The sequence below is a fragment of the Glutamicibacter sp. HZAU genome (assembly GCF_004100365.1).
GTDB classification, from domain to species: domain Bacteria; phylum Actinomycetota; class Actinomycetes; order Actinomycetales; family Micrococcaceae; genus Glutamicibacter; species Glutamicibacter nicotianae.
Genome location: NZ_SCKZ01000006.1, coordinates 209030 through 266511, shown reverse-complemented (window position 1 = coordinate 266511; position 57482 = coordinate 209030). Strand labels below are relative to the sequence as shown.

Sequence of the window (57482 nt, the reverse complement as noted above, 5' to 3'; positions counted from 1 at the left end):
GTCCGTGTACGTCGAACACCGGATAGTTATTCCCGATGTCTCTTCCGATCTGCCTATGCAGTTCTAGTTATGGCAACTCGGCTATCGTCAGGACATCCACCCCTCTGATCCTTCCCCTGTGATCATTCGCCATTCCAGCTTGGATGGAACTTCCAGCGACTTGCGTGGTCATTTCATTGTGCATGGCTTTGGAAACGAGGTGTCTTTTAGGTGGTTTTCCTTGTTTCACGTGAAACACGTTTCCAGCGGTTAGTCTCGAAGGTCCTGAATGGTTCATCGATTAATGTTTCACGTGAAACGGTGCCAAAAGGCGGCTGTTTTCGGCCTGCGTCTATGTGAGTATTTAGCTATTTTGGAAGCCGCCACTCTTCCGATTCAGGGTCGCTCGCGGTGTACTCCATTATTGTCACTCGGAGCCACCAAACACGATTCGTCCAAACAACCCTGTATAAGCTCCCGGCCCGTGCAACAGACTTTCTCGTAGAACAAGCCATGTTCAATGGCACGCGTGAATGACGTTAATGCTCCAGCTTCGCGCCTAGGCTTGGTCAGGACGATTCTTCACACCCACACCCGAGGCATCTCCCCCAGCGGAGTCAGCGAAGCATGCAGCGCCTCCTCGCAAAGCTGGGAGCGCCTCCAGGACATGAGCGGCAAAAAGCGCTGCTATCTGCAATTCCTTGGCCGCAACCAGCTCTAAAGCGTGTTGTCCCATCAGTACTGGAGCATCGTCTACACGGATCTTGGTTAGGTCCGCGCCTACCTCAAGCTTTGCACGATGACTACGCACGACAGGATAGGTCCATCGAACCGCATTCAAGGGCTACAACAAGTTCTGGTCCTCCTACCATCATCTTTCACTTCTGGCCTTGGCCATCTCCAGAGTCGAGCACAAAGCAGGCAAAACCATCGAGGCTGACGGCCAGAAGCCATCATGACCCTGCACTCCCCCTTTCAATGTCCAACGGTCCAAGTATTCATCACGACTTCAAGGACACCGCACTCCCGTTAGATTGCAGGTCAGGTTCATGCCACTCCCCTACCCAGCAGAATGTATTCACCGGATTCAGTCATGTACAGTAACCCTAAAGCTCGAAGTCGATGTCCTGAAAGCTGATTCGAATGCAAATGAGTGATAGCCATCGAAACGAAACCATTCAAGGACATGGCGCGGATAGAAATCTTCGACTAATGGCGACTATGGACATGAATGGATTGCGTCCGACTCACAGCAACTCTTGAAAGTCGAGATTGTCTCCTGACCAGGTCTGCAAACCGCTCGTTGCTTGACTCTGCCAATTCCGGCTATTCCGAGGAGAACGGAGAAATCCAAGCAAGCCAGACTACGGCCACCGAATGACACTCGTCCTCGTTTCAGGCCCTGCAGATCCGTGGATGGGTGCGGCATGTTGATTGCTCGATAGGTTACTTCGGAGCACTGGCCAATAATCACAGCCGAAGGCATATCGATCGAACCGGCTGGCAGAAGGTCTATGTTTCACGTGAAACTTATTGTCATGAATCACGACGTAAGCGGACTAGCCGCGAAGATCCACAGGAGAAATTCTTTCCCTCGTTTCATACGTAGGTTCATCATCGGCTACCCAGGCATGGCTATCAGTCTGACTATTCGAGCAGCGCCTCAGGGCGGTGCAACACCGGACCGGTGTTTGTCATTAAAGAACGCAACGCACCAAGCCAAAAGTTTCGGTCTAGACAGATTCGTGATCGACGCCAACCATTTCATGACTGCATCAGAAGATCACGCCTAATCCGGGTGGAGTCATCAAGTCCTAGAGTCCGGATCGAGTACTGGAAATCAGTCTCACCGAAACTTATCATTTTTACATGATCCAGTGAACGAACGAGTAGTCTCCGTGCCGACGGAGACAGCAACTTCTCATCGGTTACATTCTGGCCGGCATTTTCAATCTCTCCCACAACACAGCTTCACTCGAATCATAGATCCGCAGGTAACTGATTATTTGCCTCTTTGTGAGCCACTGCAATTTCGATTCAGAGTCACCCGTGGGAAACGCCGTTATTGTCGCTCAGAGCCACCGAGTATTTTTCGTCAGAGCCACCTCACCCCAGTCAAGTTCGGTTTAGTACATTTCGCGAGCACTCCCCCAAGGGCTTACGACGGTTCCCTGACCCTCCCGCAACTCCTTGGAAACGCCTCAGGAGTCGGTAAGCACATCGTCAGTTGCGAAAGCTTTCTCGTTGCAACTGCGATGAAAGCCCTATGGAGAGGCAAGGACACTAACTGAGATGCTCCTAGTGCGGAGCTTGGGACATCGCGTGATACTGAGGAGTATTCGAAGGTTCTAGAGCCACCAAAATTGCGGTTCGGCGCCACCCGTTATTGCCGTTCAGAGCCACCAGTCCGACGTGGCTGTCCAGCCGGTGGCTCTGGACGAAGAATTCCATCATGAAGACAAGAGGTTCCTAGCTTCCGGTATTCGAGTACGCTTCGCGCATGTTGAACCCACCAGTCTCGACCCAGATCATGTTGTGCACGACGTGGTCCATGATCGCATCAGCCAGCGCACCGGTGCCGAGCCTGGCATGCCAGTGCGACTGCTTGTACTGCGTGCAGAATATCGCCGAGGCGCTGTCATACCGTCGCTCCATGAGCTCGAAAATGAAACGCGTGAACTCTCCGCTGGGCGGATCCAAAAGCCATTCGCCGAGGTGGCTCTGAAGCAGAGTATCTGGTCACTCTGGATGGCAATGTTGGCGGCTCCCAAGGAGCCAAATATTCAACTGATTATTCGGGCCGAAGGAAGTTCTTGCATCCAGCGTTCAGGGTTGTACGTCCCCAGAGATTCTAATCCAGTGGCAACATCTGCTGACCAACTGCTCCTTCACCACTTCCTAATTACTGGCCACGGATCCCCAACATTTGTTTCACATGAAACAGCATTTTGGTCATAGAGAAGGCGCATGTTTCACGTGAAACATGCGCCTTCTCTATGTAATTACGAGTTCATCGTTGGATCGATAACCTGCATGATGCGGTTCAGATCATCGACTGAAGCGAACTCGATACTGACCTTGCCCTTGCGGCTGCCAAGTTGAATCTTCACGTTAGTGTCCAAGCGGTCCGCAAGCGATGTGGCCAAGAAGTCCAAGCGCTCATTGCGCTGGGTCTCACGCGCCTTCTTGGCTGGCTTGCGCGGTTTATCATCGCTCAGGGCAACTGCTTCTTCAGTCGCCCGCACAGACAGACCCTCATTGATGATCCGTTGGGCCAACTGTTCAATGACTTCATTGTTGGACAGTCCAAGCAAGGCCCGTGCATGGCCAGCCGAGAGAACCCCAGCTGCAACGCGACGTTGAACGAGAGGGGGCAGCTTCATCAAACGGATCGTGTTGGAAATCTGCGAACGCGATCGACCAATTCGTTCGGAAAGCACTTCCTGCGTGCAATTGAACTCTTCTAGAAGCTGCTGGTAGGCAGCGGCCTCTTCCAGCGGATTGAGCTGCGAGCGGTGCAAGTTCTCGAGCAGCGCATCGCGCAACAAATCGGTGTCTTGCGTGTCCCGAATGATCGCCGGGATGGTCGCCAGGCCGGCGGCCTGCGTTGCACGCCAACGACGTTCACCCATGACCAGTTCGTATGGGGCGTCATCTTTCTCGCGCGAAGGGCGGACAACGATAGGCTGAAGCAGTCCAATTTCACGGATGGAATGGATGAGCTCATCCATGTGCTCCTGGTCGAAGTTGGTTCGCGGCTGCTTGCGATTCGGGTGGATGAGCTTGACGTCGAGTTCAGCGAACTGAGCGCCAGGAACTTCAACAAGATCCGAAGATTCTGGGCTGACAGTCGTTTGCTGATTCTTCTTAGGTGCGGGCTTCTCAGCCGATGCATCATCCTCGCGCGCAGGAGAACTCTTCGTCCCAAGAGTCGTGTTCAAGCCAGGCATCGTTGCTCGAGCACGCTTTGCCGGCTTAGCAGCAGTAGTTGGTGACTTCGGTGTTGAGGACTTGCGTCCCGGTTCGAAGAACATATCGACTGGACGTGCTGCGCGTGGCTTCGACGCTTCCGCAACGGGCTCTGCGGGCGATGTTTCACGTGAAACATCCTGCTTCTCCTCTGAAGCTGCCGTCGTCGGCGAGCTGGAAATGAGGGCACCTAGTCCCCTACCCAAGCCCCGCTTCTTGTCTGCCATGTTCTTCGCACGCCCTTTCATCCGAAATTTCAGCCCGAGACTAGTCTACTGTTTATTGGCATCGATCCGGGGATGCGCACAGTGCGTCACCCACGGCTTTCGCCATGAGTGTTAGCTATCAGCCACGGTCACATGTCTAAAACAAACTAAAACCTAAGAGAAACGACTCTAGGGGTTTAAATGCCCTTCTACGGGCCTACGCGCCCCGTTCAGCCATCTCTAGGGCTGCTTCGGAGTACGACAGGGCGCCGGTCGAGTTCGGGTCATAAGTAATAACGGTCTGCTGATAGCTCGGAGCTTCAGAGATTCGCACCGAACGCGGAATGACAGCCTTGAGCACCTGCTCCGGGAAGTGCTCCCGAACTTCGTTAGCTACCTGTGCAGCAAGATTAGTGCGACCGTCATACATGGTCAGCAAAATCGTCGAGACTGTCAGCTTGGAGTTCAGGTGCTTCTGGATCATCTCGATGTTCTTCAGCAGCTGGCTCAAACCTTCCAGCGCGTAGTACTCGCACTGGATAGGGATGAGAACTTCACGGGCGGCAACGAAGGCGTTGACGGTTAGCAGGCCCAAGCTCGGTGGGCAGTCGATGAAGACATAGTCCAGGCGAGGCAGTCCCTCACGCTGGCGAGTCCGTGCGTAATCGTCCAGAGCGCGCTGCAGACGCTGTTCGCGAGCTACCAGAGAAACCAATTCGATCTCTGCACCCGCCAAGTGGATCGTTGCCGGAGCGACCTGCAAGGTTGGCAGGTCTGGGCACGTAGCTACGACATCAGACAATGGAAGATCGTTGATTAGCACATCGTAAATGCTGTCCACCTCAGCATGATGCTCGATACCCAGCGCGGTTGAAGCGTTGCCCTGCGGATCGATGTCGATCACCAGGACGTTCAGTCCGCCCTTGGCCAGAGCGGCAGCAAGGTTGACGGTGGTCGTCGTCTTGCCGACGCCGCCCTTCTGGTTGGAAATCGTGAAATAGCGGGTCTTCTCGGGCGTTGGCACCTTACGGGCCTCCAAAGCTTCGCGACGACGATGTTCACTAGCTATTTGAGTAGCCAGGGGCGAGGACGAGTCGTTGAAATCAAACGCGCTATCCGATGAATCCTTAGTCTTAGACAAAGGTAAAACTCCTCCTCGTGAAGTGGTGCGCCTAATACTCATAGCGTGCACCGATAATGTTTCACGTGAAACATTCAAAACAAGTCATGCAGATTGCGAAATGGCTTCATCCTCGAATACACGAGGATGAAAGCCATTTCGCTTCTATAACTATTTAACAGACTATCGCGTCAACCTTAGCCAACCTTGATGCGAACCACCGTTGTCGGTTCTGCAAGGATGGTTTCGCCCACAGTAAGCACTTCGGCTTCCTTGCCACCGAGCTTGCGGATGGCCTTGGTTGCCTTGGCGATTTCCTCGGCAGCCGAGCGCCCCTTGATCGCAATCAGCTCGCCCTGTCCATGCAGCAGTGGAATGGTCAGTCCGGCCAAGTTGGTCAGTGCAGATACGGCACGGGCCGTGACATAGCGTGCGTTGACCACGTCAACCATCTGCTCTGCACGGCCACGCATTACCGTGACGTTGGTCAGACCCAGATCCTCAATCACCTCGGAAAGCCAGATGCAGCGGCGCTCCAGAGGCTCAATCAGCGTCAGCTTGAGGTCCGGGCGGGCAATTGCCAAGCAAAGCCCTGGAAGGCCTGCTCCGGAGCCTACGTCGGCTACCTCGGCATCCTTGTCCATGACCTCTTCGATCACTGCGCAGTTGAGCACGTGGCGGGACCACAGGCGGGGTACTTCGCGCGGACCCAGCAGCCCGCGTTCAATGCCAGAGGTCGCCAGATGCTCTACATAGCGCTTGGCAAGATCCAAGCGGTCACCGAAGATCTTCTCGGCAGCCACGGTCTCTTCTGCAGTAAGGCTGAGGTCCTCAGTCATTGTCGTTGGTCCTTAGGTCGATCAGCACGCGGTCGCGTGATGGTTCTTAGCTGTCCAGTACCGAGATGACGATATGGCGTCGGGTCGATTCACCCTCGGATTCCGAGTGCAGTCCTGCATCGGCGATGACGTCGTGAACGAGCTTGCGCTCGTAGGCGCTCATCGGATCCAAGTGGACCTTCTCGCCGGTCTCGCGTACCGAGGCAATGGCGTCTTCAGCAATCTTGCGCAGCAGATCTGCACGCTCTGCACGGTAGCCGGCAATGTCCAGGATCAGGCGCGAACGCTCACCGGTAGCCGTCAGCACTGCGAGCCGGGTGAGTTCCTGCAGCGCGTCGAGGACTTCGCCATCCTTGCCTACCAGGCTCTCCAGCGACGCGTCATCGTCCTCGGTAAGGATCGAAATGTAGGTGCGGCCGCCACGGATTTCGATGTCGATGTCGCCGTCCAGATCAGCGATATCCAGAAGCTCTTCAAGGTAGTCGGCTGCGACGTCGCCTTCGTCCAGAACTTCCTGATCGTCATCGATCTGGTTCTCAAGGTCGGGCGCGTCGATATTCTCAGTTGCAGTCATGGCTACTTCTTCTTTCGACGGTTCTTGCGCTGCGGTTGCTGACGCTGGCCCTTGGCCTGCTGCTCCGCTGCGGCTGCTGCAGCGGCGTCAGCGTCTTCCTTCTTCATGCCTACTGGAGGCAGGCCCTTGGCGGCGCGGCGGGCGTTGAGCTCGCGCTCCGCTTCCGAGCCAGGGGTTGGGTTGTTGCGGATAACCCAGAACTGCTGACCCAGGGTCCACAGGTTCGATGCGGTCCAGTAGATCAGCACACCGATTGGGAAGTTGATGCCACCGATGCCGAAGACCAGAGGCAGGATGTACAGCATCATCTTCTGCTGCTGCATGAATGGGCCCTGCAGGGCTTCCTGGCTCATATTCTTGGTCATCAGCTGGCGCTGGGTGAAGAACTGCGATGCGGTCATGGCAAGTATCATGACGACGGCAACGATGATGACGGCCCAGTTAATAGCGCCGGAGTTGATGGTGCCCAAGAAGGTCTCGGACAGTGGAGCACCCAGGATGGTGGAACCGTCGAAGCTGCGGATGTGCTCAGCGGACAGTGCGCCGATAGAACGGCCGTCATCGCTAGCGCGCGATGCTTCATTCAGTACGCGGAACAGTGCGAAGAAGAATGGCATCTGCACGAGCAGAGGCAGGCAGGAAGACAGCGGGTTGGTCTTATGCTTCTTGAACAGCGCCTGCTGTTCCTGCACCATGGCCTGGCGCGAAAGCTGGTCGGTCTTGCCCTTGTACTTTGCCTGCAGCTTGCGAAGGTCAGGCTGCAGTGCCTGCATCGCGCGCTGGGACTTGATCTGCTTGACGAAGACTGGGATCAGCAATGTACGGATCAGCAGCACGAGGAAGATGATCGACAGGGTCCAGGTAACACCCGAATCCGCGTTCATTCCAATCGCGGTGAACAGTTCGTGGAAGGCCCACAGAACCCACGAGACTACGTATGTAAACGGAGTCAGTATCGTGTCTAGGAAGTTGTTCATCAGTGGTCGAGCTCCTTGCGGCCGCTTTCCGCGGCGTCTTCATCGTCGGGAATCACAGGATGATTCAGAACTATGATCCTCGGCAGTTTGCCTTCTGGCCAAATCCTCGGTCCCTCAGGAACGTGGTCGACGCCTCCGTGGGACCACGGATTGCACCGGAGGATCCGCCAAGTGGTCAATCCGGCGCCTTTGACAACACCGTGCTGAGTCACTGCTTCGAGCCCATAGGCAGAACAGCTAGGAAAGTATCGGCATACATCGCCGTACAGCGGCGAGATGATTTTTCGGTAAGTTTTGAGCAACCCGATAACGATGTTGCGTGGGATATCGATGATGAACCACAGCAAACCGGTACGCGGAGCTGAATCCTTGCGCATCAGCGCGCCTCGATCTTGCGCAAAACAGCGGAGAAGGCTGAATTCATCTGGGCGTTGAGTTCTTCCCAGGAGAGTTCGGCAGCGCCAGGAAGTGCACGGAAGACGAAATCGACATTCCCGTCCACGCGCCGAAGCTCATGGCCGATCTCTCGCATCCGTCGTTTGGTGAGATTCCTTTTAACGGCAATACCTACAGCCTTGGAAACAATGAATCCAAACCTGTCGCCGAGGAACTCTTCGGTTACTCGGGGGCGTGCATATAGCACGACGTTCCGGCGTCCGCTTCGGACACCGGAACGTACAGTGGCTGTAAGGTCTTGCGCTAGGCGCAGTCGCTGATTCTTAGGCAACATCTGTTTCGCGTTGCTCTTTAGCTGAGCTCGTTGAAATCATGCTGCCAAGAGCTGCTTCGCAAATTTATGCGGACAGCTCGGCGCGACCCTTGCCGCGACGTGCCGAAAGGATGGCACGACCTGCACGGGTACGCATACGAAGGCGGAAGCCGTGCTTCTTCGAACGACGGCGGTTGTTAGGCTGAAAAGTCCGCTTGCTCACGGTGACACTCCAAAACGATTTAGATGATGCGTACTACCCGTTGACCAGCTAGCTCGATAACAACAGGATGACGCTCGTGTTTTCTTATAAAATGCGCTTTCTCGCGGGCTCTTCCAAAATGAGCAAGTCGCAAAAAGGTGCGCATAGGACTGAATAACAATAGAAAAATATGCGCCCTGGGTCAAATTGGTGCGCAACTTCAGCCCCGGCTCCCCTGCTCGGGTGCCGGCCTGTGAATAATCTACCTCAAAGTTGTGGATTACGACTGTGTATAACGAAAGAAACTTCACATATTTCCACAAAACAGCTAGTCATCTCGCGAGGAAAAACGCTTGATTTCATGGGAAAACCTGTTTTCCACAGTAATAACACCCTGATTTTCCATGCAGCTGTGCATAACTGTGTGGATGATGGATAGAATCAATGCAGACGTGGTCCAAAAAACGACGTTTAGGAAGCCTGGGAACGGGATTCTTGTGACCAAGATTGCATTCGAACGGAAGCGGGGCGCCCTTAGTGAGCAGCGACGAGACCAATAGTATTGGTAGCTCTTGGCGCCAAGTCATCCGGAAGATCGAAGATGATGACCGGGTCAAGGCGCGTTACCGCGCCTTCGTATCGCTGGCTAAACCGCAAGGTCTCATCGGCACTACGCTCTTGGTTGCGGTGCCCAACGACCTCACGCGCGATATTCTGCAGACCCAGTTGCGCGAGCCGCTGGATGACGCATTGCGGGAAGTATTCCAGGATGATATCCGCTGCGCCGTCAGCGTTGATCTCTCGCTGTCGGATGAGCTGGAAGAAGAGGAGCCTGAGGCCAAGCCTGCTGCGCCGTCCGCGCCGGCGGTTGTCGAGACTCCTGGTCCTCGCCCACAGCCGGCACCGCAGCCGACTCCGCCATCGAACTCTCAGGAGTTCGGCCGCCTGAACCCGAAGTACATCTTCGATACCTTCGTGATCGGTTCGTCGAACCGCTTTGCCCATGCGGCGGCCGTCGCTGTTGCCGAAGCGCCGGCCAAGGCCTACAACCCGCTGTTCATCTACGGCGATTCCGGTCTGGGCAAGACCCACCTGCTGCACGCAATCGGGCACTACGCACGCCATCTCTACAAAGGCATCCGCGTGCGCTACGTGAATTCTGAAGAGTTCACCAACGATTTCATCAACTCGATCCGCGACGACGAGGGTGCAAGCTTCAAGCAGACGTACCGCAACGTCGATATTCTGCTCATTGACGACATCCAGTTCTTGGCCAACAAGGATGCTACCCAGGAAGAGTTCTTCCACACCTTCAATGCGTTGCATAACCACAACAAGCAGGTGGTCATCACCTCGGATCTTCCTCCCAAGCAGCTGCAGGGCTTCGAAGATCGCATGCGTTCGCGCTTCGAGTGGGGCCTGCTGACCGATATCCAGCCGCCAGAGCTCGAGACCCGTATCGCAATTTTGCGTAAGAAGGCGGACGCCGAGAACCTTTCGGCGCCAAGCGACGTCATGGAGTACATCGCTTCACGCATTTCCACGAACATCCGCGAGCTCGAAGGTGCGCTGATCCGCGTCACCGCTTTCGCGTCGCTGAATAACCAGCCGGTGGACCTGGCCTTGGCCGAAACCGTGCTCAAGGACTTGATCAGCGAAGACGGCGCACAAGAAATTACTCCGTCGACCATCATCAAGCAGACCGCCGAGTACTTCGGGCTGAGCATTGACGAGCTGAATAGCAAATCCCGTACTCGTACTTTGGTCACCGCACGCCAGATCGCCATGTACTTGCTGCGTGAGCTGACCGACATGTCATTGCCGAAGATTGGTGCAGAACTGGGCGGCCGCGACCACACCACCGTGATTCACGCCGATCGCAAGATCCGCGAACTGATGGCTGAACGACGAGCGATATTTAATCAGGTCACCGAGCTGACAAACAGAATTAAGCAGAGCCAGCGGGAGCTCTGAAGCAGAGAAATCACAGGTGTGGATAAAACTGTGGATCATCTGGTGAAGGATTGCGGATAAGTTCACGAACCATGTGGACGTTAAAAATCGTGAAACTGAGTATCAACAAGTTGGTGGAACCGAGTCTCATGTTCAACCACAGATTGTTCACATGCACAATTGGCGGAAGATCTGGGGGAATGGGCCTTATCCACAGTATCCACAAGGGTTATTAACACTTCTCCTTTAAATCCTTAATCCTCCAAATAACGAGTCCACTGTTCACCCTCGAGCCAAAACTTGTGCAGAACGGATTTTTTGTTGCATCGTCCACACTCCGTTCACTGAGCTGACGTTGCGCTATCAGGGCGTGGCAAGATTAGATGGATAGAACGTGCAACTACCTGCTCTATGCTTAAGAACTTGGCGAGGGAACTACCTTCTTGGCCTGACTTAAGACTTATGGGTTCCGAAAGGCGGATTTTTCGTGAAGTTCAGCGTTGAAAAGGATGTATTGGCGGACGCCGTATCCTGGACTGCCCGGTCCCTGGCGCAGCGACCACCATCACCTGTTTTGGCAGGCATCCTCATCTCGACCCACGAAGGCCTTGTTCGCCTCGAGGGATTCGACTATGAGATTTCCTCGCATATCGAGATCCCTGCAGATATTTCCGAGCAGGGCTCGATCCTGGTATCCGGCAAGCTCTTGGCAGAAATTACCCGCTCTCTGCCCAACTCCACCGTCACCCTGGAAACCGATGGCTCGAAAATCTCGCTGACCTGCGGCCGTTCACGATTCCACTTGGCCACCATGCCGGTAGACGAATACCCAACCCTGCCTGAACTCCCAGCTATCGCCGGCACCATCGATGGCCAGGCATTCTCCGAAGCTGTTTCGCAGGTTATTGTCGCCGCTTCCAAAGACGACACCTTGCCGGTACTCACTGGCATCAAGGTTGAGATCGAAAATGACCTGATCACCTTCTTGGCCACGGACCGCTACCGACTGGCTCTCCGTGAACTCAACTGGACCCCGATCCAGGCAGAAATCTCGACTTCCTTCCTGATCAAAGCGAAGACGCTCAGCGAAGTTGCCAAGACTCTCTCGAGCTCCGGCGAACTGAAGCTTGCCATGAGCGAGAACGGCGAGATGGTTGGCTTCGAAAGCTCCAACCGCCGGACCACCTCGCTGCTGATCAACGGCGAGTACCCGAAGATCCGCTCGCTGTTCCCGAGCGATACGCCAATTCATGCAACCGTCCGCACCAGCGAGCTGATGGAGGCTGTACGCCGCGTATCGGTAGTCGCCGAACGCAATACCCCAGTTCGCATGGCCTTCACCGATGGCCAGCTGACCTTGGATGCTGGCACCGGCGAAGACGCGCAGGCTGAAGAAGCCATCGTTGCCTCGCTTCGCGGCGAAGACATCGTGGTTGCCTTCAACCCGACTTTCCTGTCCGAGGGCCTGAACTCCTTCAACACCGATTTCGTGCGCTTCTCCTTCACCAGTGCTCCGAAGCCGGCCATGCTGACCGGACAGAAGAAGCTGGATGAGGAAGACCAGGACCAGTATCGCTACCTCGTGATGCCGGTTCGATTGCCAAACTCGAACTAAGCCAATTCGTGGTCGATGGCTCCGTCCATCAGCCACCTCGTTTCTGTCAGGACCTCGGTGTATATCTCGCAGCTTTCACTCACGAGCTTCCGCTCGTATGCGCAGGCCGACGTGCACCTAGCCCCGGGGATCAACGTCTTGATCGGCCCCAACGGGGTCGGCAAGACCAATATCGTTGAGTCCATCGGCTATCTGGCCAACCTTTCGTCGCATAGAGTCAGCAATGACGCGCCCCTGCTGAATTTCGGTTCCGAGCGCGCGCTAATCAGGGGCACCGTGCATCGTGGTCCGCAGACCACGGTGCTCGAGGTCGAGATCACCAGCGGCAAGGTCAACCGGGCGCGCATCAACCGGGCTAACCCGGTTCGCGCACGAGAAATCCTTGGCATGGTGCGCACTGTACTCTTCGCCCCCGAGGACTTGGCTCTCATCAAGGGCGATCCGTCCAACCGCCGCAAGTTCCTGGACGAGCTTCTGGTAACCCTGCGCCCGGTGGAGGCCGGCACCAAGAACGACTACGAGCGCATCGTGAAGCAGCGCAATGCCCTGCTGAAGTCCATCCGCGGCAAGTCCACGCTGAGCCCCTCGCAGGAGAACACGCTCAAGGCCTGGGATCTGCAACTGGCATTGGCCGGCGCTCGGCTGATGCGCGGACGCCTGGACGTCTTGGCCTTGATCCGCCCGTACATGCAGGCCGCCTACGCAGATCTGGCAGATGGCGCCAAGGAAGCGCGCGCCATCTACCGTTCCTCGCTCGAGGGCGAACTCGATGAGAACAGCCTGCCGGCGGATGATCTTGAGTCCGTGGAGCAAGAAGAGATCCAGGAACTGCTGCTGAACGCCATCGAAGCGAATCGCAGCCGTGAAGTCGACCGCGGAATTTCGCTGTTCGGACCGCACCGCGACGATCTGACCCTGATCCTGGGCCCAACTCCTGCCAAGGGCTATGCATCGCACGGGGAAACCTGGTCCTTTGCCTTGGCCTTGCGCCTGGCCGCCTACCGTGTTTTCGGCGATGACGATCCGCGTCCAGGATCAGGCCCCATCCTGATTCTGGATGATGTCTTTGCCGAGCTCGACACCACCCGCCGTGATCGCTTGGCGCACATCGTTGCCGGAGCCGAGCAGGTGCTGGTGACCGCCGCAGTTGTGGAAGATGTCCCCGAAGCGCTGAAGGGACATTTCTTCCAGGTTTCCCCTGGCCAGGTTGTCGATGCATGAGCCATCGGAACGAGATGAACACCGCTTCGATCCAGAGATCGATGCGGCCAAGGCGCTGCTCAACCGCATGCGCAAGCTCGCCGAGGAACGCGGCGAGCGGCGCATCGATGCCGCCCGCATGGAAAGGGTGCGCAAGCGCAAGGCCGCCCGCCGCGGATTCGCCGAGGAAAGGCCGGAATCTGCCGAAGGAGCGGTTCGCGACCCGCGCGCCATTGGCGAAGTGGTCTCCCGGCTGTCCAAGTCGCGCGGCTGGAACACCCAGGTCGCTGTCGGCTCGGTGCTCGGACGCTGGGAGGACATCATCGGAGTGGAGAACGCGAAGCACTGCAAACCTGAATCCTTCGAGGACACCGTGGTGGTGATGCGCTGCGATACGACAGCGCGAGCAGCACAGATGCGCCTGCTCACCCACGACATCCTGAAGAAATTCGATGCCGAGCTGGGGCCCGGGATCGTCACAGTGCTCAAGGTGCTGGGTCCCAACGCTCCCTCCTGGCGCCACGGCATGCGTTCGGTGGCCGGCCGGGGGCCTCGCGACACCTACGGATAGAGATTGCTGGCATGGCATATGGCGCACTCACGGACCCGGAGGCTGGATCCCCCCTCACTTGATCGCCACAACTGCCTCAGAACGTCAATTACCAGCTTTTGGTGGGCGATTTAGGACTCAAAGTCACCGTTTATTTTGGTCTACGCGGTAGAATTAGAGGTAGTGAATTGACTCCGTTGCGGGCAAGGCCCGCGCCGGAGTCCCTCCAGACCATGATTGCCCGACGCGCAGAATCCGTCGCAGAGGGCCATCGCGCGCTAAATTCGAGGAGTTCGTAGCACCCGTGTCTACTGAAAATGCTTCACCGCAGGAACCGGCTGAAAGCCAGGCTCCCGCGGAATCGATGACTTCCAAAGTCGAACACACATATGGCGCCCAGGATATTACCGTCCTCGAAGGACTCGAAGCGGTACGCAAACGCCCGGGCATGTACATCGGTTCCACCGGCCCGCGAGGCCTGCACCATTTGGTCTACGAAGTCGTCGACAACTCCGTCGATGAGGCGCTGGCAGGCTACTGCGACACCATCAACGTCACGCTGCAGGCCGATGGCGGCGTACGCTGCGAGGACAACGGCCGCGGCATTCCGGTAGACATCCACCCCACCGAGGGCAAGCCAACCGTCGAGGTCGTCATGACCATCCTGCATGCCGGCGGCAAATTCGGCGGCGGCGGCTACGCGGTCTCCGGCGGCCTGCACGGCGTGGGCATCTCCGTGGTGAACGCGCTGTCCGAGAAGGTCAACACCATCGTGCGCCGCCAGGGCCACGCATGGCGCATCGGTTTCGCCAATGGCGGCCACACCGTCCAGGAGCTGACCAAGGGCGAGGAAACCGAGCTGACCGGCACCAGCCAGACCTTCTACCCGGATCCGGAAATCTTCGAGACCACCGAATTCGATTTCGAGACGTTGCGCGCCCGCTTCCAGCAGATGGCCTTCCTGAACAAGGGCCTGCGCATCACTCTCACCGACGAGCGCGTCCAGGAGATCGAAGAGCCTGAGGCCGAAGTCGAAGAGGAAATCGAGAACCAAGTAGTCAAGCCGCGCACCGTGGACTACCTGTACAAGGACGGCCTGCTGGACTACGTCAAGCACCTGAACGCGGCGAAGAAGATCGAGCTGGTCCACGACGAGGTTATCGCCTTCGAATCCGAAGATGCAGCACGAGGCATCAGCCTGGAAATCGCGATGCAGTGGACCAGCGCCTACGCCGAATCCGTGCACACCTACGCAAACACCATCAACACCCATGAAGGCGGCACCCACGAAGAGGGCTTCCGCGCCGCACTGACCGGCCTGCTCAACCGCTACGCGCGCGATAACAAGATCCTGCGCGAGAAGGATGACAACCTCACCGGCGAAGATGCCCGCGAAGGCTTGACCGCAGTCATCTCGGTCAAGCTCTCCGAGCCCCAGTTCGAAGGCCAGACCAAGACCAAGCTGGGCAACTCGATCGCCCGCGGCTTCGTCCAGGGCGTGGTCAACGAGGAGCTGGGCGACTGGTTCGAGCGCAACCCGAACGTGGCCCGCGACATCATCCGCAAGGCCCAGCTGGCGTCGCAGGCGCGCCTGGCCGCCCGCAAGGCCCGCGACAACGCCCGCCGCAAGTCCCCGATGGAATCCTTCGGCATGCCTGGCAAGCTCTCGGACTGCTCCTCGAAGAACCCTTCCGAGTGCGAAGTGTTCATCGTGGAGGGCGACTCCGCAGGCGGCTCCGCCAAGCGCGGCCGCGACCCGCACACCCAGGCCATCCTGCCGCTGCGCGGCAAGATCCTGAACGTGGAGCGCGCCCGCCTGGACCGCGCGCTGGGCAACGCCGAAGTGCAGGCGATGATCACCGCCTTCGGCACCGGCATCGGCGAAGAATTCGACATGGCCAAGCTGCGCTACCACAAGATCGTGCTGATGGCCGACGCCGACGTGGACGGCCAGCACATCACCACGTTGCTGCTGACCCTGATCTTCCGCTTCATGCGCCCGCTGATCGAGCACGGCTACGTCTACCTGGCGGCTCCTCCGCTGTACCGCATCAAGTGGTCCAACGCCGCCCACGACTACGTGTTCTCCGACAAGGAACGCGACGCGGCGCTGCTCGCCGGCCAGGCCGCCAACAAGCGCCTGCCCAAGGACAACGGCATCCAGCGCTACAAGGGCCTGGGCGAGATGGACTACTCGGAGCTGTGGGACACCACCATGGATCCGGAGCACCGCACGCTGCGCCAGGTCACCATGGACGACGCGGCAGCCGCCGACGAGATCTTCTCGGTGCTGATGGGCGAGGATGTCGAGTCCCGGCGGAACTTCATCCAGCAGAACGCCAAGGACGTGCGCTTCCTGGATATCTAGCCGGCCGCAGCCACCACAGATATCCACCGAAGACTTTTTGACTTGTAAGGGAAGAAATTGAGCGACGAGCAAACCCCGCAGGACGCGCCAATGGACGGCGAGATCATCGAACCGGGCCACGACGGCGGCCGCATCGACCAGATCGACCTGCAGACCGAAATGCAGCGGTCCTACCTCGACTACGCCATGGCAGTGATCGTCGGCCGCGCCCTGCCGGATGTGCGCGACGGGCTGAAGCCGGTGCACCGCCGCGTGCTGTACGCGATGTACGACGGCGGCTACCGCCCGGAGCGCGCCTACAACAAGTGCGCCCGCGTGGTCGGCGAGGTCATGGGCCAGTACCACCCGCACGGCGACACCGCGATCTACGATGCGCTGGTGCGCCTGATCCAGGACTGGGTCATGCGCTACCCGCTGGCCCTGGGCCAGGGCAACTTCGGCTCGCCGGGCAACGACGGCGCCGCCGCCCAGCGTTACACCGAAACCAAGATGGCCCCGCTGGCCATGGAAATGGTCCGCGATATCAACGAGAACACCGTTGATTTCCAGGACAACTACGACGGCAAGAACCAGGAACCCACGGTCCTGCCAGCCCGCTTCCCGAACCTGCTGGTCAACGGCTCCTCCGGCATCGCCGTGGGCATGGCCACCAACATCCCGCCGCACAACCTGCGCGAGGTCGCCGAGGGCGTGCAGTGGTACCTGAAGAACCCTGACGTCTCCCGCGAAGAGCTGCTCGCCGAGCTGATGCTGCGCGTGAAGGGCCCGGACTTCCCGTCCGGCGCGATGATCCTGGGCACCAAGGGCATCGCCGACGCCTACCGCACCGGCCGCGGCTCGATCACCATGCGCGCCGTGGTCAACGTCGAGGAAATCCAGGGACGCACCTGCCTGGTGGTCACCGAGCTGCCGTACATGGCCAACCCGGACAACCTCGCGGTGAAGATCGCCGAGCTGGTGCGTGACGGCAAGATCTCCGGCATCGCCGACATGCGCGATGAGACCTCCGGCCGCACCGGCCAACGCCTGGTCATCGTGCTCAAGCGCGACGCCGTGGCCAAGGTGGTGCTGAACAACCTCTACAAGCACACCGAGCTGCAGTCGAACTTCTCCGCCAACATGCTGGCGATCGTCGACGGGGTGCCGCGCACCCTGCCGCTGGACGGATTCATCCGCCACTGGGTCACCCACCAGATCGAAGTGATCGTCCGCCGCACCGAATACCGCTTGAAGAAGGCCGAAGAAGAAGCCCACATCCTGCGTGGCCTGCTCAAGGCACTGGACGCCCTGGACGAGGTCATCGCGCTGATTCGCCGCTCGGCCACCACCGAGGCCGCCCGCGATGGCCTGATGGAACTGCTGAGCATCGACGAGGACCAGGCCCGCGCCATCCTGGACATGCAGCTGCGCCGCCTGGCCGCTCTAGAGCGCCAGAAGATCCAGGACCGCCACGCCGAGCTCGAGCGCATGATCGCCGAGTTCCAGGCAATCATCGCTTCCCCAGCCCGCCAGCGCGAGATCGTCTCCGAAGAGCTGCAGGAAATTGTCGACAAGCACGGCGACGACCGCCGCACCAAGGTGCTGATGGGGTACGACGGCGACATGAGCGTCGAAGACCTGATCCCGGAAGAGGAAATGGTCGTCACCATCACCCGCGGCGGCTACGTCAAGCGCACCCGCATCGACAACTACCGATCGCAGGCCCGCGGCGGCAAGGGCATCAAGGGCGCGAACCTGCGCGGCGACGACGTGGTGGAGCACTTCTTCGTCACCTCGACCCACAACTGGCTGCTGTTCTTCACCAACCACGGCCGGGTCTATCGCACCAAGTGCTACGAGCTGGCCGAAGCCGGCCGCGACGCCAAGGGCCAGCACGTGGCCAATGTGATGGCCTTCCAGCCCGATGAGCACATCGCCCAGGTGCTGGATCTGCGCACCTACCAGGATGCCGCCTACCTGATGCTGGCTACCCGCAACGGCCTGGTGAAGAAGACCCGCCTGGAGGACTACGACACCAACCGCACCGCAGGCGTCATCGCGATCAACCTGCGTGAGGGCGATGAACTGGTCTCCGCGCAGCTGGTCAGCGAATCCGATGACGTGATGCTCGTCTCACGCCTGGGCCAGTCGGTCCGCTTCACCGCCACCGATACCGCCCTGCGCCCGATGGGCCGCGCCACGTCCGGCGTCACCGGCATGAAGTTCCGAGACGGCGATGAGCTGCTGGCAGCTGATGTGGTCCGCGAGGGATCCTTCGTGTTCACCGTGACCAACGAAGGCTACGCAAAGCGCACAACGGTCGAGGAATACCGCGTGCAATCCCGTGGTGGCTTGGGCATTAAGGTGGCCAAGCTCAATGAGGAACGCGGCGAGCTGGTTGGCGCGCTGATCGTCGACGAGACCGATGAGGTCTTGGTGGTGATGGGCTCGGGCAAGGTGGTCCGATCCGCAGTTTCGCAGGTTCCTTCCAAGGGCCGCGACACGATGGGCGTCATCTTCGCCAAGCCGGACAAGAAGGACCGCATCCTCGCCGTTGCCAAGAACTCTGAGACCGGGCTCGAGGAGAACTCGGAGGAAAATGCCGTAACGTTGGACGCAGAAAACACGATCGACGAGTCATCGGCTGCGCCAGAAACTGATTCCGGCGCCGAAAACGAAGACAACACTAACGGAGGTAACGCATGAGCACGCCCTCGACGCCACGCCCCAGCGGCGGTGCCCCGAAGAGCGCAGCGCCGCGACCTACCCAGGTAAAGCGTCCGGCTCCGACCGGTACAGGTGCCCGCCCGGCTAGCGCCGGCGCACGACCAGCGGCAGGACAGTCGCGTCCAGCGGGCCAGCGCCCAACGGGATCGCCGCAGCGCCCTGCAGGCCAGCGCCCAACCGGCCAGCAGCGTCCAGCCAATGGCCAGGAACGCCTGGTTCGCCCAGCCCCCAAGGCCAAGGTCCGCAAGGCCCGCCTGCTGGTATCCAAGGTGGAACCCTTCTCGGTGCTGAAGCTGGCCTTCCTGCTCTCGGTCGCCTTCGGCGTGATCACCGTGGTTGCAGCTGTAGGCATCTGGGCCGTACTGGACTTGACCGGAACCTTTGATTCGTTCAACCAGCTGATGCGCGACGCCATCGGCGCCGACGGAAACTTCGACCTGCGCGACACCATGTCGCTGGGCCAGGTGGCTTCCTACGCGACAATCATCGCCGTGGTGAACGTTGTGGTGATTTCCGTGGTCTCCATGCTTGGCGCGGTGCTGTACAACATTGCAGCTTCGCTGGTCGGCGGCGCCGGGGTTACCCTCACCGACGACTAGGAACACCCCTTGTCGAGCCCGGGATTCATGCTGTGATGCATGACACCCGGGCTCGATTTGTATCTTTCGGGGAACACCGGTAAAGTTTTATTTCGTTCCGAAGGGAACAAAACAAAAGCAAGGGCGTATAGCTCAGGCGGTTAGAGCGCTTCGCTGATAACGAAGAGGTCCCAAGTTCAAGTCTTGGTACGCCCACGGAAACCTTGCTGGAGGGAAAGAGGAAGCAATGAAAAAGTTCCTGGTTCTCGCATCGATCGCGACTGCTGCAGTAGTCTTGGTCAAGAAGGCGAAGGCTTCGTCGGAAACAAAGGAAACCTGGCATCAGGTAGCCGATAAAGTTTCCTAAAGCTTTTGGGGCCTTAGCTCAGTTGGTAGAGCGTCTGCTTTGCAAGCAGAATGTCAGGAGTTCGATTCTCCTAGGCTCCACAAAAGAAAATGGCGGAAAGTGAAAACTTTCCGCTAATTCTTTTTGATTGGTTCAGCTGAATTGATCACGGAGCGGAAGCTTCAGAATTGAATACGGGGCCTTAGCTCAGTTGGTAGAGCGTCTGCTTTGCAAGCAGAATGTCAGGAGTTCGATTCTCCTAGGCTCCACATTTGCCAAAAGGCGGAAAGCGACAGCTTTCCGCCTTTTGCGCATCTCAAAGACTTTTCAGTCCAGCTAGTGCCGGATCCGGGCCATCCGGACCTGCTCATAATGCCCAAGCAGCTGCTGGCCAATGCTGTGCCAGGAACGATCTTGGACACTGCTCAGCGCGGCGCTGGCAAAAGCCAAGCGTTTGGCGTGGTCATACGCCAAGTCGCTGACGCGGCTGCGCAGTTCATCATGATTCCCCGGCTGGTAGAGCCAACCGGTGCGCGAGGAATCCACCAGATCCAGCGGTCCCCCACGCCCTACGGCTACCACAGGCACGCCGCAGGCCATCGCTTCCTGAATGGTCTGGCAGAAGGTCTCCGAGGCTCCAGGATGGACGAAAATGTCCATCGAGGCCATGACCTCGCCCAAGCGCTCCCCTGAAAGGAAACCGGTGAAGTGGGCATTGGGCAGCAGGCTGCGCAGTTCGTCCTCGAGCGGGCCGGAACCGACAATCACCAGGCGGGTATTCTCAAGGTCCGCCAGGGCCTGCAGGTCGGCAACCTGCTTCTCTGCCGCCAGCCGGCCGACATAGCCAATGACCACCTCGTCATTCGGGGCGACCGCCTGTCTGAAGTGCTCGCTGCGCCGTCGTGGCGTGAACTGGGCAGTATCGACTCCCCTGCCTGAAATGGCCAGGCGCTGGACGCCCAGGGATTCGAGCTGCTGGTAGGAAAACGTACTTGGCACCAGCGTCAGGTCCGCACCGGTGTGGATCGCTCTGACGTGCTCCCAGAGCCTTTGGGTAAGCCATGGCATCTTATAGCGTGCCGCGTAGCTTGGAACCTCGGTCTGATACAGCGCCACCGTGGGCAAGTCCAGCTCTTGTGCGGCGCGCAGCGCCTGCCAGCCCAAGATGAACGGGCTAGCCAGGTGAACGACATCTGCTCTCTCTCGAGCCAGCAACTTACGCAGCCGGCTAACGCTGGTAGTAGCGACCCGCACCTCAGGATAGCTGGCCAACGGCATGGAAGGAACCGTGAGGATCTTGAAGCCCTGGTAGAGCTTTGGCACGCCGTGGCCCGACAACTCCCCTGCCAGCGAGCCTGCGGGGGTGATGACGACGGCTTCATGGCCCGTCTGCCTCAGGTGGTCCAAGGTCTTGAGGATTGAGTTGGTCACCCCATTGAAATGGGGAAGGAACGATTCAGCGACAATTGCTACCTTCACGTCTCCAGCATGAGGATTGCCAGTGACACCCAAGTTAATATGGCTAGGGCAACGGATTAACTTCAGTTGTCTCGTTGTGGCGGCACCTCATTAGTGGCAGACTACCTAGGTGCCAAATGAACAGCCCAGCCCTTTCACCGTCGAGGCGAACGCCAAAGAAACCGAAAGAAACACCCGCATTGCGGTACTGCTCTTCCCTGTGCTGATATTGCTCGGCGGATTATGCGGAATGCTCATTCCCCAAGCGTTCTTGGGTCTTTCCAGTTGGATCAATCCGTTGCTGATGGTGATCATGTTCTGCATGGGGCTGACCTTGACCATGCCGGATTTCGCGTTGGTGTTCAAGAATCCCTTGCCGGTACTGGGCGGTGTCGCAGCGCAGTTCATCATCATGCCTTCGATGGGCTGGCTGGTAGCCACGATGCTGCAACTTGAACCGGCATTGGCAGCCGGCCTGATTCTGGTTGGCTGCGCGCCCGGAGGCACGGCTTCCAACGTGGTTTCGTACTTGGCTCGCGGCAATGTTGCTCTGTCCGTCGCCATGACTTCGGTGTCGACCTTGCTCGCACCTTTGCTGACTCCAGCGCTGGCCTTGTGGCTCGCTGGCCAGTACATGCCGGTCGATGCGGGATCCATGGCAATCAGTGTTGTCCAGATCGTCTTGATCCCGGTGGTGCTGGGCATCTTCCTGCGCATGCTGTTCAATCGGTTCGTGGACAAGATCAGCGGTGCGCTGCCATGGCTGTCGGTGCTGGCCATTACATTCGTGGTGACGGTCATCGTCGCGGGCAGCGCGCAGACAATCGTGACGGCCGGGCTGCTGGTCTTGGTGGCGGTAGTCTTGCACAACGCACTGGGCCTGGCATTGGGATATGCCATCGGCATCCTCTTGCGGGTTCCCGAGGATTCCCGGCGCACGATTGCCATCGAAGTCGGCATGCAGAACTCGGGTCTTGCCGGAGGGCTGGCGAAGCAATACTTCTCGCCGGAGGCGGCGCTGCCGGGTGCCGTATTCTCTGTTTGGCATAACTTGTCCGGCGCATTGATCGCTGCATATTGGCGGAGAAAATCGGCAAAATAGACAGAAAACATGACGTTTTGCAGTGCATATGCAAAATTGTGCATATTTTGACTCTTCCAAGGAATCGCCGGTTTCGCCGGCTTCGGCATATGAATGAAGCCCCTGCGTTCGGAAACTGTAATCTGGGTTGGTGACCATCTTGCTTGCCCTGGTCGGAATCCTCGGTATTTCGGCATCCGGCCCCATAATCGCCGCCTTCCCGGGTGTCCCGGTTCTCTCCATGGCCTTCTGGCGCAATGGCGCTGCCGCGGCTGTGCTCAGCGCACCGGCGCTGCGCAAAAATTCAAAAGCCTATCTGCAGATGACCGGGCGGGAATGGTTCTTCACCGGGATTGCCGGCGTGGCTCTTGCATTGCATTTCGTATGCTTCATGTATTCGATGCGGCTGACCAGTGTGGCTGCCGGTACGGCGCTGGTGTGCATCCAAGGTGTCTGGATCGCGATTTACCAGGTTCTGCGCGGCACCAAATACCGGACCCAGGTTTTCCTTGGCATGGGCGTTGCGCTGCTTGGTGCCATCATCATCACGGGTTTCGATATGGGACTGGGGCGGGACGCCATCATTGGCGATCTGCTGGCCTTGGCCGGCGGCATCTTGGCCGCGGTGTACACGCTGGCCGGATCCGTGGCACGAAGGACTTTGGGAACTGCAACATATGCCTCGAGCTGCTATGCGTTTACCGCCGTCGTGCTATTGATCCTGTGCCTCGTGACTGGGACCCCTATCTGGGGTTTTGACGCTCGAGGATGGATAGGGATCATTCTGCTGACGCTTTGCGCCCAGATCTTCGGCCATACCGCCATGAATCACTTGCTCAGCGTGCTCGGTCCGCTGACGGTTTCGACGCTGATTCTGCTTGAGATCCCTGGAGCAGCAATTCTGGCGGCATTGATCTTAGGCCAGGTAGTTTCTATCGCTACCTACGCCGGGTTGGCGGTGATACTCGTAGGGCTTGCCCTCGTGATCCGAGGGCAAGCCCAACCAAAAATTGAAGCCTAGCCAGGATTACTTGTCATCTTCGAGGATTTCGCGGATTTCTTCCACGCTTGCTTCCCTTGATTCAGCAGGCTGGTGCGGCTGTGCAGGAAGCGGCTCGTTCTCCCATGGATCCTCAATAGGCTTCGAGGCTTTCCACACGGCAACCAGCACCGCGACAAGTCCCGCAATCAAGCCAACGGCTAGTACTTTTCCTGCTTTGCTCTTCTTGCTCATGCATTGCTCCCGATCCGAAAAATTCACACTAACCGACAGTTCAAGACTAGGCAGTTCCATGCCAAGTAGCCAGCATAAGCGGACCAGCAGCCTGAAAGTCATCCAAATTTTCACTCAACGCGTACGTCAGTATTTAGCGGGTCGAGCATAGATCATGGAAGAATGAGGGCATGACCGCAAACGCAACTCATAAAGCCACGATTCACACTACTTTGGGCGATATCGTTGTCGAGCTCTTCGGCAACCACGCACCGAAGACCGTAAAGAACTTCGTTGGCCTGTCGACCGGTGAGCAGGAGTGGGTACACCCAGAATCCGGTGACAAGAAGTCCAACACCCCGCTGTACAGCGGAACCATCTTCCACCGCATCATTTCCGATTTCATGATTCAAGGTGGCGACCCACTGGGCCAGGGCTTCGGCGGCCCAGGCTACCAGTTCGATGATGAGATCCACCCAGAACTGAACTTCAACGAGCCTTACAAGCTGGCTATGGCCAATGCGGGTATCCGCATGGGTCGTGGAACCAACGGTTCGCAGTTCTTCATCACCACCGTTCCTACCACCTGGCTGCAGGGCAAGCACACCATCTTCGGTGAAGTTGTCGATGCAGATTCCCGCAAGGTCGTTGACGCATTGAACGCCGTTGCTACCGATGGCCGTGACAAGCCACTGGAAGACGTCGTCATCAACTCGGTCGACATCGAGACCCTGTAACAGCACAGGCGCACCACCGCGAGGCTCCGGCGATTCCTAGCAGGCATTGCCGGGGCCTCGGGCATTTAATCCTTACTCCCCCAACGCAAGGCAGGTACCGATGTCCTTCGGACAGGTTTCCCCAGAGGGCCAAGCTGCTCCTACGTGCTTTCGGCATCCGCAGACGGTGTCCTATGTTTCGTGCAACCGCTGTGGGCGCCCGATCTGCCCGCAGTGCCAAGTCTCTGCACCCGTGGGTGTGCACTGCGTGGACTGCGTAGCGCAAGCCAATAAGAACCTGCCACAGCAGAAAACCCAGTTCGGTGGCCGGGCCCGCTCCGGCGCCCCTGTTGTCACGTACACGTTCATCGGCCTGAACGTGCTGGTGTATCTGCTGCAGTGGATCATCCCCGGATTCACTAATCAGCTTGTACTCGCCCCCGCTCTGGCTGCCTATGAGCCATGGCGCCTGATAACCAGCGCCTTTGCCCACTCCACGAGTTCCTTCCTGCACCTGGCCATGAACATGTACGGTGTCTACATCTTCGGTACCATGCTCGAGCCGCGAATGGGACGGTTGCGCTTCACCTGGCTATACCTGCTCAGTGCCTTTGGCGGCTCACTGGGAGTTCTCCTGCTGAGCGATCCGCTCAGCGCCACGCTCGGAGCTTCAGGCGCATTGGCGGGACTATTCCTCGCTACTTTCGTCGTGTTCCGCTCCAATAAGCAGGCACTTCGCTCCATGGGAATCATCCTTGCCCTGAATGTGGCTCTGGGCTTCGTGATTTCCGGTATCTCGTGGCAGGGACACCTGGGCGGCGCGATTTTGGGTATTCTCGGAGCCTGCTGCATCGTGCTTATCCCGAGAAGTAATCCACAACGTGCGCGAACGCAGATACTTTTGCTCACTGCCCTATCGATTGCGTTGCTAGCCGCGGTCTACATTTCCACCGAAGCTGTGAAGTGGCCCTTGGAGTAATTCGAAAAAACGACGAACCGTTTATCCACACTGCTTATCCACACTGTTAATAACTTACAAGCGTGTAACTCTCTGCGCATAAAGGTTATTAACACCCCTGCCCCCCTTGAAATCAAGGGTATTCGCCTTCAAGCACGCAATACTCACAGCTTTGTCCCCAACTGTGGATAACTTTTAAACAACCCCTGTAGATAGTGCATATACGAACCCCAAGTCTGTTAATAACTTTGGGTTCGAAAGTTTAAACGAATCTGGCAAATCATGGCGCAAATGGCGAACGCAAGCCTTATCCACAATAGAAATCCACAGTGTTAATAACTTACAAGCATGTGATTTCAAGCCTTGAAAGCGGACTTGACTTGGTAGCCTTGAAGAAATCCACTCAATATCCCCCATTTCTCCCCATCTGTGGATAACTTTGTGAACAACTGTTCATTAAAGTTGTGCACAAAGACTGTGGATAAACGTTCTAGCCTGTGGATTACTTGGTGAAGACTGGAAGGATCAGCATGCTCGCGAAGATGAGCATGACGAAACCGATGGCTATATCCAGTACTTGCCACGCTTTCGGCTTTGCGAAGAGCGGGGCCAAGAACCGCGCGCCATAGGCGAGTGCGAAGAACCAGGTGAAGCTGGCAAGGATGGCACCAATGGCGAAGTTAGGTGCGCCCGCGGCTTGGGAAGTGGCCATTGACCCCAGAAGCAGAACCGTATCGATATACACATGCGGGTTCAGCCAGGTGAGGGCCAAAGTCGTCCCGACGATTGAAGCGACCGATGTTGCGACAGGCAGTGCAGAGACCTTTAGCGCTTCGGGCTTCAACGCCCGACTGAAAGCAAAAATCGCGTAGCCTGCCAAGAAGATGAAACCGCCAATTCGCGCAATCGTCAATAGCCAAGGCGCTCGCTCGACCAGTGCTCCCATGCCACTGGCGCCGGCGGCAATCAGCATTGCGTCTGACAACGAGCACACCAGCGCGGTAACGAAAACATGTTCTTTCCTGATTCCTTGGCGCAAGACGAAAGCGTTTTGCGCACCAATGGCGATGATGAGGGACAAGCCTGTGGTGAAGCCAAAGAACAAGGATCCAGAGAACATGTAAAAACTGTAGGGGAATCCATAAACTGCGTCTAACTTAAGTTCCTGAATCTACATTAGAGTCCCTAATGTGAATATGGATATGGAACAGCTTGAAACCCTGCTGGCAGTTGTGGATGCGGGAAGTTTCGATGATGCCTCAATTGATCTGGGAATTACGGCCTCGGCGGTCAGTCAGCGCATCAAAGCGCTGGAGAATCGTTTGGGGGCAATTCTGCTAGTTCGCAGTCGACCGGTTGCTACCACCGAGCAAGGAACCAAAGTACTGCGCTATGCGCGTCAGATGTCCTTGCTTAGTGCAGAGTTCTCAAACGAGATTGCCTCGGAGAATCCAGTCCAGGTCGCGATCGGAGTCAACGCGGATTCGCTTTCCACATGGTTCGGTTCGGTATTCTCCGAGCTCGCCAAATTTGAGGATCTTTCCTGCGAAATCGTGCGAACCGACGAAAACAGGGGACTGGAGCTGCTTCGTACAGGACGTGTCAGTGCAGTGGTCACGAATTCTGAAGAGAACATCCAAGGATGCATCAGCCAGAAGCTGGGGGCAATGCGCTACCGCGCGGCAGCGAAAGCTACGGTGGCACAACGCCATGTACCCACCGGGAGCGCGGTTGAACTGATTCGCACCCCTATGGTGGTCTTTGATCGCGAGGATCCTTTGCAGCACCTCATGCTCGAGCGGGCTGCCGGAGCCAAAGCGCGCCCGGCGGGACAGATCCACCATGTACCGGACTCCGTGCAATTTGTTGCGGCCATCGAAGCAGGGATGGGATGGGGTATGGTGCCGGAGCCGCAACTGCAGAAAGCCAAAGGGCTGCAGGTGCTCAACGAGCAATGGTTTATCGATGTGCCACTGTATTTTCAGCGCTGGGCGGTGGACTCGAAGATCCTCAGGCGGATAGGTGGCATATTGGTCACAGCCGCAAGACAGCATGACCTGCATTTGCTAGCCTGAGGTGGTCACCAGCAATAACTGCTTGGACCCGGACGAGGGAGCCGTACCCGGAACGCGACAAGACGGCCAGAAAGTATCTGGCATGCATTGGATAGTTTTGATCGTCTCTGGACTGTTTGAAGCCGTATGGGCCGTCGCTCTTGGCATGAGCGAGGGTTTCTCGAAACTCGTTCCGACCATCGTCTTCTTCGTTGGTCTGGTTATCTCCATGGGCGGACTGGCCTACGCAATGAAAGAGATCCCCGTGGGCACCGCGTATGCCGTTTGGGTGGGCATTGGCGCCTCGCTTGCCGTCATCTACTCGATGGCCACCGGGCAGGAAGCATTCAGCGTGCTGAAGATGGTCTTCATTCTCGGCCTCGTCGGCTGCATCATCGGATTGAAAGCCGTCAGCCACTAATATCAACGGCCGCCATTAAACAGCTTCGCCGGTCCCTTTCATCAAGGGGACCGGCGATAGGCCTATTTCCAGCCTGTTGTCATGAAGAATCCGACCATGGCGATTCCGAAGCCGACGACGATGTTCCATCCGCCGATATTCGGAATCGGGTACAGGGTCTGCGAAACGTAATAAACGATGATCCACAGCAGGCCCAGAAGCATCAGTCCGAACATGACTGGCTTGTACCAGCCCGGCATCGGCTTATCGATGGCATGGGAGTTCTGGCGCGTCTCCTGCGGCTGTGAATTCTTCTTGCGTCGTGGCTTTGACTCCGGCACTCGAATGCTCCCTCGGCTTCATCTGCTTAATGTAGTAAATGTGGGTGACCTTCAGGTCTTCCCGGTAGGCTTGGGTGCAAGAATGCTGAGAACTGCTTAGTGCATTCCTACGTAGCTTCAATACTAGCCGTTACCCGCTGGAACTCTGGGTTTTGGCCAGCATCGGCCCACGTTAGTTGACCTGATTCGCGCATTTCTTTTGCCTAAGGAGCCAGACCGCCGTGAACCGAACCGCCACAGCGCAGGGTCGACGCATGCAGCGTCGACAACCGTCGGCAGGGAACCGTATCGCCGGGTTCTTTGGTGAGCTGCTGATTACCCTTGGCATCCTGCTGATGCTCTACGTGGTGTGGGAACTGTGGTGGACGAACATCGACTCGGCACAGGCCCAGAAGGAAGTCACCGCAAATCTCGTGCAGGAACTCGGCGACGTGAAGGTGCCGGAAATCAATGAGGAAGAAGAAGAGGAGAAGGACTACGGTCCGGCTCCGGTCACGGAATTGGTTCCCGGAGAAACCTTCGGCATCATGTACTTCCCGCGCTTCGGCGCTAACGGTTCGCACCACCCGGTGACCTACGGTGTGGAAGACCACGTGATCGACAACCTCGGCATCGGGCATTATCCGACCACGCAGCAGCCGGGGGAGCTGGGCAACTTCGCTGTCGCGGCCCACCGCCAGACCCATGGCCAGGTCTTCTGGGACATCGACAAGCTGCAGGATGGCGACAAGATCTATCTGCAGACCGCCGAAGGGTATTACACCTATACCTGGTACGCCACCGAGATTGTGGCTCCCTCCAACGGAGATGTCCTGTTGCCCACCCCGCACCAGTGGGGAGTGGAGCCAACGAAGTCGATCCTGACCATGACCACCTGCCATCCGAAGTACTCGACCCAGCAACGCATGATCGCTTACTCGGAACTCACCGACTGGCGCCCCCTGGACGCGGGACCGCCGAAGGAAATCCGCGACATGGTCATTGACGCAACGAGCTAGGAGAAGAAATGTACGCCTGGATATTCAGAAACCTGCCCGGCCCTTTGTGGCTTCGTATTCTTGAAGCATTGATTCTCATTGCCGCGATCGTGCTATTACTGATGATGTACGTTTTCCCATGGCTGAACCAGTACATCAGCCCATTTACCGATTCAACGATTGGCCAGAGCACACCGTGAGCAGCACCAAGATCCTTGTGATCGACAATTACGACAGCTTTGTGTACACCCTCGTAGGCTACTTGCAGGAGCTGGGCGCGGAAACCGCCGTTTACCGCAACGACGATCTGAGCGTTGAGGAAGCGACCAAGCTGGCCGCAGACTACGACGGCGTGCTGATTTCCCCAGGGCCCGGAGAGCCTGCAGGAGCTGGCGTCAGCATCGATCTGATCAAGTGGTGCGGAGCGCAGCGCAAGCCGATGCTCGGCGTCTGCCTCGGGCACCAGGCGCTCGCCGAGGCCTATGGCGGAACGGTCACGCACGCGGAAGAGCTGATGCATGGGAAGACCTCGCTGGTCAACCACGAGAACCACCCGGTCTTCAACCAGGTAGCCAACCCGTTCACCGCAACGCGCTACCATTCCTTGGCAGCGGTACGCGAGAGCATCCCGGCTGAGCTGGAGATCATTGCGGCGACCGCCGGTGGAGTCATCATGGGCTTGGCGCACCGCGAAGCGCCGCTGTGGGGCCTGCAGTACCATCCGGAGTCGGTGCTGACCGAACAGGGTTACCAGATGCTGGGCAACTGGCTGGAGTTCGTAGGACTGAAGGGCGCGGCCGAGAAGGCCGCTGCCCTGAGCCCGCTATTCAGCGGAGAATAACTGGCTGACGGCTAATCTCAGTCATTTTCCCGTGGTGGTCCGGTCCGGTCTGGCCGGCCATTCCCGTTGGGAGGAGCCGGGGCATCGCTGGTTGGCGAAGCATCCTCGGTTGGATCATCGGATTCGGATGGATCCGATGATTCGGACTCGCTAGACGATGGTTCTTCGGAAGGTTCGGGCGCTGGCGGTGCCTTGGCCACGGAAATCTTCACCAGGCTTCCCTGTGGCACGTCCTCGGAGGCTCCGGGGGACTGCTTGAACAGTGTTCCCTCGGCGTAGTCATCGGTTTCCACCTCAACGAACTGGACTTCCAGCCCGACATCATCTGCCGAGAGCTTTTCTTCAGCTTCCTCGCGGCTCATCTCGGTCACCACCGGAACAGTCACCATGCCGGTAGACAGGATCAAATCGACTTCGCTGCCGGCCTTCACCATGGACCCCAGCTCAGGGCTGGTGCCGATGACCCAGTCGGTGGGAACCGTTGCAGAGTTCTCCCGGCTGACTTCGCCAACTTCCAGGCCTGCTTCGCGCAGGGCATCGCGGGCAGCTGTCTCGGACTGGTTCGCCAGATCCTCGGGAATCGTGCGCTGCTCTGAGCCGTCGGAGATGTACAGGGCGACCGTGGACTCCTTGGCGACCATGGATCCTGCTTCCGGATCGGTACGGGTCGCCTTGCCCTGCTCTACGTCATCGCTGAATTCGCGCTCTACACGCACCTGGAAGGTGTTATCGCGCAGCAATTCCCTTGCGTCGTCCTCGGACATTTCAAGGACCTCGGGTACTGCGATCGGGGCACGCTTTTCAGCTTCCGCCTGGATCGAGCGGATCACCAGGAAGCTGGCGATGCCCACGGCAATCAGGGCGATGACGGTCAGCAAAATGATCAGGCCGCGGTTGGACTTGTGCCGTGCAGGCGGCTCAGGTGCCTCGTCTTCCACGAAGACCGGGTGCTGGCTCGTTCGTGGCGCAGACTGGGCGATGAAGCCGGTTTCAGCCTCATGGTGGGTGCCGTAAATCGGCAAGGTGTAGGTGGATGGCTCCGGCTCGTCATCATGGAATTCGATGCCGTTCAGCGCATCCTCCAACGCTGAGGCGAAAGCTCCGGCGCTCTGGAACCGGTCGTCGCGTTCCTTGGAGAGGACCTTGGCGACGATTGGGTCGAAGATCGGGTCGACGCCGTGCTTGACCTCGCTTGGCGCCGAGGGAATCTCGCCAACGTGCTGGTAGGCGACCGACACCGGCGAATCGCCGGTAAATGGAGGCTGGTGGGTCACCAGCTCGTAGAACAGGCAGCCAACCGAGTAGATGTCCGAACGGAAATCGACCTGTTCGCCGCGGGCCTGCTCGGGCGAGAAATACTGGGCTGTCCCCACTACGGCAGCGGTCTGCGTCATGGTTGCCGACGTATCCAAGGCACGGGCAATGCCGAAATCCATCAGCTTCACGTGGCCGGAATCGGTCACCATCACATTGGCCGGCTTGATATCGCGGTGGACGACGTTGTTGTTGTGCGAATGATCCAGGGCATCGCAAACGCCGCGGGTGATGTGCACTGCCACGGAGCCATCGACATCGCCCGCAGCGATCACCTGCTTCAGGGTACGTCCGGTCACGTATTCCATCACCATGAATGGCAGGCGTTCACGGTTGTACTCGGTGGCTGGCAGCTCGCCGGTGTCGTACACGGCAACGATATTCGGGTGACTCAGGCCAGCGACGGCCTTGGCCTCACGGCGGAATCTATTGACCACCATGGGGTTGCCGGCGGTATCCGGGCGCAGCACCTTGACCGCCACCTTGCGCGACAGCACGTGGTCGGTGGCGAGATACACATCCGCCATGCCGCCACGGCCAATCAGCGATTCGATCTCATAGCGGTCGTTGATCATTCGCGGCAAGCCAGGAGGCAAAGCTTCGACTTCACTCATGGCGCTTCGCTTTGCTCCGGCTCTGCGGCTTCTGGGGACTCAGATGCCGACTCGGTGGCGGACCCGGTTGGCTCGGTTTCTTCTGGACCGGTGGAAATATCCAGGGTGATCGTGGTGCCCGGCCCGACTTCGCTGCCGGCGGGAACGTCCTGCGCCAGCACGGTGCCGGCGACGGATGGGTCGGGGCGTTCCTCGCCCTTGGCCACGGCCAGTCCAGCGTCCTGGATGCGCTTCTGCGCGGCTTCGAAGCTCATGCCGGTCACCGATGGCACGCCAACGGTTTCAGGGGCCATGGCATAGGTCACCGAAACGGTTTCGCCTTGTGCAACACTGCCGGTAGGGTTCAGGGAAATCACTTCGCGCGGCTCGTACTCGCTGGTTTCCTGCGGGGTCGCGTCAACGACCAGGCCCTTGCCCTCGAGTTCCGCGGTCACGGTGTCGATATCCTGGCCGATCAGCGACGCCGGAACATCTACATAGGTGGCGGTTTCACTCGGGGTCGGCGATGGGGAGTCGGAGGTCTCCGAGGCTTCGGTGGTTTCCTCGGTCGGCTCGGTCGATTCCTCGGTTGGAGACGAGGAATCGGACAGCTCGGTGCTCTGCGTCGGCGACGACGTCGGCTGGTTGTCCTTGTCGCTGCTCATGGCAGGGATCAGCCATGCCAGTAAGGCGATCACCGCAGCCAGCGCGATGATCACGATCAGCGGGACCAGCCACGGGCTGCGCTTGGCGCCAGCCTCGCGAGCAGGATCCTGGGTATCCACGTCCTCGTCATCGAATCCACCGGCGGCGGCGCTGGAACCGGAGAAACCGCCGGCAGTGCGGGCAGGTTCCACCACGGTGGGCATGGCATTGGTCAGGGTCGGGGCGGAATCGGCCTGCGGCACCGCCTGGGTGGCATCGTCATCCATGTTGACCACTTGGGTCGCGTCGGTGGCGATACCGGTGGCCAGCATGCCGGGAACCGCCAAGGTAGCGGTATTGGTGTCGCCGGCGCGCAGCGCATCTGCGGCCTTCGCCAGTGCGGTTGCATCCTTCGGGCGTTCCGACGGGTTCTTGGCCAGCATCGACATGATCAGCTGGCGAACCGGGGCCGGGATGGTGTCGGGCAGGGCAGGGGGAGCGTCGTTGACCTGTGCCAGGGCAATGGCGATCTGCGATTCGCCGGTGAACGGACGCCGTCCTGCCAGGCACTCGTAGCCGATGACACCCAAGGCGTAGATGTCGGAGCTGCCGGTGGCAACCTGGCCGGTGGCCTGTTCCGGAGCCAGGTACTGGGCGGTGCCCATGACCTGTCCGGTGGCGGTCAGCGGAACCTGGTCGGCAAGGCGGGCAATGCCGAAGTCGGTGATCTTGACGACGCCCGAAGGCATCACCAGGATGTTGCCCGGCTTCACATCGCGGTGCACCAGGCCGTGTTCGTGGGCTGCTGCTAGCGCGCGGGCAGTCTGCGCGATCAGCGAGAGCGTGCGGTCCACCTCGAGCTTGCGCTCTCGTTCGATGATGGTGGACAGCGGCGGGCCGGGAACGAGTTCCATCACCAGATAGGCGGATCCCTGTTCCTCGCCGTAGTCGAAGACGCCAGCGATGCCGGGGTGATTCAGCAGCGCGGTGTGGCGTGCTTCCACGCGGAAACGCGTCAGGAAGCTCTCGTTGTCGGTGTATTCCTCTTTGAGGATCTTGATCGCTACCAGACGTCCAAGGACCTGGTCTCGCGCCTTCCAAACTTCGCCCATGCCGCCGATCGCAATGCGATCGGTCAGCTTGTAACGACCGCCCAAGGTGGTGCCGGTTACTGGCCTCACTTGTTGAACACCGCCTCTAACATCGTCTTCATCAGTGCACCTGCCGTGTTGTGGCCGGTGTCGTAATCTACGTCCTGGATATTGACCGTGATGGCTACCTGCGGGTCATCGGCCGGCGCGAAACCGGTCATCCAGGAGTTCACCATGCGAGTCCCGTCCTCGGCAGCTGGACGCTGCGAGGTGCCGGTCTTGGCGCGGAAATCCACGCCGGGAACCCGGGCGTTCATCGCCGTGCCGCGCAGCACCGGGCCTTCCATCAGCTCCGTGAGCTGTTCGGCAACTTCCGGGGTGGTGGCCGTGGAGAACTTCTCCGGCTTCGGATCCTCAATCACCCGCAGATCCGGCGCAATGACCTTGTCGATCAGGTTCGGCTTCATGATCACGCCGTCGTTGGCGATGGCCATGGCAACCATGTTCATCTGCAGCGGCGTGGCCTTGTTTTCCCATTCGCCGATGGCCATCTTCGCCATGTCCGCTTCAGATGCCTCGGCCGACGGGAACTCGCTCGGCACGACATTCTGCGGGATGCTCAGCTGCTGGCCGTAGCCGAAACGCTCGGCCACCTCGGTGAAGGCATCCTTTCCGACGGTTTGGCTGATCTCGATGAACGGGGTGTTGCAGCTCTGCGCGAAGATGAACTCGAGCTTGGCACGGGTGTCGCGCGCGCAAATGCCCTCGCTGAAGTTGTTCATCGGTGTATTCGTATGCGGATAATTCTTCGATACCGGGTTGTCGATGGGGGTGTCCATGTCGAACTTGCCGGATTCCAGCGCCGCGACGGTGCTGATGATCTTGAACGATGATCCTGGAGTGATCAAGTCGCTGATGGCAGGATTCCGGTAGGGGCTCAGGCCATCGATGTTGCTGATTTCCTTCAGGTTCTCGGCAGCCTTGGCGGTGGAGTGCACTGCCAGCAGGTTGGTGTCGTAGCTCGGCTTGGAAGCCATCGCCAGGATGTCGCCGGTCTTCGGGTTGGTCACGATGATCGTGGCCTTCAGGCCCTTAGGGATCGCTTCGAAGGCAGTCTTCTGCAGCTGGCCGTCAATGGTCAGCTCAACCGAGGCGCCCTCGGAACGGGTGCCGGTGAACATGGCAGAGAGCCGGTCGAAGAGCAGATCCGAGCTCGTGCCGGTCAGCCAGTCATTCAACTGCGATTCGAGCTGAGTGGTGCCGTTGGCCAGCGAATAGTAGCCAGTCAGGTGGGCGTAGGTTTCCGCGTCGTTGTACACGCGCTGGAACTCGAATTGGCCGTCATCGGTCGGTACCGATTCGGCAATCGGCTTGCCGTCAACCAGGATCGCCCCGCGGGGCAGGTCGAACTCGCGGTAGAGCTCACGCTTGTTCAGCGCATTCTCCGAGAGCGACTCGGCGTCGAAGAACTGGATATAGCTCAAACCGCCCAGGCAGATGACGAACAGGACGGTTAGCGCAACCCAAACGCGTTTGATTGCATGATTCACTTCTTCGTCACCGCCTTGGTGCTTGAGGTAAGGGTCGTGCTGGCAGATGCGAATTCATCGGTTGGTCCTACGCCGCCGGTCTTCGGGCGGCGCGAGTTGTGGGAGATCAATAACAGCAGCGAGATGATGACCCAGTTCGCCAGCAGCGAGGAGCCGCCAGCTGCCATGAATGGCGTGGCCAGGCCGGTCAGCGGGATCAGCCGGGTAACGCCGCCGATGATCACGATGCACTGCAGGCCCAGGGTGAAGGACAACCCGGCAGCCAGCAGCTTGCCGAAGGTATCGGCAGACCCCAGGGCGGCACGCAGGCCGCGGGAGATCAGCAGCATGTAGAGCAGGATGATCGCTGACACGCCGATCAGGCCGATTTCCTCCCCGAAGGAGGCAATGATCATGTCCGAGTTGGCCAGCGGCACCCGGTATGGCGAACCAGCGCCCAGGCCGGTGCCGAACAGGCCGCCGTCGGCCATGCCGAACAGACCCTCGACGATCTGCATGCTGCCGCCTGTGGCCTGGTAGATCTCAGGGTCGAAGGCATTGAGCCACACGTCCAGGCGGCGGGTCACGTGGCCCATGGTCAGGCCCGCGACCACGCCGCCGGCGACAACCATCAAGGCTCCAATGAGCACCCAGGAGATCCGGGCAGTGGCCACATAGATCATCACGATGAACAGGCCGAAGAAGAGGATCGCGGAGCCGAGGTCGCGTTGCACCACGAGCACGCCGATGGACAGCAGCCAGGCAATCACCATCGGAGCCATGTCGCGCAGGCGAGGCAGCTGCAGCGGCCCGAATTTGCGTCCGGCCATCAGAATCAAGTCGCGGTTCGACGAGAGATACCCGGCGAAGAAGATCGACAGGGTGATCTTCGCGAGTTCGCCTGGCTGCAAGGAGAACATTCCCATGCGGATCCAGATTCGGGCGCCGTTAATGGTCACGCCGAGCCCTGGAATCAGCGGAAGCAAGAGCAGGACAATGGATGCCAGCAGAGCGATATAGGTGAAGCGCCGCAGTATCCGGTGATCCTTGATGGCCCAGAGGACTACCGATGCAATGACGATTGCAATGGCTGTCCACAGCAGCTGGCGAGCCGACTGTGAAGTTCCTTTTGCCAAGTCAATGCGGTGAATCATGGCTAGGCCAAGGGAGTTCAACGCAATCGTGATCGGAAGTATTACCGGGTCAGCATATTTTGCGAAGATGCGCAGCAGCGCGTGGACCGTGAGGGACAGCCCCGCCAGGATGCTCATCTGCACGTAGAAATCGGTATTGTCGACGTCCTCGGTGGAGCTGCCGACAAGATAGAACGCGGCACCTCCGACGCACAGGGCAAGAAGTACCAGCAGCAGCTCGAGATTGCGCCGAGGCACCGGTGCGGTTTGCACTTCGGTCATTGCATTATCTCCTGGCAGTAGGCGGGCAGTTCGAGCTGGCTGGCGGAATCCGAGGATCCGGGAACGGTGACCGGGCAGTTCTGCTTCGCGGTGACCAGAAGTTCCTGGATGATCATCTGGGCATGCTGCTGGTTCTCGGCCGAGATGGTAGATTCAACGCGCTGGCGCGAATACTCCGGCAGGGCTTCCAGCGGCACCTTGCTGACGGTGTCGACTTCGGAGAGCGAGATCGGCCCAAGTTCTTGCGGAACGCCCTTGTAGATGGCGACCTTGCCGTCGACGGCGCCCACGAAGTACTGGGTCTGGGTCCACATGTAGCCCCAGACGGCCAATGCTACGACGAGGAAGGCCGTGAGGGTCAGCAGGATCGGCAGCAGCCAGCGGCGATGCTGCACCGGAGCTTCCAGCGGATCGAGCACCTCGCCGGCAGCCGGGGAACGGTGGGTCAACAGGGCTGCAGCGCGGCGTTCGCCGGTGTGCTGGGTAACCACCGGGATTTGGCCGGTCTGCGTTGCCAGCTGGGCTGCCCCCACCAGCAGGTGGGGGCGCTGGGAAATCTCGTGGCGAAGCAGCGATGCGCTGGCTTCGACATCTCCTTCGGCGGCGATGGTGAGCTGGCCGGTATCCGGCGCGGGCTCCGGCTCGGCCGGCGCCTCGCCGTCAAGGGCGGAGTTCTCGATGACCTCGAACATCACCACGGTGACATTATCCGGTGCGCCATTCTTAAGCGTGATGGCAACCAGGTCGTTGACCGCTTCATCTATGTCGGCGGTGGTGCGGATGATCTGCTCGATCACCGGAACCGGCACCGCGTCGGTGAGTCCGTCGGAGCACAGCATCCAGCGTTCGCCCGGTTCTGCCGTGAATTTCTCGACATCCAGCTCGGGGGACGCGTCCGAGTCGCCGAGCACGCGCAAAAGCACATTCTTATGCGGGTGGACCTCGGCTTCGGCCGGCTTGATTCGGCCTTCGTCGACGAGCCGCTGGACAAAGGTGTGGTCCTTGCTGATCTGCTCGAACTCACCGTGCTTCAAGCGGTAGGCGCGGGAGTCGCCGATGTGCGCCATGTGCAGGGTGTCGCCTGAGAGCAGCAGGGAAGTGACGGTCGTGCCCATGCCCGACAGCTTCGGATTGGCGCCGACGAGTTCATTGAGCACCAGATTGGCGGCCTGGATTTCGTCCGGCAACGCATTCTGCGGATCCGCGGTGGCTTGGTGGTCCAGATGCACCAGATCGAGCACGGTAGAGGCCGAAGCGACATCGCCGCCGACGTGTCCGCCCATGCCGTCGGCAAGGACCGCCAGGTACTCGCCGGCATAGGCCGAGTCGTCATTCTTCTTGCGCACCCGGCCAACGTCGGATTTCGCGGCAAATTTGAGTTTGAGGGCCATAGGCTAGGCCTTCAATTCCAGGACAGTCTTCCCGATGCGGATTCGCTGGCCGGGCTCCACTGCCTGGGCGCGTGAGAGCTGGTTGTCCCCCACGAAGGTTCCGTTGGTTGAACCGAGATCCTCGATGAACCAGCGTGATCCCTGGGGGAACAGGCGGGCATGGCGTCCCGAAGCGTAGTCGTCATCGAGAACTACGGTGGCATCCTGGGCGCGGCCGAACATGATCGGCTGGCCGCGTAGCGGAATGCTGCTGCCAGCCAGCGGGCCCTCGACGACTTCCAATGAGGTGGCCGCCTTGCGCGCGGGGACTTCTGGTTCCGCCAGTTCCGGGTTCTTCTTCAGTTCACGAGCGCTGGGCTTGCCGGTGCGGGCCCGTGAACCGATGGCCAAGTCGCGGCGCATCGATCCGACAACGCTTAAAACGAGCAGCCAGATGAGGACCAAAAAGCCCAATCGGAACAGGCTTAGAACCAGATCGTTCACGCGCGGCCTCCGTTGTTCGAGGTAATCAGCCGGAAGACGATTTTCGTCTGTCCGATAGTAATGACCGAACCGTCAAATATACGGGTTTCTTCCGAAATCTTCTTGCCGTCCACGTAGGTTCCGTTGGTTGAACCCAGATCGGTGACGACGAAACTGGTCTTGCCACGGGTTTCGACACGAGCGTGCTGCCGGGAAACGCCGGAGTCGTCCACCGGAATATCGGTGCTGGCCGAACGGCCCAGCACGATCGAGTGGTGATGCAGGGCGTACCTCTGACCGGCAACCTCAAGGATGGCCTGCTTCTGCACGGGCCTCTTGGGGATCTCTGCAATCGGACGCACCGTTGGGCGTGGCTGCGCGGTGGTTGGAGGGGTTGCTGATGGAGCTGCCGGTGCCGCTGGCGCGGATGCCCGCTCCTTGACCGGTGCCGAAGCCGCTGGGCGTGAGCTGGATTCCTTGACCGAGCTGGAGATTTCCATCTCACCGGGCTTGAAATCATCATTGGAGACGAAATGGATCATGATGTCGCCATGAACTGAATAGTCCTGGGTGGCGGCATGCTCGGCGGTGACCTTTGCCATTTCATTGACGACACCCTGGCCCCAGCCCTTGGCGGTGTTGTAGTCCTTGGTGCTCAGCGAGACCACGAAGTCATTGGCCGCAAGGCTGCGGCCTTCGCTAATCGGCATGATTCCGCGGTCCATGTCATTGCGTATCGCGGTAGTCAGTTCGACTGGCTTTAGATCTGCGGTGCTGGTGCCACGAAAGAAGCTAGTGACGACCTTCTCTAAGCCGCGTTCGACATTGTCGAGAAAGCCCATTATTCGTGCTCCTTCCTTAGGGTCCATGGCTGGTTATTACGAGCCTGCGGTCATCCTTTCCGAGCTATGAACGCAGAACTTCATATTCGATCTTACTGTTTTCAGCTGTGCAAATGCCGAAAAATCCTTGAACGGCTCAAGTGCGTCAGTATCAACGATAAAGGCACTAAAAAGGTTTCCCATGTGTCGCTAGCCACAAATGGGGGTTTCGATTAGGTGAACGGAAAATGTGTGTGTAAGCTATTTCTTGTTGCAAAGAACGAAGGCAACGAAAACAGAATAAGCGCGAGTGGCGGAATTGGTAGACGCGCTGGCTTCAGGTGCCAGTGATCGCAAGGTCGTGGGGGTTCAAGTCCCCCCTCGCGCACAAATGGAAAATAACCCTTGATCTTCGGATCGAGGGTTATTTTCTTGATTAAAAGCGCAACTGAATCGTTATCTTCCAAGGTGTGTCAGCTTGCTGGAGGTCCACTGACCTTGATGCCCCGGCGCTTCAGCAACGCAGCCAGCACCCCATCGCCTGCAACAAGTTTTCCGGAATGCGAGCCATCGTAGATGCTCCCGCAGCCGCAGGAAGGGCTGCGATCCTGCAAAATCGCTTCGGTGATGCCCTCGCGTTGGACCAAATCTGCGACCTTCTGGGCTCCAGCCACGAACTGCCGGCTGACATCCTCGCCGTTGACATCGAGAACGGCGGCCCGCCCTTCGAGCACGTCGTTGCCATCGCCGCCGGAAATCTCTGCTGGCGGGCGCGGGGTGCTCAGTTCGCCTAATTCCTCGGCGCAGGCAGCAACAGCATCTCCTCGTGCCACAGCTTCGACGATCGCCGGGTTGGCCTTGGCCTTGCCGTTATAGCGGCAAGGGATGCCAGCAAGGCAGGAACTGACGAGCACCGGGCGTTGGATCATGACAGCAGTCTAGCCGCGTGGAAGCTGGATGCGGCTGTGCCATAGACTGCCCTTGAGCAACTGAAAGGGCTGATTCTGGTGCCAGCATCCAATGAAATCCTCGAACTGCAGGGAACTGTAGATCTGGTCAATGACCGGAGAATTCTCCGATTCGACCAGGAATCAAGCGACAAGTTGCCAAGCCGAGGACAGGTCGCGGTAGAACTTCTCCAGGCGCATGAGGGGCATACGGTCGTGATTGATCCCGACGGGCGCCGTGGCCACTGGCTGGCTCTCGATAGCCAGGGGATGCCGCAGCTATCGGCCGACGCAGGGGAGCAGGTGCAATTGGCGGCTCGCGTTGCCGGAACCTGGCCGGAAGCAAGGATCCCGCAGGACTTGGCCGGCGCCCTGGATGACGCCGATGATCTGGAAGAGGTGTGGGCGGGGCTCACCCCGATGGCCCGCTGGGAATGGGTCCGCTGGGTCGAAGCGACCAAGAACCCTTCCACGCGTGAACGCCGAGTGGATGCCAGCATTTCCAAGCTGCGCGATGGCAAGCGCCGCCCGTGCTGCTTCGACTTGTCCTCGTGCACCGATCCCGGGGTGTCAAAGAGCGGAAAGCTCATCCAGTAGCGGAAGGCTTCGTGCGGCAGATTCGATGCCGGACCCCGGAGGGGGTGGCGGGCCGGTAAAGAGGCTGAGCACTCCGCTGGACATGACGATCAGGCCCAGGGCAACGAGCAGGGCGATGATTGCCGTGACCTTGGCGGGCCATTTGCGCATGTTCATCGGTTAACCTCCTGCGTTTTCCAGTGTCGATCCGCGGACAACCAGTGAACTTGGCAGCATGGTCTGCAGCGGATCAGGGGATTTCCCATCGAGCAGCGCACGCAGTTTCAGTGCGGCTTGGCGCCCGACTTCCTGGGCATTGAGTTCCACGGTGGTGATGGATGGGTTGGAAGTCGCCGAGTAGGGCAGATCGTCGAATCCGGCCACCGCAAGCTGCTGCGGGATGCTGAGGCCAAGCTGGCGGGAGGCATGCAGCACGCCGAACGCGTGGTTGTCGGTTGCGCATCCCAGCGCGGTCACGCCGGATTCCCGCCACGTGGGCCAGTGCTGGCTGAAGGCAGCCGACGCCGCGGCGACATCGATCATCGAGCTGGCAACAGAAGAAGGCAGGACCTCGATGCCGTATTCCTTTGCCGCTGCCAGGAACGCTTCGCGGCGCACGGCCAAGGTCTCGGTGCCGGTGCTCGCATCCAGGTAGGCGGCCTTGGTGTGTCCCTGTGCGGCGAAATGGGCTGCGACATCCCGCGCGCCTTGGGCGACATCCATATTCACTGCGGGAATCGCCGGATCGATGCCCGGGGCGTCCAGGGCCACCAGGGGAAGGGTGCTGGAGATTTCTTCGAGGAAGTCCTGGCTCGGGGCATGGACCAGCAGCCCGGCCGGGCGAAGGCCCATGATCTTCCTGGTCTCGCTGGCACTGGGGGAGACACCGGCATCGGTGACCGAGAGCAGCAGCTGGTAGTCGCTGGCCAGGACCGAGCGCACGCCGGCGATGACCTTGGCGAAGAACGGGTTGGAGATGTCCGGAGCCACCAGGACCACCAGCGAGCTGACGCCCTTGGCCAGCGAGCTGCCGATGCTGTCGACGAAGTAGCCCAGCTCGCGGATTGACTCGCGCACGCGCTGTTCATTCGCGGCCGATACCCGGCCCGCTGATTTTCCGTTGGCAACAAGTGAGACCGTTGCGGTGGAAACGCCGGCGTGCTCGGCGACCATCGCTGCGGTGACGCGGCGCGGAGCGCGCGAGTTGCCGGACTTTTCACCATTCTTCATGGCTCCATCGTAGTCGGAATCGCGGTGCGCGACCGCTTTTAGTTAAGCGCTTGACGAAAGTGCGCGGGCGCGAAAGAATTATCAATGGATGACTATCCGCCCTCCACGACTTAGCTGCCGGCCCTCAGCCGGCAGAGCGAAAGAAGAACCATGACCCAGGACAGCAATGCCCCGCGCAAGATCATTTTGGACTGCGACCCGGGCCATGACGACGCCGTGGCAATGATTCTTGCCCATGGCAATCCCAAGATCGAGCTGCTGGCGGTGACCACCGTGGCCGGCAACCAGACCCTGGACAAGGTCACTGCGAACGCACTGGCCGTCGGCACCATCGCCGGGATCACCGGCATTCCCTTCGCGGCAGGCTGCGCCCGCCCGCTGGTGCGCGAGGTGGAAACCGCCGGAGAGGTCCACGGGGATTCCGGGATGGATGGACCGGCGCAGCCGGAATCGAGCATCGAGCTTGATGAACGCCACGCAGTGGACGTCATCATCGATCTGGTGATGAGCCATGAACCCGGTGAAATCACCCTGGTGCCCACCGGCGCCTTGACCAATATCGCCTTGGCCGCCCGGAAGGAACCGCGCATCGTCGAACGCGTGCGCGAAGTGGTGCTGATGGGCGGCGGCTACCACACCGGCAACTGGTCGGCGGTGGCTGAATTCAATATCAAGATCGACCCCGAGGCAGCGCACATCGTCTTCAACGAGGCCTGGCCGGTAGTCATGGTCGGCTTGGACCTGACCCACCAGGCGCTGGCCACCACCGAGGTGGTCGAGCGCATCGAGAAGATCGGCACCGGGCCATCGACCTTCGTGCGCGAGCTGATGGACTTCTTCGCCCAGGCCTACCGCGACCACCAGGGCTTCGACGCGCCGCCGGTGCATGACCCGTGCGCCGTGGCCTACGTGATCGACCCGGATGTGGTGCGTACCGTCAAGGCGCCGGTGAGCGTCGAGCTGCGTGGCGAACTGACCTTGGGAATGACCGTCACGGACTTCCGTGCGCCGGCTTGCGCCGACTGCAATACCTCGGTGGCAGTGGACCTGGACCACGAAGGCTTCTGGAATCTGGTGGTAGACGCGCTGGAACGTATCGGCGAGGTCACGCTCGGAAAATAGAACAACTTTGCGCAATGTGGGGCAGGTCAATGCCAATCGCGCCTAGACCTGCATAAACTGGAGGAAATCGCAGAGCAGGAGGCGCCATGGCGGAAAAAACCCCGCACCAGAACGTGACTTTCCCTTCTTCAGGTACGCAAGCGCACGGCTATCTCGCATTGCCCGAGTCCGGCAAGGGCCCCGGAGTGATTGTGATCCAGGAATGGTGGGGGCTGACCGACCATATCCGCGATGTGGCCGACCGGCTGGCGGCGCAGGGTTTCGTGGCGCTGGCCCCGGACCTCTATGGCGGCTGGATCACCCATGACGGCGAGGAAGCCGGTCAGATGATGTCCGAGCTTCCGGAATCCGTTGGCGCCCAGCTGCTGGGCGGTGCAGTGGACTACCTGCTGGCCAATGAGCATGTCACCAGCCAGAAGCTCGGCGTCATCGGCTTCTGCATGGGTGGCGGATTCGTGCTGCAGATGGCAGCCCAGCAGGGCGATAGGATTGCCGCGGCCGTGCCTTTCTACGGTGTCGGCCAGGGCGTACCCAACAATTTTTCCGGTGTCCGCGCCGCCATCCAGGGACACTACGCGAACCTGGACCAGATGTATCCGCCAGAGCAGGCCAAGGCCCAGGAAGAGCAGATCCGCCGGGAATCAGGCGCGGAAGTCCAGTACTTCTACTACGACGCCAATCATGCGTTCCACAACGACGAGAATCCCGCCGGCAACTACGATCCCGAGCAGGCGGCCATCGCATGGCAGCGCGCCGTGGACTTTTTGCAAGCAAAAGTGGCCTGAAGGCCATAAAGTGTTACCCATCACTTAAAGCATCACTCATATGAAGGAGAACAATATGTCTGAAACCATCATCGTAGGCGTCGACGGTTCCGAAACCGCACAGCGCGCTGCCCGCCGCGCCGCAGAACTCGCCGTCAAGCTGGACGCTGACCTGGTGGTCATCACCGCTCACGCATCGGATAACACCGAGGTCGTTTCCATCGGTTCCGATACCTGGATCCTGGACGACGCAGAGCAGGCCCGCAAGCTCGCACAGCGCGTGGCCAACGACGTGAAGAACGCCGTTCCAGGCGTGAAGATCACCGCTGCAGCCGGCCACGGCAAGCCAGGCGACGTGCTGATCTCCGACGCCGAGGACCGCAAGGCTTCGATGATCGTCGTCGGCAACGTCGGCATGAAGGGCCTGGGCCGCGTGCTCGGTTCCGTTGCTTCCTCGGTAGCCCACTCGGCACCATGCGACGTGCTGGTCGTGAAGACCGACAAGTAGGCCTCCAAGCTTGCGCAAGCGCAGGCGGGCACCGGTGCACCGGTGCCCGCCTGCACCATTTAACCCGGCAGCGCGTAGGCTTAACCCGTGCAGAAACTTCGAATCGCCTACGCCACCGGCGTCACCCCCGGCAAATGGATGGACCGCTTCCAGGAGCGCTATCCGGCCATCGAGCTGAAAGCCTGGCGCCTGGATGAGGGGGAAATCCTGGACCTGCTGGCCACCGGCGAGGCCGACGCGGTGTTCGTGCGCTACCGCGGGGATTCGCCCAAGGACGCGACGCGCCACGTCATCCCGCTCTATGAGGAACTCGAAGTGGTCTGCGCGGGCAAGGACCACGATGTGGAGTACTACGAAGAATCAGTGCCGCTGGACATCGTCGAGTCGTTTCCGCAACTGGACCTGGCCGATTACCCTCAATCCGTGGGCGGCATTCCGGTAGCGATGGAGGTCGTCGCCTCCGGAGCCCAGGTGCTGCGCACCGCGCAGTCAATCGCCCGGCTCTTCGCCCGCAAGGACGTGGTGGTGCGCCTCATCGAAGACGGCTCGCCAACCCAGGTCGGCATCGCCTGGCCGACCGCCACCGAGGACACTGCAGTGCTCGAGGAATTCATCGGCATCGTGCGCGGACGCACCGCCAGCTCCTCGCGGCAGAATTCGGTGCGCAACCAGGAGCAGAAGGCCAAGCGCATCAACGAGCAGAAGAAAGCCAAGGAAAAGGCCAAAGCCAAGGCAAAACAGCAGGCCAAGAGCCCATCCAAGAAGCCGCAAGAGGCCAAGGCCAAGCCACGCAAGCGCCGCTGACAATCCATCACGTGACGCAGGTTACGTGAGAGAGTTAGGGGTATGAAGCAATTCGATACCCTCACCCTGAGCACCCAAGGCTCGGCCCTCATCCTGACCGTAGACCAGCCAAAGTCGCTGAACGCACTGGCAAAAGAGGTTGTCAACGACCTTGAATCCTTCCTGGACTGGTTCGAGACCACCGGATATGAATACCGCGGACTGATCATCACCGGCGCCGGGGAGAAGTCATTTGTCGCTGGGGCGAATATCGTCCAGATGAACTCCATGGACGAGGGAACGTTCACCGCTTACGCCAAGCAGATGCACGCCGTGACCGAGCGCCTGGAGTCGCTGCACGTCCCGGTCATTGCCGCAGTCAATGGCTTCGCCCTGGGCGGTGGCTGCGAGCTGGCGCTGGCCTGCGATTTCATCTACGCCTCCGAGCGGGCCAGCTTCGGCCAGCCGGAAGTCAACCTGGGCCTGGTGCCCGGCTTTGGCGGCATGGTGCGCCTGCCGCGCCGCGTGGGCAACGCGATGGCCCGCGAGCTGATCTTCACCGGGCGGCGCATCAAGGCCGAGGAAGCATTGCGTATCGGCCTGGCCAACCGGGTGGTCCCCGCTGAGCAGCTGCTCGACGCTGCCGTGGCGACCATCGAAGAGGCCGCGGCGGTCTCTCCCACCGCGATCTCCATTGCCAAGCGCGCCATGGTTTCGATGGACGGGCTGGACACGCATCAGGGGCTGGGACGCGAGGTCGACGCGTTCCTCCAGGCCTACCACACCGCCGACTCGGTGGAAGGCCGGGCAGCCTTCGTCGAGAAGCGCTCGCCGGTCTTCCCGGGCAACTAGCCGGGCGGCCAGCCATGCACTACGGGGCGCACCAGGACCAGTACGTCCAGTTCTACGAGCCCGAACGCATCATCGCCCGCGGAGCGGTGATGATCATCCATGGCGGATACTGGCGCGAGAAGTACACGGCCAGCCTCGGCGTGCCCTTGGCGCAGGATCTCGCTGCCCGCGGAATTCCCGCCTACAACCTCGAATACCGGCGCGGGCCGGGCAGCGCGGCGAAAATGCTGGCCGATGCCCGGCTCGCGCTCGGCCTGGTCAAGGAAGAAGGGCCGATCACGCTGATGGGCCATTCGGCCGGGGCCCAGCTGGCCTGCGTGCTGGCCGCCCACGACCAGCGGGTCTCCCAGGTGATCAGCCAGGCCGGGGTGCTGGACCTGGACACCGCCCAGCGGCTGAAGCTCAGCGACAGCGCGGTGGAGGAGATGCTCGGCGGTGCGCCACTGGGCGCCTGCAATCCGGTGGAATTATGGCCAATGCCTGCCCGTGTCGTAATCTTTCATGGACGGGACGATGGCGATGTTCCGCCAAGAATTGCCCGCATCGCGGCCCAGAAAGCGGCCGCGCTCGGACAGGAGCACAGCTTCTCGCTGTTCGACGGCGACCACTACACCTGGATCGATCCGCACAGCAGCCAATGGGCTGCCTGCGTGCGGGCCCTGTCCCCACTGCACTACTGAAGGAGCAGCATGAACCCGACGGTGATCGGCGAGGCCCTCGTTGACGTCCTGGCCTCCGGCATTGCCCCAGCCCAGGAGTTCGTCGGGGGCAGCCCGCTGAACGTCGCGGTGGCGCTCTCCCGGCTGGGCTACCCGGGCACCCTGATCTCCCGCTGGGGCGCCGATGACAAGGGCCGGAAGATCGAGCAGTACCTGCAGGAGAACAACGTGGCCTACCTGGGCGGGGCCGACGACCAGGCCACCGTCATCGCCCACGGCATCCTCGACCCGGCCGGCGGCGCGGCCTTCGCGTTCAATGCCTACTGGCAGATGCCGACCATCGGTCCGGAGCTGGCCCAGGACGCCGAGCTGGTGCACACCGGCTCCATCGCCACCCTGTTCAGCCCCGAAGAGCTGCTCCCGCTGCTCTCGGCGGCGCGCACCCACGCCACCATCAGCTACGACCCGAACCTGCGCCCGTCGCTGGTGACCAACCATGCGCAGACCGTCGCCGAAGTCGAGCGCTTCGTCGGCCAGGCCGACGTGGTGCGGGTTTCCGGCATCGATTTGAAGTGGCTGTACCCGATGCGCTCTGTCCAGGACTCGGCTCGGGCCTGGCTGGACATGGGTCCGGCGATCGTGGTTTCCACCGCAGGCTCGCGCGGCTCCTGGGGAGTGGTCCGCGCCGGCGACGCCGAATTCACTGCTCCCTCGGTCGAGGTGACCGATACTGTGGGGGCCGGCGACACGTTCACCGCGGCGCTGCTGTGCTGGCTGGCCGAGCACGGACTGATTGGCGCGGCCAACCGGGAGAAGCTGAACCAGCTGCAGATTGGCGAGTTGTCCCAGGCCCTGGAATTCGCGGCCATGGCCGCCGCTGTGACCGTGCAGCGTGCAGGGGCGAACCCGCCGCGCCGCCAGGAGCTGTAGATGATCAAGCTGATCGCCTCGGACCTCGACGGCACCATCGTCGCCAAGGATGGCACCATTTCCGAGCGGACCAAGCGCGCCTTCATCGAGGCCCGCGAGTCCGGCATCCAGATTGTCTTCGTCACCGGACGCCCCTTCCGCTGGCTCACACCGATCATCGAGGCCTTCGGCGGGATGGGCAAGGTCATCTGCTCCAATGGCGCGGTGCTCTACGACCTGGAGCAGGACGAAGTGATCTGGTCGCGCACGCTCAGCGCGGCCACCGCGCGCAAGGCGAGCGAAATCATCCTGGAGCTGGAACCGAAGGCGGCCTTCGCCGCGGAGACCACCAAGGGGCTGCACCTGGGCGAAGGATTCGCCGACCGCCACCACAACTTCGGCGTGCAGGCGGTGCTGGATCTGACCAGCGACTCCATTGATTCCGAGGGCATCGTGAAGTTCCTTGCCCGCTCCCCGCACCTGCCGATCGACAAGTTCTATGCCTCGGCCGGGCCGCAGCTGGCCCAACTGGTTTCGGTGACCCATTCGGCCTTCGACGTGTCCCTGCTGGAAATGGCGCATGTGGATATCCACAAGGCCACCACGCTGCATGAATACTGCCAGCGCCTGGGCATTGCCGCCTACGAGGTGATGGCCTTCGGCGACATGCCCAATGACATCGAAATGCTCGAATACGCAGGCCACGGCTACGCGATGTCCTCCGGGCACCCCACCACGCTGGCCTCCGCCCGATTCCGCGCGCCCTCGCTGGCCGAGGACGGGGTAGCCCAAGTCATCGAGGACCTGCTGAAATGACCTACGCCTTTTCGCACCGAGGGGTGCGCACAGGGAACGAGGAGAATACGCTGCTCGCCTTCCAGCGCGCCGCGGAACTGGGCATCACCCACTTCGAATCGGACGTGCACGCCTCGGCGGATGGCACCGTCTACCTCTTCCACGACCACACCCTGGATCGGGTCACCGACGCCAGCGGGAATTTCAACGGCTTCACCGACGCACAGCTGGCAGAGGTCCGCGCCGGCGGGCAGCCGCTGTGCACGCTTGACGAGCTGCTTGATGCCTTTGGGCACGCCACGCTGAACCTGGACGTCAAGGACGAGCACGTGATCGGACCGCTGGCCGAGCTCATCGAGCGCCGGAAAGCCCACGGGCAGATTGCCCTGGCATCCTTCTCCTCGGCGCGCAGCGCCGCGGTGGGCCACCTGCTCTCCGCGCCGATCCGGCGTTCGCCGGGGCAACGCGAAATCGTTGCCATCTGGCTGTGCGCCCACCTGCTGGGCTGGGTTCCGAAACGGCTGCTGGCAGGCTACTGGGCAGTCCAGGTGCCGCTGAAGCAGGGCATCTTGCCGGTGGCGACGCGCCGCTTCATCAAGGCGGTCCACCGCGCCGGCGCCCAGGTGCACGTCTGGGTCATCGATGACGAGCCGACAATGCGGCTGCTGATGGACCGCAAGGCCGACGCCATCATGAGCGATGACGCGGCCTTGCTGGTACGGGTTCTCGGCTCCTGAACCGAGCCTGGGAATTATGCCCTAGGAGATATCCAGGGTGCCCAGCACAGCCGGGGCATGCTCCTGAAGCTGTTCGTCGCTGGCATCCAAGAGCAGGCGCAGCCAGGTCTCATGCTGCGAGAGCGGCGCCACCAGGCAGGCCGGATTGATCAGGTCGTAGAGCTCATCGGGCGAGCCGTAGGCGGAGAACTGGTCCAGGTACGCGAAGAGCACCTTCATCACGCGCTCGTCCCCGGTTTCGCAATCCCATGCCTCGCACATCGCGGCCAGCGGGGTGTTCAGCGAGGAGAAGGGGTGCGCCCAATGCGCGGAGCCCAGATTCAGGATGCGGCCGTGCTCTCCGGTTTCGCTTGGCACCACGACCTGCGACAAGTCGAAGTTGCCGTGCTCGATGCTCAGCGGCACCGCACCGGCATGCAGGGCGTCGGTGGCCTTCTTCAGCGCACCCAGATGCGAGACCAGGTTATCCGCGCTGGAACCATCCAGGTACAGCGGGTGGGAGGGGTCCAATGACACGTGCATCATCAGCGCCTGCTCGTACTGCTCGGGCAGGAACTGCGGGTCAACCACGGTGACCCCGGAATCGAAGAATTCGTCCTCGTGGCCCATCAGCGCGACCTGGAAGGAGCCGAGCGAGGCCATGGCCAGCTCCCAGTTCTCCACCGAATCGCCCAGGTCCGCCAGGGTGTGCCCGTAGTCCGGGCTGAGCATGTACCCGGCGATCCGGTCGATGGCCAACGGCATCACCACGCGGTCGGGCAGCAGCTGGCCGGCAACGACCGTGGTAGCCGGCTCGGAGGCCAGCCCCGGAGCGTTGGCGCTGAAGATCAGGTCGGCGGCATCGGTCTGCACCGTTGCCTGGATCTGGTGCAGATCGGCAGGCCAGAAGTCAGGTCCTGCGGTGCGCGCGATGCCGTAGGCCTCGCACGCAGCGTCGATCCATTCGGCGGTAGCCTCACGCCAGTCATCGCTATTCCATGCATCTATCCACTGAGCCACATTCTTATCGTAGTATGTCGAAGCAAGCGCGTTGAGTTGCTACGGTAAGGACTACGGCCAGTAATACGCTCCTCTTTCGAAGGATTTCGATTGTGAACGCTTTTCGTCCTGAGTACCGACATCGTGATTACAAGGCCGTCCTCTTCGATCTGGATGGCGTGATCACCCCGACCGCGCTGCTGCATCGCAAGGCGTGGGAAGAACTTTTCACCGGCTTTTTCGACAAGCACCCGGGCGTGGCCCCATACACGACCGCGGACTACTTCAACCTGCTTGACGGCCGTCCGCGCTATGACGCGGTGGCCGCCATCCTCGAATCCCGCGGCATCCAGTTGCCGCGCGGCGAGGAAAGCGACCTGCCCGGCGAGGACAGCATCTGCGCCCTGGGGAACATGAAGAATGAGAAGTTCACGCAGGTGCTGCAACGCGACGGGATCGACCCCTACGCCGGTTCCGTGGCCTTCCTGCAGCAGGTGCTGGAGGCCGGGCTGGACGTCGCGGTGGTGTCTTCCTCGCGCAATGCGCGGATGGTTCTGGCTGCCGCCGGATTGGCTGGCCATTTCCCGCTGGTGATGGGCGGGCAGGAAGCCGCTGCACGCCAGCTTGCAGGCAAGCCGGCCCCGGACACGTTCCTGGCCGCCGCCGCGGATCTGGGCTGGCGTCCGGAGGAATGCGCAGTCATCGAGGACGCCACCAGCGGGGTGAGCGCGGCGCGTGCCGGAGGCTTCGGCGTCATCGGCGTGGCCCGTGAAGACAACGAGGCGGCCCTGCTGGACGCCGGCGCCCATTTCGTGGTCCATGACCTGTCCGAGCTGGTCTCCGAGCATGACGCCAAGGCCTGGGAAGAAGACTCCTGGTCGCTGTGGCGCGGGAACCAGCGCGAAAGCGGCGGCGCCGAGGACACGGTGTTCTCCCTGGGCAATGGCTTCCTTGGCGCGCGGGCGGCGCAACTGGGCTTAGGGGAGCAGGCCGGCGGCACCTTCATCAACGGGCTGCATGAGACCTGGGAAATACGCCATGCCGAGAGCGCCTTCGGGCTGGCCGAAACCGGCCAGACCATGATCAGCGCCCCAGATTTCCGCACCATGCGCGTCTTCATCAATGACGAGGCCCTGGAAGTCGGCCGCACCGAGATGGTTCGTGACGAACTGCGCCTGGATTTCCTTGACGGGACGCTGACCGCGCACACCCTGTGGCGAACTGCAGAAGGCCACCGCGTTGCCGTCACCGCGCGCTCGATGATCTCCTTCACCGATCGCCATCTGGCGCTGCAGGACGTGCATGTGCGCCTGCTTGATGCCCCGGCCCAGGTGCTGATCCAGTCCTCGGTGATCGGGTATCCTTCCAGCCGCCAGGTGGCGTCCCCGCAGGAAGCCGATGCCTTGGGCCCCGTTGACCCGCGCAAAAGCGAGACGGTCCGTGCCAATCCGCTGCACCCTGCCGGCATCCACAGCGATGGGCCACGGCTGGGCATCTCCTACGAGGTCCTCGGATCGGGGATGTCGGTAGCGGCAATGGTCCAGCACGAGGTGTCAGCCACCGGCGGGACGCAGGCAGAACTGTCCGTGGACCGCAAGGTACGCGATGACCGCGCGGATGAAGTGATCAGCGCCAGGCTGGACGCCGGGCAAGGCGTGCGCGTTTCCAAGTTCGCGGTCTACCACTCCTCGCGGCGCCATCCGGCCCAGGAGATGCTCTTGCGTTCGGAGCGGGCCTTGGAGCATCTGGTGCCGTTGGGGATCGATGAGCACTTCCGCGCCCAGCGCCGCTTCATGGCTGATTACTGGGAACGCAGCGATGTGCAGGTGGATACCGATGAGCCCGAGCTGCAGCGCAAGATCCGCTGGAACCTGTTCCAGCTCGCCCAGGCCGCCGGCCGGGCCGACGGACTGGGCATCAGCGCCAAGGGCGTGAGCGGCAACGGCTATTCCGGGCATTACTTCTGGGATACCGAGATCTATGTGATGCCGTTCTTGACCTACACGAACCAGCAATGGGCGCGCAATACGCTGCGCGCCAGGGTCTCGATGATTCCGGCAGCGACCCGGCGGGCGCGGACCATGAACGAGGAAGGCCTGCTCTTCCCCTGGCGCACGATCAACGGCGAGGAAGCCAGCGCCTATTATCCGGCGGGTACGGCGCAGTACCATATCAACGCCGACGTGGTGTATTCGCTCAACCGGTACCTCGGGGTCATGGAGGACGACGAATTCCTGCTGGCCGGCGGGGCCGAGATCCTCGTGGGCACTGCGCGCATGTGGGCTTCGCTGGGGTTCTGGCGCGGCGAGCAGGGCAACGAGCGCTTCCACATCCATGGGGTTACCGGGCCCGATGAGTACACGGCGGTGGTCAACGACAACCTCTACACCAATGTCATGGCGCGCTTCAATCTGCGCCGCAGCGCCCAGCTGCTCTCCGAAATGGCCCAGGAGCATCCGCGCGAGTACGCGGAACTGGCCAGCCGGCACGCGCTGGAAGACGAGGAGCTCGCGCTGTGGCTCAAGGCTGCCGACTGCATGCACATCCCGTATTCGGAAGCTGTCGGAATCCACCCGCAGGACGAGCACTTCCTGAACCGCGAAGTCTGGGACCTGGCTAATACCGGTGCGGATAAGCGGCCGTTGCTGCTGCACTACCACCCGTTGGTGATCTACCGGTTCCAGGTGATCAAGCAGGCCGACGCGGTGCTGGCGCTCTGGCTGCGGTCCAGCGATTTCACTGATGAGCAGAAGCTCGCCGACTTCAACTACTACGATCCGCTGACCACGGGAGACTCGACGCTCTCTGCCACGGTGCAGTCGATCCTCGCCGCGGAAGTGGGATACCGGGATCTCGCCTGGGAGTACTTCGAGCATGCGCTGAACGTGGATCTCCAGAACCTGCACGGAAACACCGCTGACGGCGTGCACGTGGCGTCGACCGGCGGTGTCTGGTCGGCGCTGGTCTACGGCTTTGCCGGGCTGCGCGACGATGACGACCGGCTGCGCTTCGATCCGCGGCTCCCGGAGAGATTCCGGGCCCTGCGTTTCAACCTGGGGTGGCGGGGCATGCGGATTTCCGTGTGCTTGCGCCCCGAAGCCATCGAGTTCACCCTGCATGGCGAATTCTCGCGTCCGATCTGGGTGCGCGGCCAGCAGGTCGACCTGCAGCCGGGGCAAGCTATCAGCGTTGCGCTCGCCGGACAGGGCCCGCTGCTGGAAGGCAGGCCAAGCCTGGAACATGTCCTCTCGCTGCAACGGGAGGCCGGCGCGGAGGTGCCCAACAAGGCCTGGTAGGCAGCGCGGAATGCAAAGGAGGCAAGAACCCGGTTTGGGTTCTCGCCTCCTGCTGCGCGACGCGCACGGTTCACCGCCAGGGATGCCTAGAGGGTCATCTCCTCCAGCTGGCGTCCCTTGGTTTCCTTGACCAGGAAGATCACGAAGATCAGCGACAGCAGCGCGAATCCTGCGTAGATTCCGTAGGCCAGTGCCAGGCCAGCCTCGGCCAGCGCGGGGAAGGTGGTTGAGACCGCGAAGTTGGCGATCCACTGCGCCGCGGCTGCCACGCCCAGGGCCATGGCGCGGATCGAGTTCGGGAAGATCTCGCCAAGCAAGACCCATACGGCCGGACCCCAGGTGGCGCCGAAGCCGACGACGAACAGGTTCGCCGAGACCAGGGCGATAATGCCCCAGCTGCCCGGCAGCGACACGGCGCCGTCGATGGTGACCGACTGGGCGAAGGCCACCGCCATCATGCCCAGCGACAAGGTCATGATGGCCGAGCCGATGGCGAGCAGCAGCTTGCGTCCCAGCACGTCGATCAGCAGCACCGCCACGATTGTTGCCACCACGTTGGTCACCGAGGTGATCAGCGAAATCGTGAAGGAGTCCGATTCGGCAAAGCCGACGGACTTCCACAGCGTGGTGGAGTAGTAGAAGATCACGTTGATGCCGACGAACTGCTGGAAGACCGAGAGCAGGATGCCGACCCACACCAGCGGGTGGAAGCCGAAGCGTCCCAGCAGGTCCTTGAAAGCCTGGCGCCGCTCGATGTGCACGGTGGCGCGGATCTCCTCGATCTTCTTCTCGGTATCTGCTCCGGCCTTCATGCCCATATCACGGGTCAGCACGGCAGCTGCCTCGACATAGCGGCCGCGCTCGACCAGATAGCGCGGGGATTCCGGAAGCCGCAGCGAGAGCAGGCCGTAGAGCGCCGCTGGAACCAGCAGCGACAGGTACATCCAGCGCCAGGCGGCCAAGCCGAATAGGCCGACGGCATCTGCCGAGCCCATCACGAAGACCAGCAGCGCGCTGACCAGAAAGGCCACGAAGATGCCCAGCACGATGGCCATCTGCTGCATGGTGCCAAGGCGTCCGCGGTGCGCGGCGGGGGAGACCTCGGCGATGTAGGCAGGGGCGATCACCGAGGCGAAGCCCACGCCGATGCCGCCGACGATGCGCCAGATGATCAGGTCGGCCACGCCGAAGCACAGGCCGCAGCCTAGGGCCGATGCGGCCAGCAGGATGGAGGCGATGAGCATGGTGCGCACGCGTCCCACGCGTTCGGAGACCACGCCGGCCACCCATGCTCCCAGTGCCGCGCCGAGCAGGGCGCAGGAAACGGTGAAGCCGATGGTTACCGCGTTGAGCCCGAATTCGTGCTCGACGGCGTCCACGGTGCCGTTGACGATCGATGAGTCATATCCGAAAACGAACCCGCCCAAGGCAGCACCGAGGGCGATGAAGATGAGTCGCGCGGAGAGTTTTCCGTCTGGTGTTGTCGCAGTCACAATGTGCCATGCTATCGGATTCGAGCGCCGCAGAATCCAGATTTTCCAAATTTTCTTGGGAGATCAATCACAATTTGGAAGGATTCCTTACTTTAACGTTTTGCGTGGCCTGAACAACCGTTTTGCTTCACGCCTGACCAGCAGGGGAATTCCTGCGCTAAAAAGCAGGCCGGCAGTGCGCTAACGCGCACTGCCGGCCTGCCGAAATATTTCTTGCTAGATTTCCGCGCTCTTCTGCGCGTCGGCCAAGTCGTTGCCGCGCAGCTTGGCCACGGCACTCATCAGGTGGAAGACCACCAGCGTGGCGATCGAGCCCAGGGCGATGCCGCCGAGCTGGAACTGGCCGAAAGCGATTTCGCTGGTCACCGCGATCGCGATGATCAGGCCGGTGCCGGCGGTCATCAGGTTGATCGGATTGCCGAAGTCCACCTTGGCCTCGATCCACAGGCGCGCGCCGACGATGCCGATCATGCCGTAGAGCACGATGCCCAGGCCGCCGATCACGCCCACCGGAATGGTGCCGATCAAGGCGCCGAACTTCGGCAGGAAGGCCAGGGACATGGCCACGATCGCGGCGATCCAGTAGGCAGCGGTGGAGTACACGCGCGAGGCGGCCATGACGCCGATGTTCTCGGCGTAGGTGGTGGTCGCCGAGCCGCCGCCGAAGCCGGCGAGCACGCTGGCGGCGCCATCAGCCATCAGCGCCCGTCCGTTGAACGCCGACAGGTCGCGGCCGGTCATCACGCCCACGGTGCGCACATGGCCGATATTCTCGGCGATCAGCACGAAGACCGCAGGCAGGAACATCAGCGCGGTATCGAAATGGAAGGTCGGGGTGTGGAACTCGGGCAGGCCGAACCATGCGGCGTCGCCCACCTTGGAGAAGTCCACCTGGCCCTGGGCCAGCGCCACCAGGTAGCCGCAGACCAAGCCGACAAGGATCGAGAGCCGGCCCAGCAGGCCCTTGAAGGCCACCGTGGCCACCACGGTGAAGAGCACCGTGAGGAAGGTGGTCAGCGGGAAGTCCTTCATCGGGGCCAGGGTGGCGCTGGCCAGGTTCAGGCCGATCAGCGCAACAATGGTGCCCATGACCACTGGCGGCATCAGCGCGTGGATCCAGCCGGTGCCGGTCTTCTGCACGATCAGCCCGACGATGAACAGCAGCACGCCGGTCATCACGATGCCGCCCAGGGCGCCGGACATGCTGTGCGACCCGGTGGTCGCGACCACCGGGGCGATCAGGGCAAAGGAGGAACCCAGGTAGCTGGGCACCTTGTTCCTGGTCATCAGCAGGAAGATGATGGTGGCCAAGCCGGTGAACAGCAAGGTGGTGGTGACCGGGAATCCGGTCAGCGTCGGAACCAGGATGGTGGCGCCGAACATCGCCAGGATGTGCTGGGCGCCGATGGAAACGGTCTGCGGCCAATGCAGCCGCTCATCCGGGGCAACTACCTCGCCTTCGGTGATGGTCTTGCCGTTGCCGTGGATGCTCCAACTCATGATTCCTCTTCCCGGCCCTGCGGGTTTCAGGCCGTAGAGAATTCTACTCGGTTCTCGTGGGCCTGCGCGAAGAACGCCAGCTCGTGCTCGCTGGAACGCAGGAACGCCTGGCGCATTTTCTCGCGCAGCGCCGGGTCGGCCAGCGTCCACGCGGTGCGCACCATCTCGATCGCCTGGGCGGTGGCCTCGTCGAATTCCGGGGAGGAATAGGTCTCCAGCCAGTCGCCGTAGGGGTGCCCGGCATGGTTGGCCGCCGCCAGCCGCTTGCCGATGTCCTGGTAGAGCCAGTAGCACGGCAGGATTGCGGCGATCAGCTCCGCATAGCTCCCGGTGCAGGAGGACAGGTGGTTCACGTAGTTCAGCGTGGTCGCCGAAGGGTTCGCCAGCCCTTCCACCAGGTGGCTGCGGTGCAGCTGCAGCTCGCCCTCGAGGATCTGCCCGGCGCCCTTGGCCCAGAAGCGCTGCGCATCCAGGTCCGGGGCCAGCGCGCTGGCCTGCGCCAGCACCTGGGCGTAGCGCTGCAGGTACAGGGCGTCCTGGGCCAGGTAGTACTCGAACTTCTCGCGTTCCAGGCTGCCGTCGGCCAGCTGCATGATGAACGCCAGCTCGTCGATGCCCGCACGCAGGCCCGCGATGTCCTCCCACCAGCCGGTCATCGGATCAGCGCCGGCGAAGAACCCGGCGAAGTGGTTGACTGGGCCGTGCCCGCTGCCCACCTGCAGCTGGTCGGCCGCCGCAATTGCCGCCGACAGATACGCCTTGGACTGCTCCAACGCGGCGGTCCAGTCTCCGGTGGCCGCGAAGCGGGTGGCCAGGGCGCTGGAGAGGGTGCAGCCGGTGCCGTGGGTGTTCTTGGTGGCATGGCGCGCACCGTGCAGCTCGCAGAGCACCCCGTCCGCTGCTACCAGCGCGTCGGGGCAGTCCGCCCCGGCCAGATGCCCGCCCTTGGCCAGCACCAGGGCCTCGTGCTTGGCCGCCAGGCGCTGGGCCTGGCGCAGCACCTCGTCCCATGATGCGGCTACCGGCTCGCGCAGCAGGCTGGCCAGTTCCAGCAGGTTCGGGGTGATCACCGTGGCCCGGTCCAGCAGCGAATCGAGCGCCGCTTCGCCATCCAGCAGGCGGTCCCCGCTGGTGGCCACCAT

56 protein-coding genes, 4 tRNA genes and 1 riboswitch (1 of these 61 cut by a window edge) are annotated in these 57482 nt (G+C 60.7%); of the genes, 33 read left to right on the top strand and 27 right to left on the bottom strand.

Annotation, left to right across the window (positions count from 1 at the left end; translation table 11 throughout):
• Positions 1-499 precede the first annotated feature (499 nt).
• On the top strand, positions 500-700 hold the full coding sequence (locus EKH49_RS11015) for a hypothetical protein (RefSeq protein WP_145964443.1): 201 nt from the start codon (positions 500-502) through the stop codon (positions 698-700).
• 1748 nt (positions 701-2448) lie between these two features.
• Here the strand turns inward: EKH49_RS11015 and EKH49_RS11010 are convergent.
• The 9 genes from EKH49_RS11010 to rpmH all read right to left on the bottom strand — a co-directional run bounded on the left by EKH49_RS11010 (position 2449) and on the right by rpmH (position 8596).
• Positions 2449-2679 (bottom strand): ATP-binding protein, encoded by a 231-nt coding sequence (locus tag EKH49_RS11010; protein ID WP_201739597.1) that lies wholly within the window; start codon positions 2677-2679, stop codon positions 2449-2451.
• A 302-nt stretch (positions 2680-2981) separates the two neighbouring features.
• Positions 2982-4175, bottom strand: coding sequence for a ParB/RepB/Spo0J family partition protein (locus EKH49_RS11005; RefSeq protein ID WP_128470870.1), 1194 nt, complete (start codon positions 4173-4175; stop codon positions 2982-2984).
• A gap of 196 nt (positions 4176-4371) precedes the next feature.
• Positions 4372-5295, bottom strand: coding sequence for a ParA family protein (locus EKH49_RS11000; protein WP_073707181.1), 924 nt, complete (start codon positions 5293-5295; stop codon positions 4372-4374).
• A gap of 176 nt (positions 5296-5471) precedes the next feature.
• Positions 5472-6113, bottom strand: a complete 642-nt coding sequence (gene rsmG / locus EKH49_RS10995) for a 16S rRNA (guanine(527)-N(7))-methyltransferase RsmG (RefSeq protein ID WP_128470869.1) — start codon at positions 6111-6113, stop codon at positions 5472-5474.
• Positions 6114-6159: 46 nt separating this feature from the next.
• Positions 6160-6687 (bottom strand): Jag family protein, encoded by a 528-nt coding sequence (locus EKH49_RS10990; RefSeq protein WP_038992744.1) that lies wholly within the window; start codon positions 6685-6687, stop codon positions 6160-6162.
• Between the two features lie 2 nt (positions 6688-6689).
• A complete protein-coding gene (gene yidC, locus EKH49_RS10985) occupies positions 6690-7664 on the bottom strand; it encodes a membrane protein insertase YidC (protein WP_128470868.1) in 975 nt (324 codons plus the stop codon).
• On the bottom strand, positions 7664-8041 hold the full coding sequence (yidD, locus tag EKH49_RS10980) for a membrane protein insertion efficiency factor YidD (RefSeq protein WP_128470867.1): 378 nt from the start codon (positions 8039-8041) through the stop codon (positions 7664-7666). Before yidD ends, yidC begins: the two co-directional genes overlap by 1 nt.
• Positions 8041-8394: a ribonuclease P protein component gene (rnpA, locus tag EKH49_RS10975; RefSeq protein ID WP_128470866.1), complete on the bottom strand. Its 354-nt coding sequence runs from the start codon at positions 8392-8394 to the stop codon at positions 8041-8043. The genes yidD and rnpA overlap by 1 nt, the downstream gene beginning before the upstream one ends.
• Before the next feature lie 64 nt (positions 8395-8458).
• Positions 8459-8596: a 50S ribosomal protein L34 gene (gene rpmH, locus EKH49_RS10970; protein ID WP_073707184.1), complete on the bottom strand. Its 138-nt coding sequence runs from the start codon at positions 8594-8596 to the stop codon at positions 8459-8461.
• Between the two features lie 516 nt (positions 8597-9112).
• On the opposite strand from rpmH, the gene dnaA reads away from it, so the two are divergent.
• The 11 genes from dnaA to EKH49_RS10920 all read left to right on the top strand — a co-directional run bounded on the left by dnaA (position 9113) and on the right by EKH49_RS10920 (position 20160).
• A complete protein-coding gene (gene dnaA, locus EKH49_RS10965; RefSeq protein ID WP_128470865.1) occupies positions 9113-10549 on the top strand; it encodes a chromosomal replication initiator protein DnaA in 1437 nt (478 codons plus the stop codon).
• 466 nt (positions 10550-11015) lie between these two features.
• Positions 11016-12143: a DNA polymerase III subunit beta gene (gene dnaN / locus EKH49_RS10960; protein ID WP_128470864.1), complete on the top strand. Its 1128-nt coding sequence runs from the start codon at positions 11016-11018 to the stop codon at positions 12141-12143.
• A 57-nt stretch (positions 12144-12200) separates the two neighbouring features.
• Positions 12201-13364, top strand: coding sequence for a DNA replication/repair protein RecF (gene recF, locus EKH49_RS10955; RefSeq protein WP_128471020.1), 1164 nt, complete (start codon positions 12201-12203; stop codon positions 13362-13364).
• Positions 13357-13914: a DUF721 domain-containing protein gene (locus EKH49_RS10950; protein ID WP_038992736.1), complete on the top strand. Its 558-nt coding sequence runs from the start codon at positions 13357-13359 to the stop codon at positions 13912-13914. The genes recF and EKH49_RS10950 overlap by 8 nt, the downstream gene beginning before the upstream one ends.
• A gap of 343 nt (positions 13915-14257) precedes the next feature.
• On the top strand, positions 14258-16261 hold the full coding sequence (gene gyrB / locus EKH49_RS10945) for a DNA topoisomerase (ATP-hydrolyzing) subunit B (RefSeq protein WP_201739606.1): 2004 nt from the start codon (positions 14258-14260) through the stop codon (positions 16259-16261).
• A 57-nt stretch (positions 16262-16318) separates the two neighbouring features.
• A complete protein-coding gene (gene gyrA / locus EKH49_RS10940) occupies positions 16319-18946 on the top strand; it encodes a DNA gyrase subunit A (RefSeq protein ID WP_128470862.1) in 2628 nt (875 codons plus the stop codon).
• Positions 18943-19566: a DUF3566 domain-containing protein gene (locus EKH49_RS10935; protein ID WP_128470861.1), complete on the top strand. Its 624-nt coding sequence runs from the start codon at positions 18943-18945 to the stop codon at positions 19564-19566. The genes gyrA and EKH49_RS10935 overlap by 4 nt, the downstream gene beginning before the upstream one ends.
• A 121-nt stretch (positions 19567-19687) precedes the next feature.
• A tRNA-Ile gene (locus EKH49_RS10930) sits at positions 19688-19761 on the top strand.
• Between the two features lie 31 nt (positions 19762-19792).
• Positions 19793-19912 (top strand): DLW-39 family protein, encoded by a 120-nt coding sequence (locus EKH49_RS17180; protein WP_211286071.1) that lies wholly within the window; start codon positions 19793-19795, stop codon positions 19910-19912.
• A gap of 7 nt (positions 19913-19919) precedes the next feature.
• Positions 19920-19992: transfer RNA gene (locus EKH49_RS10925), tRNA-Ala, on the top strand.
• A gap of 95 nt (positions 19993-20087) precedes the next feature.
• Positions 20088-20160 (top strand) — tRNA-Ala (locus EKH49_RS10920).
• A gap of 67 nt (positions 20161-20227) precedes the next feature.
• Here the strand turns inward: EKH49_RS10920 and EKH49_RS10915 are convergent.
• A complete protein-coding gene (locus EKH49_RS10915; RefSeq protein WP_201739596.1) occupies positions 20228-21370 on the bottom strand; it encodes a glycosyltransferase family 4 protein in 1143 nt (380 codons plus the stop codon).
• Between the two features lie 109 nt (positions 21371-21479).
• On the opposite strand from EKH49_RS10915, the gene EKH49_RS10910 reads away from it, so the two are divergent.
• Both EKH49_RS10910 and EKH49_RS10905 read left to right on the top strand, forming a co-directional pair.
• Positions 21480-22451 (top strand): bile acid:sodium symporter family protein, encoded by a 972-nt coding sequence (locus tag EKH49_RS10910; protein ID WP_128470859.1) that lies wholly within the window; start codon positions 21480-21482, stop codon positions 22449-22451.
• Positions 22452-22581: 130 nt separating this feature from the next.
• On the top strand, positions 22582-23451 hold the full coding sequence (locus EKH49_RS10905) for a DMT family transporter (RefSeq protein ID WP_128470858.1): 870 nt from the start codon (positions 22582-22584) through the stop codon (positions 23449-23451).
• A 6-nt stretch (positions 23452-23457) separates the two neighbouring features.
• On the opposite strand, the gene EKH49_RS10900 is transcribed toward EKH49_RS10905, so the two are convergent.
• Entirely contained in the window at positions 23458-23664 is a 207-nt protein-coding gene (locus EKH49_RS10900; RefSeq protein ID WP_128470857.1) for a hypothetical protein, read from the bottom strand.
• A 170-nt stretch (positions 23665-23834) separates the two neighbouring features.
• On the opposite strand from EKH49_RS10900, the gene EKH49_RS10895 reads away from it, so the two are divergent.
• The gene (locus tag EKH49_RS10895) at positions 23835-24380 is read left to right on the top strand and encodes a peptidylprolyl isomerase (protein ID WP_038992728.1); all 546 of its coding nucleotides are present in this window, start codon (positions 23835-23837) and stop codon (positions 24378-24380) included.
• A 247-nt stretch (positions 24381-24627) separates the two neighbouring features.
• Complete coding sequence (locus EKH49_RS10890) at positions 24628-25338, top strand: rhomboid family intramembrane serine protease (protein WP_236641128.1); 711 nt, start codon at positions 24628-24630, stop codon at positions 25336-25338.
• A gap of 481 nt (positions 25339-25819) precedes the next feature.
• Here the strand turns inward: EKH49_RS10890 and EKH49_RS10885 are convergent, their stop codons facing one another.
• On the bottom strand, positions 25820-26437 hold the full coding sequence (locus EKH49_RS10885) for a LysE/ArgO family amino acid transporter (protein WP_128470855.1): 618 nt from the start codon (positions 26435-26437) through the stop codon (positions 25820-25822).
• A gap of 76 nt (positions 26438-26513) precedes the next feature.
• Here EKH49_RS10885 and EKH49_RS10880 point away from each other — a divergent pair, with 76 nt between their 5' ends.
• Together EKH49_RS10880 and EKH49_RS10875 are read left to right on the top strand one after the other, a co-directional pair.
• Positions 26514-27392, top strand: a complete 879-nt coding sequence (locus EKH49_RS10880; protein ID WP_145964442.1) for an ArgP/LysG family DNA-binding transcriptional regulator — start codon at positions 26514-26516, stop codon at positions 27390-27392.
• 3 nt (positions 27393-27395) lie between these two features.
• Positions 27396-27463, top strand: a riboswitch (guanidine-III (ykkC-III) riboswitch).
• Between the two features lie 11 nt (positions 27464-27474).
• Positions 27475-27792 (top strand): DMT family transporter, encoded by a 318-nt coding sequence (locus EKH49_RS10875; protein ID WP_038992722.1) that lies wholly within the window; start codon positions 27475-27477, stop codon positions 27790-27792.
• A 62-nt stretch (positions 27793-27854) separates the two neighbouring features.
• On the opposite strand, the gene EKH49_RS10870 is transcribed toward EKH49_RS10875, so the two are convergent.
• Positions 27855-28112, bottom strand: a complete 258-nt coding sequence (locus EKH49_RS10870; RefSeq protein WP_038992721.1) for a cell division protein CrgA — start codon at positions 28110-28112, stop codon at positions 27855-27857.
• 254 nt (positions 28113-28366) lie between these two features.
• On the opposite strand from EKH49_RS10870, the gene EKH49_RS10865 reads away from it, so the two are divergent.
• From EKH49_RS10865 to EKH49_RS10860, 3 genes are read left to right on the top strand one after another with little or no spacing between them, the layout of a single operon-like run.
• Positions 28367-29110, top strand: a complete 744-nt coding sequence (locus EKH49_RS10865) for a class E sortase (RefSeq protein WP_236641127.1) — start codon at positions 28367-28369, stop codon at positions 29108-29110.
• Between the two features lie 8 nt (positions 29111-29118).
• On the top strand, positions 29119-29289 hold the full coding sequence (locus EKH49_RS16715; RefSeq protein ID WP_038992718.1) for a hypothetical protein: 171 nt from the start codon (positions 29119-29121) through the stop codon (positions 29287-29289).
• Positions 29286-29930, top strand: coding sequence for an anthranilate synthase component II (locus EKH49_RS10860; protein ID WP_038992716.1), 645 nt, complete (start codon positions 29286-29288; stop codon positions 29928-29930). Before EKH49_RS16715 ends, EKH49_RS10860 begins: the two co-directional genes overlap by 4 nt.
• A gap of 17 nt (positions 29931-29947) precedes the next feature.
• Here the strand turns inward: EKH49_RS10860 and pknB are convergent, their stop codons facing one another.
• Genes pknB through EKH49_RS10825 form a run of 7 tightly spaced genes read right to left on the bottom strand, consistent with a single transcriptional unit; the run spans position 29948 to position 39212 of the window.
• Positions 29948-31858, bottom strand: coding sequence for a Stk1 family PASTA domain-containing Ser/Thr kinase (pknB, locus tag EKH49_RS10855; protein WP_128470853.1), 1911 nt, complete (start codon positions 31856-31858; stop codon positions 29948-29950).
• Positions 31855-33663 (bottom strand): protein kinase domain-containing protein, encoded by a 1809-nt coding sequence (locus EKH49_RS10850; protein ID WP_128470852.1) that lies wholly within the window; start codon positions 33661-33663, stop codon positions 31855-31857. Before EKH49_RS10850 ends, pknB begins: the two co-directional genes overlap by 4 nt.
• On the bottom strand, positions 33660-35123 hold the full coding sequence (locus EKH49_RS10845; protein ID WP_128470851.1) for a peptidoglycan D,D-transpeptidase FtsI family protein: 1464 nt from the start codon (positions 35121-35123) through the stop codon (positions 33660-33662). The genes EKH49_RS10850 and EKH49_RS10845 overlap by 4 nt, the downstream gene beginning before the upstream one ends.
• On the bottom strand, positions 35120-36517 hold the full coding sequence (locus EKH49_RS10840; RefSeq protein WP_128470850.1) for an FtsW/RodA/SpoVE family cell cycle protein: 1398 nt from the start codon (positions 36515-36517) through the stop codon (positions 35120-35122). The genes EKH49_RS10845 and EKH49_RS10840 overlap by 4 nt, the downstream gene beginning before the upstream one ends.
• Complete coding sequence (locus EKH49_RS10835; RefSeq protein ID WP_128470849.1) at positions 36514-37908, bottom strand: PP2C family protein-serine/threonine phosphatase; 1395 nt, start codon at positions 37906-37908, stop codon at positions 36514-36516. Before EKH49_RS10835 ends, EKH49_RS10840 begins: the two co-directional genes overlap by 4 nt.
• Before the next feature lie 3 nt (positions 37909-37911).
• Positions 37912-38391, bottom strand: coding sequence for an FHA domain-containing protein FhaB/FipA (locus EKH49_RS10830; protein WP_038992707.1), 480 nt, complete (start codon positions 38389-38391; stop codon positions 37912-37914).
• Positions 38388-39212: an FhaA domain-containing protein gene (locus tag EKH49_RS10825; RefSeq protein ID WP_161567506.1), complete on the bottom strand. Its 825-nt coding sequence runs from the start codon at positions 39210-39212 to the stop codon at positions 38388-38390. Before EKH49_RS10825 ends, EKH49_RS10830 begins: the two co-directional genes overlap by 4 nt.
• 283 nt (positions 39213-39495) lie before the next feature.
• Between EKH49_RS10825 and EKH49_RS10820 the strand changes: the two genes are divergently transcribed.
• Positions 39496-39579 (top strand) — tRNA-Leu (locus EKH49_RS10820).
• An 85-nt stretch (positions 39580-39664) separates the two neighbouring features.
• Here the strand turns inward: EKH49_RS10820 and EKH49_RS10815 are convergent.
• The gene (locus EKH49_RS10815; protein WP_128470847.1) at positions 39665-40120 is read right to left on the bottom strand and encodes a DUF523 domain-containing protein; all 456 of its coding nucleotides are present in this window, start codon (positions 40118-40120) and stop codon (positions 39665-39667) included.
• Between the two features lie 78 nt (positions 40121-40198).
• On the opposite strand from EKH49_RS10815, the gene EKH49_RS10810 reads away from it, so the two are divergent.
• Positions 40199-40735, top strand: coding sequence for a YdeI/OmpD-associated family protein (locus EKH49_RS10810; protein ID WP_128470846.1), 537 nt, complete (start codon positions 40199-40201; stop codon positions 40733-40735).
• On the opposite strand, the gene EKH49_RS10805 is transcribed toward EKH49_RS10810, so the two are convergent.
• Complete coding sequence (locus EKH49_RS10805) at positions 40709-40891, bottom strand: hypothetical protein (protein WP_038992701.1); 183 nt, start codon at positions 40889-40891, stop codon at positions 40709-40711. The genes EKH49_RS10810 and EKH49_RS10805 overlap by 27 nt on opposite strands.
• 3 nt (positions 40892-40894) lie before the next feature.
• On the bottom strand, positions 40895-41944 hold the full coding sequence (locus EKH49_RS10800) for a LacI family DNA-binding transcriptional regulator (RefSeq protein WP_128470845.1): 1050 nt from the start codon (positions 41942-41944) through the stop codon (positions 40895-40897).
• A gap of 150 nt (positions 41945-42094) precedes the next feature.
• Here EKH49_RS10800 and uriH point away from each other — a divergent pair, with 150 nt between their 5' ends.
• From uriH to EKH49_RS10755, 9 genes are all read left to right on the top strand, one after another.
• On the top strand, positions 42095-43066 hold the full coding sequence (uriH, locus tag EKH49_RS10795) for a uridine-preferring nucleoside hydrolase UriH (RefSeq protein WP_128470844.1): 972 nt from the start codon (positions 42095-42097) through the stop codon (positions 43064-43066).
• 86 nt (positions 43067-43152) lie between these two features.
• The gene (locus EKH49_RS10790; protein ID WP_128470843.1) at positions 43153-43851 is read left to right on the top strand and encodes a dienelactone hydrolase family protein; all 699 of its coding nucleotides are present in this window, start codon (positions 43153-43155) and stop codon (positions 43849-43851) included.
• Between the two features lie 55 nt (positions 43852-43906).
• A complete protein-coding gene (locus EKH49_RS10785; RefSeq protein WP_038992696.1) occupies positions 43907-44338 on the top strand; it encodes a universal stress protein in 432 nt (143 codons plus the stop codon).
• Between the two features lie 87 nt (positions 44339-44425).
• The gene (locus tag EKH49_RS10780; protein WP_128470842.1) at positions 44426-45142 is read left to right on the top strand and encodes a LysR family transcriptional regulator substrate-binding protein; all 717 of its coding nucleotides are present in this window, start codon (positions 44426-44428) and stop codon (positions 45140-45142) included.
• 42 nt (positions 45143-45184) lie between these two features.
• Entirely contained in the window at positions 45185-45973 is a 789-nt protein-coding gene (locus EKH49_RS10775) for an enoyl-CoA hydratase/isomerase family protein (protein WP_128470841.1), read from the top strand.
• A gap of 14 nt (positions 45974-45987) precedes the next feature.
• Complete coding sequence (locus EKH49_RS10770; protein ID WP_128470840.1) at positions 45988-46653, top strand: alpha/beta hydrolase; 666 nt, start codon at positions 45988-45990, stop codon at positions 46651-46653.
• Between the two features lie 9 nt (positions 46654-46662).
• Positions 46663-47562, top strand: a complete 900-nt coding sequence (locus EKH49_RS10765; protein WP_038992695.1) for a PfkB family carbohydrate kinase — start codon at positions 46663-46665, stop codon at positions 47560-47562.
• Positions 47563-48357, top strand: coding sequence for an HAD family hydrolase (locus tag EKH49_RS10760; protein WP_128470839.1), 795 nt, complete (start codon positions 47563-47565; stop codon positions 48355-48357).
• Positions 48354-49073: a glycerophosphodiester phosphodiesterase family protein gene (locus EKH49_RS10755; protein ID WP_128470838.1), complete on the top strand. Its 720-nt coding sequence runs from the start codon at positions 48354-48356 to the stop codon at positions 49071-49073. The genes EKH49_RS10760 and EKH49_RS10755 overlap by 4 nt, the downstream gene beginning before the upstream one ends.
• 21 nt (positions 49074-49094) lie before the next feature.
• Here EKH49_RS10755 and EKH49_RS10750 read toward each other — a convergent pair whose 3' ends face one another.
• Positions 49095-50072, bottom strand: a complete 978-nt coding sequence (locus tag EKH49_RS10750) for a hypothetical protein (protein WP_128470837.1) — start codon at positions 50070-50072, stop codon at positions 49095-49097.
• Positions 50073-50164: 92 nt separating this feature from the next.
• On the opposite strand from EKH49_RS10750, the gene EKH49_RS10745 reads away from it, so the two are divergent.
• Positions 50165-53347, top strand: coding sequence for an HAD-IA family hydrolase (locus EKH49_RS10745; RefSeq protein WP_128470836.1), 3183 nt, complete (start codon positions 50165-50167; stop codon positions 53345-53347).
• A gap of 86 nt (positions 53348-53433) precedes the next feature.
• Here EKH49_RS10745 and EKH49_RS10740 read toward each other — a convergent pair whose 3' ends face one another.
• The 3 genes from EKH49_RS10740 to thiD all read right to left on the bottom strand — a co-directional run.
• Positions 53434-54840, bottom strand: coding sequence for a sugar porter family MFS transporter (locus EKH49_RS10740; protein ID WP_073707205.1), 1407 nt, complete (start codon positions 54838-54840; stop codon positions 53434-53436).
• A gap of 216 nt (positions 54841-55056) precedes the next feature.
• Positions 55057-56340, bottom strand: coding sequence for a uracil-xanthine permease family protein (locus EKH49_RS10735; protein ID WP_038992689.1), 1284 nt, complete (start codon positions 56338-56340; stop codon positions 55057-55059).
• Positions 56341-56366: 26 nt separating this feature from the next.
• Positions 56367-57482, bottom strand: partial view of a bifunctional hydroxymethylpyrimidine kinase/phosphomethylpyrimidine kinase gene (gene thiD, locus EKH49_RS10730; protein WP_128470835.1) — the 3' portion only. 309 nt of this gene lie beyond the right edge of the window; only the last 1116 of its 1425 coding nucleotides appear in the window; its start codon lies beyond the right edge, outside the window; its stop codon occupies positions 56367-56369.

Coding starts and splice junctions, on each gene's coding strand:
- EKH49_RS11015 (WP_145964443.1), top strand. CDS start 500: ATGGCACGCGTGAATGACGTTAATGCTCCAGCTTCGCGCCTAGGCTTG.
- EKH49_RS11005 (WP_128470870.1), bottom strand. CDS start 4,175: ATGGCAGACAAGAAGCGGGGCTTGGGTAGGGGACTAGGTGCCCTCATT.
- rsmG (WP_128470869.1), bottom strand. CDS start 6,113: ATGACTGAGGACCTCAGCCTTACTGCAGAAGAGACCGTGGCTGCCGAG.
- EKH49_RS10990 (WP_038992744.1), bottom strand. CDS start 6,687: ATGACTGCAACTGAGAATATCGACGCGCCCGACCTTGAGAACCAGATC.
- yidC (WP_128470868.1), bottom strand. CDS start 7,664: ATGAACAACTTCCTAGACACGATACTGACTCCGTTTACATACGTAGTC.
- yidD (WP_128470867.1), bottom strand. CDS start 8,041: ATGCGCAAGGATTCAGCTCCGCGTACCGGTTTGCTGTGGTTCATCATC.
- rnpA (WP_128470866.1), bottom strand. CDS start 8,394: ATGTTGCCTAAGAATCAGCGACTGCGCCTAGCGCAAGACCTTACAGCC.
- EKH49_RS10950 (WP_038992736.1), top strand. CDS start 13,357: ATGCATGAGCCATCGGAACGAGATGAACACCGCTTCGATCCAGAGATC.
- gyrB (WP_201739606.1), top strand. CDS start 14,258: ATGACTTCCAAAGTCGAACACACATATGGCGCCCAGGATATTACCGTC.
- EKH49_RS10935 (WP_128470861.1), top strand. CDS start 18,943: ATGAGCACGCCCTCGACGCCACGCCCCAGCGGCGGTGCCCCGAAGAGC.
- EKH49_RS17180 (WP_211286071.1), top strand. CDS start 19,793: ATGAAAAAGTTCCTGGTTCTCGCATCGATCGCGACTGCTGCAGTAGTC.
- EKH49_RS10900 (WP_128470857.1), bottom strand. CDS start 23,664: ATGAGCAAGAAGAGCAAAGCAGGAAAAGTACTAGCCGTTGGCTTGATT.
- EKH49_RS10895 (WP_038992728.1), top strand. CDS start 23,835: ATGACCGCAAACGCAACTCATAAAGCCACGATTCACACTACTTTGGGC.
- EKH49_RS10885 (WP_128470855.1), bottom strand. CDS start 26,437: ATGTTCTCTGGATCCTTGTTCTTTGGCTTCACCACAGGCTTGTCCCTC.
- EKH49_RS10880 (WP_145964442.1), top strand. CDS start 26,514: ATGGATATGGAACAGCTTGAAACCCTGCTGGCAGTTGTGGATGCGGGA.
- EKH49_RS10875 (WP_038992722.1), top strand. CDS start 27,475: ATGCATTGGATAGTTTTGATCGTCTCTGGACTGTTTGAAGCCGTATGG.
- EKH49_RS10865 (WP_236641127.1), top strand. CDS start 28,367: ATGCAGCGTCGACAACCGTCGGCAGGGAACCGTATCGCCGGGTTCTTT.
- EKH49_RS16715 (WP_038992718.1), top strand. CDS start 29,119: ATGTACGCCTGGATATTCAGAAACCTGCCCGGCCCTTTGTGGCTTCGT.
- pknB (WP_128470853.1), bottom strand. CDS start 31,858: ATGAGTGAAGTCGAAGCTTTGCCTCCTGGCTTGCCGCGAATGATCAAC.
- EKH49_RS10840 (WP_128470850.1), bottom strand. CDS start 36,517: ATGACCGAAGTGCAAACCGCACCGGTGCCTCGGCGCAATCTCGAGCTG.
- EKH49_RS10835 (WP_128470849.1), bottom strand. CDS start 37,908: ATGGCCCTCAAACTCAAATTTGCCGCGAAATCCGACGTTGGCCGGGTG.
- EKH49_RS10825 (WP_161567506.1), bottom strand. CDS start 39,212: ATGGGCTTTCTCGACAATGTCGAACGCGGCTTAGAGAAGGTCGTCACT.
- EKH49_RS10815 (WP_128470847.1), bottom strand. CDS start 40,120: ATGATCCAACGCCCGGTGCTCGTCAGTTCCTGCCTTGCTGGCATCCCT.
- EKH49_RS10805 (WP_038992701.1), bottom strand. CDS start 40,891: ATGAACATGCGCAAATGGCCCGCCAAGGTCACGGCAATCATCGCCCTG.
- EKH49_RS10800 (WP_128470845.1), bottom strand. CDS start 41,944: ATGAAGAATGGTGAAAAGTCCGGCAACTCGCGCGCTCCGCGCCGCGTC.
- uriH (WP_128470844.1), top strand. CDS start 42,095: ATGACCCAGGACAGCAATGCCCCGCGCAAGATCATTTTGGACTGCGAC.
- EKH49_RS10790 (WP_128470843.1), top strand. CDS start 43,153: ATGGCGGAAAAAACCCCGCACCAGAACGTGACTTTCCCTTCTTCAGGT.
- EKH49_RS10785 (WP_038992696.1), top strand. CDS start 43,907: ATGTCTGAAACCATCATCGTAGGCGTCGACGGTTCCGAAACCGCACAG.
- EKH49_RS10775 (WP_128470841.1), top strand. CDS start 45,185: ATGAAGCAATTCGATACCCTCACCCTGAGCACCCAAGGCTCGGCCCTC.
- EKH49_RS10770 (WP_128470840.1), top strand. CDS start 45,988: ATGCACTACGGGGCGCACCAGGACCAGTACGTCCAGTTCTACGAGCCC.
- EKH49_RS10765 (WP_038992695.1), top strand. CDS start 46,663: ATGAACCCGACGGTGATCGGCGAGGCCCTCGTTGACGTCCTGGCCTCC.
- EKH49_RS10760 (WP_128470839.1), top strand. CDS start 47,563: ATGATCAAGCTGATCGCCTCGGACCTCGACGGCACCATCGTCGCCAAG.
- EKH49_RS10755 (WP_128470838.1), top strand. CDS start 48,354: ATGACCTACGCCTTTTCGCACCGAGGGGTGCGCACAGGGAACGAGGAG.
- EKH49_RS10735 (WP_038992689.1), bottom strand. CDS start 56,340: ATGAGTTGGAGCATCCACGGCAACGGCAAGACCATCACCGAAGGCGAG.